This window comes from Jatrophihabitans endophyticus, assembly GCF_900129455.1.
Taxonomy (GTDB): Bacteria; Actinomycetota; Actinomycetes; order Mycobacteriales; family Jatrophihabitantaceae; genus Jatrophihabitans; species Jatrophihabitans endophyticus.
This window is the reverse complement of the sequence record NZ_FQVU01000002.1, coordinates 791226-847949: the sequence shown is the minus strand read 5'-3', so window position 1 is coordinate 847949 and position 56724 is coordinate 791226. Positions and strand designations below refer to the sequence as shown.

57 protein-coding genes and 2 tRNA genes (2 of these 59 running past the window's edge) are annotated in these 56724 nt (G+C 72.2%); 34 read left to right on the top strand and 25 right to left on the bottom strand.

What is annotated here, in order from left to right; translation table 11 throughout:
• The 4 genes from BUE29_RS09205 to purB all read left to right on the top strand — a co-directional run.
• Positions 1 to 1096: the 3' portion of an adenylosuccinate synthase gene (locus BUE29_RS09205; RefSeq protein ID WP_073388892.1), read on the top strand. The gene continues 203 nt to the left of window position 1, outside the view; the window shows 1096 of its 1299 coding nt (coding positions 204-1299); the start codon falls outside the window, past its left edge; the stop codon is at positions 1094 to 1096.
• 248 nt (positions 1097 to 1344) lie between these two features.
• Positions 1345 to 2589: a phosphoribosylamine--glycine ligase gene (gene purD, locus BUE29_RS09200; RefSeq protein WP_073388889.1), complete on the top strand. Its 1245-nt coding sequence runs from the start codon at positions 1345 to 1347 to the stop codon at positions 2587 to 2589.
• 9 nt (positions 2590 to 2598) lie between these two features.
• A complete protein-coding gene (locus tag BUE29_RS09195) occupies positions 2599 to 3231 on the top strand; it encodes a hypothetical protein (RefSeq protein ID WP_073388886.1) in 633 nt (210 codons plus the stop codon).
• Positions 3232 to 3247: 16 nt separating this feature from the next.
• Positions 3248 to 4687, top strand: coding sequence for an adenylosuccinate lyase (purB, locus tag BUE29_RS09190; protein WP_073388884.1), 1440 nt, complete (start codon positions 3248 to 3250; stop codon positions 4685 to 4687).
• Here purB and BUE29_RS09185 read toward each other — a convergent pair.
• Positions 4684 to 5403, bottom strand: a complete 720-nt coding sequence (locus BUE29_RS09185) for a siderophore-interacting protein (RefSeq protein ID WP_073388881.1) — start codon at positions 5401 to 5403, stop codon at positions 4684 to 4686. The two genes, purB and BUE29_RS09185, sit on opposite strands and share 4 nt — an antisense overlap.
• A 32-nt stretch (positions 5404 to 5435) precedes the next feature.
• Here BUE29_RS09185 and BUE29_RS09180 point away from each other — a divergent pair, with 32 nt between their 5' ends.
• Both BUE29_RS09180 and BUE29_RS09175 read left to right on the top strand, forming a co-directional pair.
• The gene (locus BUE29_RS09180; protein ID WP_073388878.1) at positions 5436 to 6242 is read left to right on the top strand and encodes a class I SAM-dependent methyltransferase; all 807 of its coding nucleotides are present in this window, start codon (positions 5436 to 5438) and stop codon (positions 6240 to 6242) included.
• Between the two features lie 106 nt (positions 6243 to 6348).
• Positions 6349 to 7719 carry an L-serine ammonia-lyase gene (locus BUE29_RS09175; protein ID WP_073388875.1) on the top strand — a complete coding sequence of 457 codons (1371 nt, stop codon included), beginning with the start codon at positions 6349 to 6351 and terminating at the stop codon, positions 7717 to 7719.
• Positions 7720 to 7754: 35 nt separating this feature from the next.
• Here the strand turns inward: BUE29_RS09175 and BUE29_RS09170 are convergent, their stop codons facing one another.
• Positions 7755 to 9416: an MFS transporter gene (locus BUE29_RS09170; protein ID WP_073388872.1), complete on the bottom strand. Its 1662-nt coding sequence runs from the start codon at positions 9414 to 9416 to the stop codon at positions 7755 to 7757.
• Positions 9417 to 9518: 102 nt separating this feature from the next.
• Here BUE29_RS09170 and BUE29_RS09165 point away from each other — a divergent pair, with 102 nt between their 5' ends.
• The 4 genes from BUE29_RS09165 to BUE29_RS09150 all read left to right on the top strand — a co-directional run bounded on the left by BUE29_RS09165 (position 9519) and on the right by BUE29_RS09150 (position 12490).
• A complete protein-coding gene (locus BUE29_RS09165) occupies positions 9519 to 10130 on the top strand; it encodes a TetR/AcrR family transcriptional regulator (protein WP_084180872.1) in 612 nt (203 codons plus the stop codon).
• A 90-nt stretch (positions 10131 to 10220) separates the two neighbouring features.
• Positions 10221 to 12062 carry a bifunctional metallophosphatase/5'-nucleotidase gene (locus tag BUE29_RS09160; RefSeq protein ID WP_073389616.1) on the top strand — a complete coding sequence of 614 codons (1842 nt, stop codon included), beginning with the start codon at positions 10221 to 10223 and terminating at the stop codon, positions 12060 to 12062.
• A 236-nt stretch (positions 12063 to 12298) separates the two neighbouring features.
• Positions 12299 to 12388 (top strand) — tRNA-Ser (locus BUE29_RS09155).
• Positions 12389 to 12417: 29 nt separating this feature from the next.
• Positions 12418 to 12490, top strand: a tRNA-Arg gene (locus BUE29_RS09150).
• A gap of 54 nt (positions 12491 to 12544) precedes the next feature.
• Here the strand turns inward: BUE29_RS09150 and BUE29_RS09145 are convergent.
• Entirely contained in the window at positions 12545 to 13006 is a 462-nt protein-coding gene (locus BUE29_RS09145; RefSeq protein WP_073388867.1) for an SRPBCC family protein, read from the bottom strand.
• A 137-nt stretch (positions 13007 to 13143) separates the two neighbouring features.
• Between BUE29_RS09145 and BUE29_RS09140 the strand changes: the two genes are divergently transcribed.
• The gene (locus BUE29_RS09140; protein WP_084180931.1) at positions 13144 to 13554 is read left to right on the top strand and encodes a PLD nuclease N-terminal domain-containing protein; all 411 of its coding nucleotides are present in this window, start codon (positions 13144 to 13146) and stop codon (positions 13552 to 13554) included.
• Here BUE29_RS09140 and BUE29_RS23090 read toward each other — a convergent pair whose 3' ends face one another.
• The 12 genes from BUE29_RS23090 to BUE29_RS09080 form a co-directional block, all read right to left on the bottom strand.
• Positions 13555 to 13965, bottom strand: coding sequence for a PPOX class F420-dependent oxidoreductase (locus BUE29_RS23090; RefSeq protein ID WP_073389614.1), 411 nt, complete (start codon positions 13963 to 13965; stop codon positions 13555 to 13557).
• On the bottom strand, positions 13962 to 14495 hold the full coding sequence (locus BUE29_RS23085) for a hypothetical protein (RefSeq protein ID WP_073388861.1): 534 nt from the start codon (positions 14493 to 14495) through the stop codon (positions 13962 to 13964). The genes BUE29_RS23090 and BUE29_RS23085 overlap by 4 nt, the downstream gene beginning before the upstream one ends.
• A gap of 166 nt (positions 14496 to 14661) precedes the next feature.
• The gene (locus BUE29_RS09125; protein ID WP_073388858.1) at positions 14662 to 16422 is read right to left on the bottom strand and encodes a choice-of-anchor G family protein; all 1761 of its coding nucleotides are present in this window, start codon (positions 16420 to 16422) and stop codon (positions 14662 to 14664) included.
• Positions 16423 to 16549: 127 nt separating this feature from the next.
• The gene (locus tag BUE29_RS09120) at positions 16550 to 18277 is read right to left on the bottom strand and encodes an FAD-dependent oxidoreductase (protein ID WP_073388855.1); all 1728 of its coding nucleotides are present in this window, start codon (positions 18275 to 18277) and stop codon (positions 16550 to 16552) included.
• Positions 18278 to 18295: 18 nt separating this feature from the next.
• Complete coding sequence (gene sigJ, locus BUE29_RS09115) at positions 18296 to 19168, bottom strand: RNA polymerase sigma factor SigJ (RefSeq protein ID WP_084180870.1); 873 nt, start codon at positions 19166 to 19168, stop codon at positions 18296 to 18298.
• On the bottom strand, positions 19165 to 19719 hold the full coding sequence (locus BUE29_RS09110) for a carboxymuconolactone decarboxylase family protein (RefSeq protein ID WP_073388850.1): 555 nt from the start codon (positions 19717 to 19719) through the stop codon (positions 19165 to 19167). The genes sigJ and BUE29_RS09110 overlap by 4 nt, the downstream gene beginning before the upstream one ends.
• A gap of 74 nt (positions 19720 to 19793) precedes the next feature.
• The gene (gene pstB / locus BUE29_RS09105) at positions 19794 to 20573 is read right to left on the bottom strand and encodes a phosphate ABC transporter ATP-binding protein PstB (protein ID WP_073388847.1); all 780 of its coding nucleotides are present in this window, start codon (positions 20571 to 20573) and stop codon (positions 19794 to 19796) included.
• A 26-nt stretch (positions 20574 to 20599) separates the two neighbouring features.
• Positions 20600 to 21565: a phosphate ABC transporter permease PstA gene (pstA, locus tag BUE29_RS09100; protein ID WP_073388844.1), complete on the bottom strand. Its 966-nt coding sequence runs from the start codon at positions 21563 to 21565 to the stop codon at positions 20600 to 20602.
• A complete protein-coding gene (gene pstC / locus BUE29_RS09095; RefSeq protein WP_084180929.1) occupies positions 21565 to 22563 on the bottom strand; it encodes a phosphate ABC transporter permease subunit PstC in 999 nt (332 codons plus the stop codon). The genes pstA and pstC overlap by 1 nt, the downstream gene beginning before the upstream one ends.
• Positions 22564 to 22766: 203 nt before the next feature.
• On the bottom strand, positions 22767 to 23912 hold the full coding sequence (pstS, locus tag BUE29_RS09090) for a phosphate ABC transporter substrate-binding protein PstS (RefSeq protein WP_073388841.1): 1146 nt from the start codon (positions 23910 to 23912) through the stop codon (positions 22767 to 22769).
• Between the two features lie 179 nt (positions 23913 to 24091).
• Positions 24092 to 24922: a mycothiol synthase gene (mshD, locus tag BUE29_RS09085; protein ID WP_073388838.1), complete on the bottom strand. Its 831-nt coding sequence runs from the start codon at positions 24920 to 24922 to the stop codon at positions 24092 to 24094.
• Positions 24923 to 24967: 45 nt separating this feature from the next.
• Complete coding sequence (locus BUE29_RS09080; protein WP_073388836.1) at positions 24968 to 25750, bottom strand: winged helix-turn-helix transcriptional regulator; 783 nt, start codon at positions 25748 to 25750, stop codon at positions 24968 to 24970.
• A gap of 208 nt (positions 25751 to 25958) precedes the next feature.
• Here BUE29_RS09080 and BUE29_RS09075 point away from each other — a divergent pair, with 208 nt between their 5' ends.
• The 6 genes from BUE29_RS09075 to BUE29_RS09050 all read left to right on the top strand — a co-directional run bounded on the left by BUE29_RS09075 (position 25959) and on the right by BUE29_RS09050 (position 31410).
• Positions 25959 to 27488, top strand: coding sequence for a fatty acyl-CoA synthetase (locus BUE29_RS09075; protein ID WP_073388833.1), 1530 nt, complete (start codon positions 25959 to 25961; stop codon positions 27486 to 27488).
• A gap of 17 nt (positions 27489 to 27505) precedes the next feature.
• Positions 27506 to 28282, top strand: coding sequence for an alpha/beta hydrolase family protein (locus BUE29_RS09070; protein ID WP_200800111.1), 777 nt, complete (start codon positions 27506 to 27508; stop codon positions 28280 to 28282).
• Positions 28275 to 29171 (top strand): hypothetical protein, encoded by an 897-nt coding sequence (locus tag BUE29_RS09065; protein ID WP_143168079.1) that lies wholly within the window; start codon positions 28275 to 28277, stop codon positions 29169 to 29171. Before BUE29_RS09070 ends, BUE29_RS09065 begins: the two co-directional genes overlap by 8 nt.
• A gap of 34 nt (positions 29172 to 29205) precedes the next feature.
• Complete coding sequence (locus BUE29_RS09060) at positions 29206 to 29991, top strand: LmeA family phospholipid-binding protein (protein ID WP_073388827.1); 786 nt, start codon at positions 29206 to 29208, stop codon at positions 29989 to 29991.
• Positions 29992 to 30275: 284 nt separating this feature from the next.
• The gene (locus BUE29_RS09055; RefSeq protein ID WP_073389608.1) at positions 30276 to 31109 is read left to right on the top strand and encodes a sulfurtransferase; all 834 of its coding nucleotides are present in this window, start codon (positions 30276 to 30278) and stop codon (positions 31107 to 31109) included.
• A gap of 1 nt (position 31110) precedes the next feature.
• Entirely contained in the window at positions 31111 to 31410 is a 300-nt protein-coding gene (locus tag BUE29_RS09050) for a DUF1416 domain-containing protein (protein ID WP_073388825.1), read from the top strand.
• Between the two features lie 61 nt (positions 31411 to 31471).
• Here the strand turns inward: BUE29_RS09050 and BUE29_RS09045 are convergent, their stop codons facing one another.
• Positions 31472 to 31849: a DsrE family protein gene (locus BUE29_RS09045; protein ID WP_073388822.1), complete on the bottom strand. Its 378-nt coding sequence runs from the start codon at positions 31847 to 31849 to the stop codon at positions 31472 to 31474.
• Positions 31850 to 31979: 130 nt separating this feature from the next.
• On the opposite strand from BUE29_RS09045, the gene BUE29_RS09040 reads away from it, so the two are divergent.
• Positions 31980 to 32504 carry a heme-binding beta-barrel domain-containing protein gene (locus tag BUE29_RS09040; RefSeq protein ID WP_159440852.1) on the top strand — a complete coding sequence of 175 codons (525 nt, stop codon included), beginning with the start codon at positions 31980 to 31982 and terminating at the stop codon, positions 32502 to 32504.
• On the opposite strand, the gene BUE29_RS09035 is transcribed toward BUE29_RS09040, so the two are convergent.
• Positions 32501 to 33193 (bottom strand): TetR/AcrR family transcriptional regulator, encoded by a 693-nt coding sequence (locus tag BUE29_RS09035; protein ID WP_084180869.1) that lies wholly within the window; start codon positions 33191 to 33193, stop codon positions 32501 to 32503. The two genes, BUE29_RS09040 and BUE29_RS09035, sit on opposite strands and share 4 nt — an antisense overlap.
• A gap of 116 nt (positions 33194 to 33309) precedes the next feature.
• On the opposite strand from BUE29_RS09035, the gene BUE29_RS09030 reads away from it, so the two are divergent.
• Entirely contained in the window at positions 33310 to 34224 is a 915-nt protein-coding gene (locus tag BUE29_RS09030) for an AurF N-oxygenase family protein (RefSeq protein ID WP_073388816.1), read from the top strand.
• A 307-nt stretch (positions 34225 to 34531) separates the two neighbouring features.
• On the opposite strand, the gene BUE29_RS09025 is transcribed toward BUE29_RS09030, so the two are convergent.
• Positions 34532 to 35407 carry an aminotransferase class IV gene (locus BUE29_RS09025; RefSeq protein ID WP_073388813.1) on the bottom strand — a complete coding sequence of 292 codons (876 nt, stop codon included), beginning with the start codon at positions 35405 to 35407 and terminating at the stop codon, positions 34532 to 34534.
• Between the two features lie 104 nt (positions 35408 to 35511).
• Between BUE29_RS09025 and BUE29_RS09020 the strand changes: the two genes are divergently transcribed.
• From BUE29_RS09020 to BUE29_RS09000, 5 genes are all read left to right on the top strand, one after another.
• Entirely contained in the window at positions 35512 to 35910 is a 399-nt protein-coding gene (locus tag BUE29_RS09020; protein ID WP_073389603.1) for a Fur family transcriptional regulator, read from the top strand.
• A gap of 8 nt (positions 35911 to 35918) precedes the next feature.
• The gene (gene ygfZ / locus BUE29_RS09015) at positions 35919 to 36929 is read left to right on the top strand and encodes a CAF17-like 4Fe-4S cluster assembly/insertion protein YgfZ (protein ID WP_073388811.1); all 1011 of its coding nucleotides are present in this window, start codon (positions 35919 to 35921) and stop codon (positions 36927 to 36929) included.
• A 22-nt stretch (positions 36930 to 36951) separates the two neighbouring features.
• Positions 36952 to 37791 carry a putative RNA methyltransferase gene (locus BUE29_RS09010; protein WP_200800110.1) on the top strand — a complete coding sequence of 280 codons (840 nt, stop codon included), beginning with the start codon at positions 36952 to 36954 and terminating at the stop codon, positions 37789 to 37791.
• Positions 37792 to 37858: 67 nt separating this feature from the next.
• Positions 37859 to 38884 carry a hypothetical protein gene (locus BUE29_RS21955; RefSeq protein ID WP_073388808.1) on the top strand — a complete coding sequence of 342 codons (1026 nt, stop codon included), beginning with the start codon at positions 37859 to 37861 and terminating at the stop codon, positions 38882 to 38884.
• Positions 38885 to 38896: 12 nt separating this feature from the next.
• A complete protein-coding gene (locus BUE29_RS09000) occupies positions 38897 to 39409 on the top strand; it encodes a DnaJ family domain-containing protein (protein ID WP_073388805.1) in 513 nt (170 codons plus the stop codon).
• An 11-nt stretch (positions 39410 to 39420) separates the two neighbouring features.
• Here BUE29_RS09000 and BUE29_RS08995 read toward each other — a convergent pair whose 3' ends face one another.
• Positions 39421 to 39864, bottom strand: a complete 444-nt coding sequence (locus tag BUE29_RS08995; RefSeq protein WP_073388802.1) for a DUF1810 domain-containing protein — start codon at positions 39862 to 39864, stop codon at positions 39421 to 39423.
• Positions 39865 to 40426: 562 nt separating this feature from the next.
• On the opposite strand from BUE29_RS08995, the gene BUE29_RS08990 reads away from it, so the two are divergent.
• Both BUE29_RS08990 and BUE29_RS23390 read left to right on the top strand, forming a co-directional pair.
• Positions 40427 to 40822: a hypothetical protein gene (locus BUE29_RS08990; RefSeq protein WP_073388799.1), complete on the top strand. Its 396-nt coding sequence runs from the start codon at positions 40427 to 40429 to the stop codon at positions 40820 to 40822.
• A gap of 7 nt (positions 40823 to 40829) precedes the next feature.
• Positions 40830 to 40964, top strand: coding sequence for a hypothetical protein (locus tag BUE29_RS23390; protein ID WP_268766575.1), 135 nt, complete (start codon positions 40830 to 40832; stop codon positions 40962 to 40964).
• Positions 40965 to 42190: 1226 nt separating this feature from the next.
• Here the strand turns inward: BUE29_RS23390 and BUE29_RS08985 are convergent.
• Positions 42191 to 43180 (bottom strand): RHS repeat-associated core domain-containing protein, encoded by a 990-nt coding sequence (locus BUE29_RS08985; RefSeq protein WP_073388796.1) that lies wholly within the window; start codon positions 43178 to 43180, stop codon positions 42191 to 42193.
• 41 nt (positions 43181 to 43221) lie between these two features.
• Between BUE29_RS08985 and BUE29_RS08980 the strand changes: the two genes are divergently transcribed.
• Positions 43222 to 44151, top strand: a complete 930-nt coding sequence (locus BUE29_RS08980) for a hydroxymethylglutaryl-CoA lyase (RefSeq protein ID WP_073388794.1) — start codon at positions 43222 to 43224, stop codon at positions 44149 to 44151.
• A gap of 24 nt (positions 44152 to 44175) precedes the next feature.
• Positions 44176 to 45138, top strand: a complete 963-nt coding sequence (locus tag BUE29_RS08975) for a carbohydrate kinase family protein (protein WP_084180868.1) — start codon at positions 44176 to 44178, stop codon at positions 45136 to 45138.
• Between the two features lie 4 nt (positions 45139 to 45142).
• Here BUE29_RS08975 and BUE29_RS08970 read toward each other — a convergent pair whose 3' ends face one another.
• Positions 45143 to 45910: a hypothetical protein gene (locus tag BUE29_RS08970; protein WP_073388791.1), complete on the bottom strand. Its 768-nt coding sequence runs from the start codon at positions 45908 to 45910 to the stop codon at positions 45143 to 45145.
• Positions 45911 to 45999: 89 nt separating this feature from the next.
• Here BUE29_RS08970 and BUE29_RS08965 point away from each other — a divergent pair, with 89 nt between their 5' ends.
• The gene (locus BUE29_RS08965; RefSeq protein WP_143168078.1) at positions 46000 to 47463 is read left to right on the top strand and encodes a neutral zinc metallopeptidase; all 1464 of its coding nucleotides are present in this window, start codon (positions 46000 to 46002) and stop codon (positions 47461 to 47463) included.
• On the opposite strand, the gene BUE29_RS08960 is transcribed toward BUE29_RS08965, so the two are convergent.
• The gene (locus tag BUE29_RS08960; protein WP_073388785.1) at positions 47436 to 47972 is read right to left on the bottom strand and encodes a low molecular weight protein-tyrosine-phosphatase; all 537 of its coding nucleotides are present in this window, start codon (positions 47970 to 47972) and stop codon (positions 47436 to 47438) included. The genes BUE29_RS08965 and BUE29_RS08960 overlap by 28 nt on opposite strands.
• A gap of 49 nt (positions 47973 to 48021) precedes the next feature.
• Here BUE29_RS08960 and BUE29_RS22790 point away from each other — a divergent pair, with 49 nt between their 5' ends.
• Positions 48022 to 49539, top strand: a complete 1518-nt coding sequence (locus BUE29_RS22790) for a TldD/PmbA family protein (RefSeq protein WP_073388782.1) — start codon at positions 48022 to 48024, stop codon at positions 49537 to 49539.
• Complete coding sequence (locus tag BUE29_RS22785; protein WP_073389595.1) at positions 49536 to 50930, top strand: metallopeptidase TldD-related protein; 1395 nt, start codon at positions 49536 to 49538, stop codon at positions 50928 to 50930. The genes BUE29_RS22790 and BUE29_RS22785 overlap by 4 nt, the downstream gene beginning before the upstream one ends.
• An 83-nt stretch (positions 50931 to 51013) precedes the next feature.
• Here BUE29_RS22785 and BUE29_RS08945 read toward each other — a convergent pair whose 3' ends face one another.
• Entirely contained in the window at positions 51014 to 51469 is a 456-nt protein-coding gene (locus BUE29_RS08945) for an Lrp/AsnC family transcriptional regulator (protein WP_073388779.1), read from the bottom strand.
• An 80-nt stretch (positions 51470 to 51549) separates the two neighbouring features.
• Between BUE29_RS08945 and BUE29_RS08940 the strand changes: the two genes are divergently transcribed.
• From BUE29_RS08940 to BUE29_RS08930, 3 genes are all read left to right on the top strand, one after another.
• A complete protein-coding gene (locus tag BUE29_RS08940) occupies positions 51550 to 51981 on the top strand; it encodes a DUF2000 domain-containing protein (protein ID WP_073388775.1) in 432 nt (143 codons plus the stop codon).
• Between the two features lie 193 nt (positions 51982 to 52174).
• A complete protein-coding gene (locus tag BUE29_RS08935; protein WP_073388773.1) occupies positions 52175 to 54004 on the top strand; it encodes a phosphoenolpyruvate carboxykinase (GTP) in 1830 nt (609 codons plus the stop codon).
• A gap of 171 nt (positions 54005 to 54175) precedes the next feature.
• Positions 54176 to 55993, top strand: a complete 1818-nt coding sequence (locus BUE29_RS08930; protein WP_073388771.1) for a PKD domain-containing protein — start codon at positions 54176 to 54178, stop codon at positions 55991 to 55993.
• Positions 55994 to 56021: 28 nt separating this feature from the next.
• On the opposite strand, the gene BUE29_RS08925 is transcribed toward BUE29_RS08930, so the two are convergent.
• Positions 56022 to 56561, bottom strand: coding sequence for an NUDIX domain-containing protein (locus tag BUE29_RS08925; RefSeq protein WP_073388768.1), 540 nt, complete (start codon positions 56559 to 56561; stop codon positions 56022 to 56024).
• An 89-nt stretch (positions 56562 to 56650) separates the two neighbouring features.
• A protein-coding gene (locus BUE29_RS08920; protein WP_073388765.1) for a S8 family serine peptidase crosses the window boundary here: on the bottom strand, positions 56651 to 56724 show its final stretch. The gene runs 3586 nt beyond the window's last position; the window shows 74 of its 3660 coding nt (coding positions 3587-3660); the start codon falls outside the window, past its right edge; it ends in the stop codon at positions 56651 to 56653.

Here is a 56724-nt window from a genome sequence, read left to right as displayed (position 1 = left end):
CGTCCCCATCATCGGCAACGGCGTCGTCGTCGACCTCGGGGTGCTGTTCGAGGAGATCGACGGCCTCGAGGCCCGTGGCGTCGACACGTCGGCACTCAAGCTCAGCGGGTCGGCGCACGTCATCGCGCCGTACAACCGCACGCTCGACCAGGTCACCGAGCGTTTCCTCGGCAAGTCCAGGATCGGGACGACCGGGCGCGGCATCGGCCCGACGTACGCCGACAAGATGGCCCGCATCGGCATCCGGGTGCAGGACCTCTTCGACACCGAGGTGCTGCGCGCCAAGGTCGCCGGCGCGCTCAACAACAAGAACCAGGTGCTGGTCAAGCTCTACAACCGCAAGGCGTTCGACGTCGAGACCGTCGTCGCCGAGCTCTCGTCCTACGCCGACCGGCTGCAGCCGATGGTCACCGACACCTCGTTGCTGCTGCAGCAGATGCTCGATCGCGGCGAGACCGTCGTCCTCGAGGCCGGTCAGGCCACGCTGCTGGACGTCGATCACGGCACCTACCCGTTCGTCACCTCGTCCAACGCGACGGCCGGGGGGGCCTGCACGGGCAGCGGCATCCCGCCCACGCGCATCAGCAGCGTCATCGCCGTGATCAAGGCGTACACCACGCGTGTCGGCGAAGGGCCGTTCCCCACCGAGCTGCACGACGACGCGGGCGAGTTCCTGCGCACCAACGGCGCCGAGTTCGGCACCACGACGGGCCGACCGCGCCGCTGCGGCTGGTTCGACGCCGTCGTGGGCCGGTACGCGACGCGCGTCAACGGCGTCACCGACTTCGTCCTCACCAAGCTCGACGTGCTCACCGGACTGGCCGAGATCCCGGTCTGCGTCGCGTACGACGTCGACGGCGTCCGCTACGACGAGCTGCCGATGAACCAGGCCGACTTCGACCGCGCCGTCCCGATCTACGAGACCTACCCGGGCTGGGACGAGGACATCTCGACGGCCAAGACGCTCGACGACCTGCCTCGCACCTGCCGCGAGTACGTCGAGGCGCTCGAGACGATGATCAAGGCGCCGATCTCCGCGATCGGGGTCGGTCCGGGCCGCGACGAGACGATCGCGGTGCGCGAGCTGCTGCGCTGACCGGGAACGTCTCCCGGAGACGTGCTCGCGAGCGCACCCAACGTTGACTGGTGACTTCCTCACTCGACTGGCGACTTCCTCACTCGACTGGCGACTTTGGTGCCGACTGGCGAGCTGTAGCTCGCCAGTCGGCCCGCAGGTCGCCAGTCGGCGCGTGCGCCTCGCCGGTCGACAGGCCCAGGTCGCCAGCCGACGGGGCCTAGGTCGCCAGTCGGCGCGTGCGCCTCGCCAGTCGCTAGGCTCGCGCGGTGCGAGTCCTCGTCGTCGGATCCGGAGCCCGCGAACACGCCCTGTGCCTCTCCCTGGCCGCCGACGCCGCGGTGACGTCGCTGGTCTGCGCACCCGGCAACGCCGGCACCGCGGCGGTCGCCGAGCAGCGTGGCGTCGACGCCACGAACCCCGCGGCGGTCGCCGCGCTGGCCACCGAGCTGGGGGCCGACCTCGTCGTGATCGGCCCGGAGGCCCCCCTCGTCGCCGGGGTCGCGGACGCGGTGCGCGCGGCCGGCATCGACTGCTTCGGGCCGTCCGCCGCCGCCGCCGAGCTCGAGGGCAGCAAAGCGTTCGCCAAGGAGATCATGAAGGCGGCGGGCGTGCCGACCGCGGCGAGTCGCGCCGTCACGACGGCGGCCGAGGCCGAGGCCGCGCTGGACGCGTTCGGGCCGCCCCACGTCGTCAAGGACGACGGCCTCGCGGCCGGCAAGGGCGTCGTCGTCACCACCGACCGGACCGCCGCCCTCGCACACGCCGCGGCCTGCGAGCAGGTCCTCGTCGAGGAGTACCTCGACGGGCCGGAGGTCTCGCTGTTCTGCGTCACCGACGGGACGACCGTCGTCCCGCTACTGCCCGCGCAGGACTTCAAGCGCGTCGGCGACGGCGACACCGGGCCCAACACCGGCGGCATGGGCGCGTACGCCCCGCTGCCGTGGCTGCCGGCCGGCTTCGCCGACGAGATCGTGCGCACCGTCGCACAGCCGACGATCGCCGAGCTGGCCCGCCGCGGGACGCCGTTCGCCGGCCTGCTGTACGTGGGGCTGGCGCTGACCGCCCAGGGCCCGCGCGTGGTGGAGTTCAACGCCCGCTTCGGCGATCCCGAGACGCAGGTGGTGCTCGCCCTCCTGGAGACCCCGCTCGGCGGCCTGCTGCGGGCAGCCGCCACCGGCACCCTGGCCGACCACCCACCGCTGCGGTGGCGGCCGGGCGCGGCGGTCACGGTCGTCCTCGCCGCCGGCGGCTACCCCGCGGCGCCGCGAACGGGCGACGTCGTCACCGGCGCCGACCAGCCCGGCGTGATCCACGCCGGCACGCGGGTGCGCGACGACGGCGCGGTCGTCGCCACCGGTGGCCGGGTGCTGTCGGTCACCGCCGCGGGGGACACGCTCGGCGACGCCCGGGACGCCGCCTACGCCCTCGTCGCCCGCGTCGACCTGCCGCACGGGCACCACCGCGGCGACATCGCCGCGCGCGCGGTCGCCGGTGAGGTGGCCGCGCCCTAGGCTGGAGCGGTGGCCCACGACCCGTACGACGACCGCGACGCGGGCATCGTCTGGCTCGACGCCGAGGGCGACGAAGCCCCGGTCCAGGACCCCGGCCCCGTCACACCACGAACGCTGTCGCGGCGCACGAGGCTCGCGCTCGTCCTCGGGGGCGTCGGCGTCCTGGCGGCCGTGACGGTCGGCGTCCTCACCCGCTCGCACGACCGCACCGACGCGACCCGTGCCGATGCCACCCGAAGCACGGAGGCCACGCTGCCGCAACTGTCGATCGCGCCCATCCCGAGCAGTGAGCGGACGTTCGCCCTCGACGAGGACAGCCACCGTCCGCAACACGCCATCGTCGCGGCATTCCCCGGCGCCACGATCACCGGCTTCGGGGTCAACTTCGCCGACGACGGCTCGATCTCGCAGCGCTTCTACAACGCCCGGCTCGGCCACCGCACCATCACCGTCGTGGTCGGTCCGCGGCGCACGGTGCGCGATTCGGTGAGCCGCACCGCCCACTCGGTGTCGATCGAGCAGGATCTCGCCGGGCGCTACGTGAAGATCACCGTCCGCGCCCGGCCGGGCGCGACGAGCGCGAGCGACTTCGCCGCCATCCAGCGGCTCGTCCTGGACACCCGGCTGCTCGCCACCCGGTGAGCGGGACAATGGGACGGTGAAACCCGCGATCCCCGACGTCCTCGCCGGCCGCTACGCCTCCACCGCCATGGCCACGCTCTGGTCCCCGGCGCACAAGGTCGTCCTGGAACGGCAGCTGTGGCTCGCCGTGCTCCGTGCGCAGGCCGAGCTTGGGGTCGACGTCCCGGCCGGCGCCATCGAGGCGTACCAGGCCGTGACCGATCGCGGCGTGGACGCCGTCGACCTCGACTCGATCGCCGCGCGCGAACGCGTCACCCGGCACGACGTCAAGGCGCGCATCGAGGAGTTCGCGGCGCTCGCCGGCCACGAGCAGGCCCACAAGGGCATGACCAGCCGCGATCTCACCGAGAACGTCGAGCAGCTGCAGGTGCGTTCGTCCCTGCAGCTGGTGCGGACGAAGGCGCTCGCGGTGCTCTCCCGCCTCGCGCGGCGGGCGGCCGAGTACGACGCGCTCGTGATGGCGGGACGCTCGCACAACGTCGCCGCGCAGGCGACGACGTTGGGCAAGCGCTTCGCCACCGCCGCCGACGAACTGCTGGTCGCGGTGCGCCGGGTCGACGACCTGATCGCGCGCTACCCGCTGCGCGGCATCAAGGGCCCGGTGGGGACGGCGCAGGACATGCTCGACCTGCTCGGCGGCGACACGGCGGCTCTCGAGGAGCTCGAGCGCCGGGTGGCGAACCACCTCGGCTTCGAGCACACCCTCACCAGCGTCGGCCAGGTCTACCCCCGGTCCCTCGACTGGGACGTGCTGTCCGCCCTCGTCCAGCTCGCCGCCGCACCGTCCTCGTTCGCGAAGACCATCCGGCTCATGGCCGGCAACGAGCTCGTCACCGAGGGGTTCAAGCCGGGACAGGTCGGCTCGTCCGCGATGCCGCACAAGATGAACACCCGCTCGGCCGAGCGAATCAACGGGTTCGCCGTGATTTTGCGCGGTTTCGCGTCAATGACTGGTGAGCTCGCGGGTGACCAGTGGAACGAGGGGGACGTCTCGTGCTCCGTCGTGCGCCGGGTGGCGCTGCCGGACTCGTTCTTCGCGCTGGACGGCCTGTTGGAGACGACGCTCACGGTCCTCGACGAGTTCGGCGCCTACCCCGCGGTCATCGAGCGCGAGCTCGATCGCTACCTGCCGTTCCTGGCCACCACCAAGGTGCTCATGGCGGCCGTCCGAGCCGGGGTCGGGCGCGAGACGGCCCACGAGGCGATCAAGGAGAACGCGGTGGCGGTCGCGCTGGAGATGCGCGAGAAGGGCACCGAGCGCAACGATCTCGTCGAGCGCTTCGCCGCCGACTCCCGGCTGGCGCTCCCGGCCGACACGCTGCGCGGCGCGCTGGCCGACCCGCTCTCGTTCACCGGTGCGGCGCGTTCGCAGGTAGCCGGGGTGGTCGCGGCGGTGGACGAACTGCTCGCCGGTGAGCCGGACGCTGCCGCGTACCGGCCCGAACCCATCCTCTAGCGGGGCGGCCGGCCCGCGATCCGATCCGGTCGGGCGTGATTCCAGTAGCCCTTCACGAAGACGTCGTCGTGCACGACGCCGCGGCCCTCCACGAGGGGGCGCAGCGCGATCATCGCCCGGCTCTCGCCCAGCAGGTACGCGCGACTGCCCGGCGGCACCTCGACGTCGGCCAAAGCGTCGCGCAGCAGGTCGGGCGTGCCCGGCTCGGCGCCGGCGCGATGCACCCACCGCAGGCGGGCCGCCGACACCGGCTGCTCGTCCCGGGCGTCGTCGACCTCGATCAGGGCGGTGGCGGTCTCGCCCTCGGGCAGCGCGGCGCAGACGGTCGCGATGGCCGGCAGCGCCGACTCGTCGCCGAGCAGCAGGTGGTGCGGGGCCGGGCGGAGCTCGAGCTTGCCCCGCGGCCCCTGGAAGGCGACGTCGTCACCGGGGCGGGCCGACCGTCCCCAGTGCGAGCCGGGACTCGCACCGTGCAGCAGCACGTCGAGATCGAGCTCGCCGTCGTCCGGCCGGCCGGCGCGGATCGTGTAGCGGCGCTTCACGCGGCGCCCGGAGTCCTCGCGCAGGTGCAGCTCGACGTCCTGCGCCGGGGTGATGACGACACCGCGCATCGACTCGGCCCGCACGGTGACCCGTCGCATCCGCGGGGTGACCTCGACGTTGGCGAGGACGGTGCCGGCGTGCGTGGGCGACCGGCGGACGAGTGGGCTGTTCACGATGCGCCGACCCTAGCCGTTACGGTCAGCCGATGACCGAGGAGCGCCCCCCGATCGACATCCCGCAGCTCGTCGAGACCCGTGCGACGACGCCCGACTACAGCGGCATCACCTTCACCGACGAGCAGCTCGAGGCCGGCGCCCACCGCCGCTTCGTGGGTGGCCGCTTCGACTCGCACGGCGAGGCGCAGCTGGAGTTCCTGCGCGGCCGCGGGCTGCAACCGCACCATCGCTTCCTCGACGTCGGCTGCGGCAGTCTGCGCGCGGGACGTCACCTCGTCGACTACCTCGACCCCGCCCACTACTGGGGCATCGACGCCAACGCCGACCTCGTCCGGGCCGGCTACGTGCGCGAGCTGGACGACGCGCAGCGCGCGAAGCTGCCGCTGGCCAACCTGCGCGTCAACGACCGCTTCAACGCCGACTTCGGCGTCGGCTTCGACGTGGCGATCGCGCAGTCGATCTTCAGCCACGTGTCGCTGAACCACGTCCGGCTCTGCCTCTACCGCGTCGCGCAGGTGATGAATCCCGGCGGCCGGTGCTACGTGACGTTCTACGAGCAGCCGGCCGGCACCCGGCCCGATCGCATCGTCGCCCAGCAGGGTCGCAAGCCGCAGCTCACCGAACGCAACGTGTTCTGGTACTACCGCAGCGACCTGCGGTGGGCGGCGGCATTCGCGCCCTGGCGGTTCCGCTATCTCGGCGACTGGGGGCACCCCGGCGGCCAGATGATGATCGAGCTGACCCGGGTCGGCCGGGCCCGGGCCGCGGGCACCGGCGCCGCGGCCACGCTGCTGGCCCGCGCCCGCCGCCGCGCCGCCCGGGCCATCGCTCCCTGACCGTCCGGTTCGCCGAGCGGTCGTCGCGGACGCCCCGTGGTCACGGTTCGCGCGACCACTCGCCGCGGGATCGACCACGCGCCGGGTGGGAGCGCATCATGGGCCCGTGGCCATCAGCGTGTTCGACCTGTTCACGGTCGGTATCGGGCCGTCGTCGTCCCACACCGTGGGGCCGATGCGGGCCGCGCTGACGTTCGCACGCGGCCTGTCCGACGACGGCCTGCTGCCCCTGGTCGAGCGCGTGCACGTGGAGCTGTTCGGCTCGCTCGGCGCGACCGGGCACGGGCACGGCAGCGAGAACGCGGTCGTGCTGGGCCTGCTCGGCGAGGCGCCCGAGACCGTCGACACCGCCGCGGGCCCGGCCCGCGTCGCGGCCGTCCGCGAGTCCGGACGGCTGCCGCTGCTCGACAAGCACCCGGTCGCCTTCGGCCCGGACGATCTGGTGATGCACCGGCGCACCTCGCTGCCCTTCCATCCCAACGGCATGCGCTTCACCGCCTGGGGGCCTGCCGGCGAGGTGCAGCGCGAACGCGTCTACTACTCCGTCGGGGGCGGCTTCGTCGTCGACGAGGACGCGGCCGGCGCCGACCGGATCGTGGCCGACGAGACCCCGCTGGCGTTCCCCTTCCGGAGCGGTGTCGAGCTGCTCGACCGCTGCCGCGAGACCGGGTTGTCGATCAGCAGCGTCATGCTCGCGAACGAGACCGCCTGGCGCAGCACCGACGAGGTCCGCGCCGGCCTGCTGCACATCTGGCAGGTGATGGCCGAGTGCGTCCGCCACGGCTGGACGAACGAGGGCACGCTGCCGGGCGGGCTGAAGGTACGCCGGCGGGCGCCCGAGCTGTACCGGCGGCTGTGCGCCGACCCGTTCGCCACCGACCCGCTGCGGGTCATGGACTGGGTCGACCTCTTCGCGCTCGCGGTGAACGAGGAGAACGCCGCCGGCGGCCGGATCGTCACCGCCCCGACCAACGGCGCGGCCGGTGTGCTGCCCGCGGTCCTGCACTACTACGTGCGGTTCTGCCCGTCGGCGTCGGACGACGGCATCGTGCGCTTCCTGCTGTGCGCCGGCGCGATCGGCGTGCTGTACAAGGAGAACGCGTCGATCTCGGGCGCCGAGGTCGGCTGCCAGGGCGAGGTCGGCTCGGCCTGCTCGATGGCCGCCGGCGCGCTGTGCGAGGCCCTGGGCGGCACGCCCGAGCAGGTCGAGAACGCGGCCGAGATCGGCATGGAGCACAACCTCGGGTTGACCTGCGACCCCGTCGGCGGCCTCGTCCAGGTGCCCTGCATCGAGCGCAACGCCATGGCGGCGGTGAAGGCCATCAACGCGGCGCGGATCGCGTTGAGCGGCGACGGCACCCACGTCGTCAGCCTGGACAAGGTCATCAGGACGATGCGCGACACCGGCCGCGACATGTCGGTCAAGTACAAGGAGACGGCGCGAGGCGGGCTCGCCGTCAACGTCATCGAGTGCTGAGCACCGGCGCGACCCGACCGCGGCCGTGACGGGGATCAGCCGGCCACGCCCACCGGCGCGTCGGCGGGCACGTCGGCGCGCTTGACGTTGATGAGGAACACCGCGGCGAGGACGGCGGCGACGCCGAAACCCGCGCCCATCAGGAAGCCCTGACCCGACGCGTGCGCGAGCAGCCCCCGGCTGAACTCGCGATACGGGCCGCCGAAGAACGCCGCGGCACGCCCCTGTTGCGCCTGCGGGAGCGAGGCGACGAAGTCGCGGATGTCCTGCTGCTGCAGGCCGTTGTTGCCGGCCCGCGAGACCCGCCCGGCGATGGCGCCGGCGAGCTGGCGGTCGCCGCCGGTCGAGCGCTCGAGCGCCGCGCGCAGGCCGTCGGCGTGCGAGTTGGCGTAGTTGCGTCCGGCCGTGCCGAACACCGTCGTCATCACCGAGAGGCCGAGGGCACCACCGACCTGCTGGCCGACGTTGAGCAGCGCCGACGCCAGGCCGGCGTCGGTGTGCGCGACCTTGGAGACCGCGGCCGACGTCAGCGGTACGAACAGGAATCCCATCGCCACCGCGAGCACGATCATGCCCGGCAGCAGCGTGCCCGCGTAGCTCGAGTCGGAGTCCACCTGCGCGAACCACACCAGCGAGGCGGTGAGCAGCAGCGTGCCGGTGACGATGAGCGGCTTCGGGCCGGTACGCCCCAGCGCCTTCGCCACCACCTGCGACACCACGCCGATCATCGCCGCGACCGGCAGGAACGAGAAGCCGGTCTTGAGCGCGCTGTACTCGCGCACGCCCTGCACGAAGAAGGTGACGAAGTAGAACATGCCGAACATCGCGGCGCCGACCACGAACATCACGAGGTAGGCCCCGCTGCGGCTGCGGTTCTCGAAGATGCGCATGGGCATCATCGGGTCGGCGACGATCCTGGCCTCGAAGTAGACGAAGAAGACGAGCAGGACCACGGCCGCCACGAACGTCACGACGGTCTCGGCGTTGCTCCACCCGCTGTGCGCGACGTGGATGAAGCCGTAGACCATCGCGACCATCCCCGCGACGGACAGCAGCGCGCCCACGACGTCGAAGCGCCCCCGCAGCCGCTCGGAGTGGTGCAGCACCCCGGCCGCGCCGATCATGAGCGCGATGCCGATGGGGACGTTGACGAACAGCACCCAGCGCCAGCTGAGGTAGTTCGTCAGCACACCGCCGAGCAGCAGGCCGAGCGCGGCACCGGCACCCGACACCGCCGCGTAGACGCCGATGGCGCGGGTGCGCGCCTCGCCCTCCTCGAACTCGGTCGTGATGAGCGAGAGCGCGGTGGGCGACGCGATCGCCCCGCCGACGCCCTGGATCGCGCGGCCGACCAGCAGCATCGCGAAGTTCGGTGCGACCCCGGCGAGGAAGCTGCCGAGCGTGAACAGGCCCAACCCGACGACGAACATGCGGCGCCGACCCAGGACGTCGCCCATGCGCCCGCCGAGCAGCAGCAGCCCACCGAAGGCGAGCGTGTAGGCGTTCAGGGCCCAGGTCATGTCGGTCTGGCTCTTGTCGAAGTACGAGCCCATCGACGGCAGCGCGATGTTCACGATGGTCCCGTCGAGCACCACCATCATCTGCGCGCCGGCGATGACGAGCAGCGTCAGGGCCGGGTGCGCCGCGCCCCGGCGCGCGCGGGCCTGCGCGGCGCCGGGCGCCTCGGTGTCGGTCACGGTGAGCTCCTTCGGCGGCGACGTGGACGTCCCCCGCCGCGTACCGTAAGGTCGCCGCGTTAGTGAACGCAACCGTCTATTACGCGAAGTCATCGGGAGACCGTGCCGACGCCTGCAGCGCCGCAGCGCCGACGGGGCGCCGCCCTCGAGCGTGCCATCCTCGACGCCGCCTACGCCGAGCTCGTCGACGTCGGCTACGCGGCGTTCGCGGTCGAGGGCGTCGCCGCCCGCGCACGCACCGGCAAGGCGAGTATCTACCGGCGCTGGCCGAGCCGGCAGGAGCTCGTCACGGATGCGCTCGTCACCCACCTGCCCGGCCCGGACGACCGCAGCCTCGCCATCGGCGAGATGTTCGGTGGCGACGTCACCACCGCCGACGCGTTGCGCACGGTGGGCGGTCTCATCGTGCAGGTCCTCGCGAGCCCGGCCGGCCGGGTGCTGCGCGCGGTCAAGCTCGAGGCCGTCACCGACCCCGCACTCGCCGCGCTCGTCGACGACCGCTTCCAGGCCCCCCGGCGCGCCGCCATGCTCGCGCTGCTCGAACGCGGGGTGCGCCGCGGCGAGGTCCGGCCCGAGGCCGCGACCCCGCTCGTCGCCGACGTGCTGCCGGCCGTCATCGCCCATCACATGTTCCTGCAGGACAGGACGGTCTCGGACGCCGATGTCGCCGCCATCATCGAGCAGATCATGATTCCGCTGGTGTCCGCCGGATAGCCGTCTTGGCGGGTTATGGTGCGTTCGCCCACAAGGTCACCGGCGCTCCCAGCGACCGCCCCCCTCACGCGAAACGGACCGAATCCCGTGATCGATCGCACCATCTCCCGCCGTTCCCTGCTCGCCGGCGCCGTCGTCGGTGGCGCCGGCGCGGCGTTCCTCGGCGCCACCGGCGGTACCGCCGCCGCCGCGCCGACCCCGTCCCGCACCGCCCGGGTCACCGTCCTGGGCAGCACGGACCTTCACGGCCACATCTACAACTGGGACTACTACAAGGACGCCGAGTACGACGACACCGCGCACAACGACGTCGGCGTCGCCAAGGTCGCCACGCTCATCAAGGCCGTGCGCGAGGAACGCGCCCACACGCTCACGCTCGACGCGGGCGACACCATCCAGGGCACGCCGCTCACCTACTACTACGCCGCGATCGACCCCATCACCGGGCCGAAGGCGCCGACGCATCCGATGGCCGCCGCGATGAACGAGATCGGTTACGACGCGGCGTGCCTGGGCAACCACGAGTTCAACTACGGCGTCCCGCTGCTGCGCAAGTTCCAGTCGCAGCTGCACCACCCGCTGCTCGGCGCGAACGCGCTCGACTGGAAGACCCGCGCCGCGGCGTTCCCCGAGTACGTGATCAAGAAGGTCAAGATCGCGACGCTGACCGACAGCACGAAGCGCCCCGGCGACTACGTCAACGTCGGCATCGTCGGCTTCGTGACGCCGGGCTGCGCCATCTGGGACAAGGCGAACCTCGACGGCAAGATCACCTTCAACGGCATCGTCGAGCAGGCGAAGCGGGTCATCCCGCGCGTCAAGGCGGCCGGCGCCGACATCGTCGTCGTGGCCTGCCACTCCGGCGCCGACACCTCGTCGTCCTACGGCGACGCGCTGCCCTGGCCTGAGAACGCCTCCACCCTGCTCGCGCAGCAGGTGCCGGGGATAGACGCGATCCTCGTCGGGCACGCGCACGTCGAGATCCCGCAGCGCTACGTCGTCAACAGCAAGACCGGCAAGAACGTGCTGCTGTGCGAGCCCTACTACTGGGGCATGCGACTCGCCGTCATGGACCTCGACATCTCCTACGCCGAGGCCACGGGTTGGCAGGTCACCTCGGCGACCTCGACCCTGCTCAACTCGAACACCGTCGACGCCGACCCTGCCGTCCTCGCGGTGAGCAAGGCCGCCCACGACAAGACGCGGACGTACGTGAACAGCGTCATCGGGACGTCCACCGCCGCGCTGAGCGCCGCGACCTCGCGCTACGAGGACACGCCGGCCATCGACTTCATCAACTACGTGCAGGCCGAGGCGGTCAAGAAGGCGACCGGGACGACGCTGCCGGTGCTCTCCATCGCCGCGCCCTTCAACAAGCTCGCCGCGATCCCGAAGGGCAACGTCACGGTCCGCGACATCGCCGGGCTCTACATCTACGACAACACGCTCGAGGCCATCCAGTTCACCGGCGCGCAGGTGCGTGCCTACCTGGAGTTCTCGGCGCGGTACTTCAAGCAGGTCAGCGGGACGGGCCCGTTCACCGCCGACCAGCTCACCAACGCCGTCACCCCGACCGCGCCCGGCGGCACCCCCGACTACAACTACGACATCATGGGCGGCTTCGACGCCCCGCTGACCTACGACATCGACGTCGCCCAGCCCGCAGGCTCGCGGATCCTGAACCTCGCCTACGGCGGCACTCCCGTCGCCGACGGCGACCAGTTCGTCATCGCGATCAACAACTACCGCGCGTCCGGCGGCGGCAACTTCCCGGGCGTCACGACGGCGCCGGTGCTCTACAACGCGCAGGTCGCGATCACCCAGCTGCTCATCCAGTGGGTGACCGACCACAAGACCGTCGACCCGAGCCTGTTCTCCACGATCGACTGGCGACTCGTCTCGGGCGGCACGCCCATCACCGTCACCGGCTGAGCACTCGCCCGACCGCCGCCGGCTGCCTCGCCACCGCATCCGGTCCGGCCCACCCACCCCCACTCTCGGTGATCGACATCCACTTGCCGTCGCTCCAACAGCGGTAACCGAATGTCGATCACCAGGTCGGGTGCGGGGTGGGTCGGCGGACGGGGAGGGGACGGGCCGTCTCGCGGTCGGCCGGCCCGTCCTTGTAGGCTCATGCGCTGGTGGCTTCGAGACCCTTCGAGCCGCTTGGAGGCTTCGCCTAGTCTGGTCTATGGCGCCGCACTGCTAATGCGGTTTGGGCTAACCGCCCATCCCGGGTTCGAATCCCGGAGCCTCCGCCGGATAGACTTCGGTCTGTTCGCACGATGCGCCCGTAGCTCAACGGATAGAGCACTTGACTACGGATCAAGAGGTTGCAGGTTCGAGTCCTGCCGGGCGCACAGAGCACAGCCCCCGCCGCCGCGGGGGCTGTGTGCGTCTCCGGGTCGCGGCGCTCAGCCCCGCTGGGCGCGGTGGTGCTCGGCGATGTGCTTGCGCAGCGCGGCGTCGCTGTGCCGCACACTCATCGCCACCACCGGCTCGACCGCCCGGCCGAGCGCCTTGCCCGCGATGCCGCCGGGCAGGTCGTAGCTGAACTCGACCGAGATCTTCGTCCGGTCGGGGCCGTCGGGCTCGAAGCGCCAGACCGACGAGTTGCTGAACCCCTTGATCGACGTCAGGGCGATGAGCCGGTCCTGCTCCCACTGGGTGATCTCGACGCGCGACGCCAGCTTCACCGGCTTGACGTGGAACGTCGCGTCGAAGACGGCGCCGAGGCCGCGAGGGGTCGCGGGGTCGCGCACCTCGAACCTCTCCACCCCGAACATCCAGGTGGGGACGTGCGCGGGGTCGTCGATGTAGGCGAAGGCGACCGCGACCGGCGCCTCGGCGATGCCGTCGTGGTGGAGATGGACCATGTGTCCGGACCCTAGCCGCGCGCCCGGCACGCGGCGCGCCGAAAGCGGCCCGCAGCGAGCGAGGTCACGAGCGACCCCGCGGATCGGCCGTCGGGATCGGTGCTGCGCATCGCCTGTGGATGTGCCACGATCTCGCTGTGCTCTACGCCGACGGCCTGCTCGGGCTGATCCTCTTCGGTCTGTGGTTGTTCTGCGTCATCGACGTCATCACCACCGATGAGTCGAGCATGCGCAACCTGCCCAAGCTCCCGTGGGTGCTCATCGTCGTGCTGCTGTTCGACATCGGCGCGCTCGCCTGGTTGATCGCGGGACGCCCGTGGCCGGCCAGCGGCCCGCGGTCGGCCCCCACGCGCACGTCGCGCGCCTACCCCGAGTACGACCGGCCCGGCCGCCACGTCCCGCAGAACCCGGACGACGACGACGCGTTCCTCGCCCAGGTGCGCGCTCGCGCCGAGGAGCAGCGACGGCAGTACCAGGAGCGTCGCAAGCGCGAGCTCGACGACGAGCGCGGCCGCCTCACCCGCCGACCCGAGGACGACCAGCTCTGATCAGCGCGGCGGCGCGAGGAGCGCGGCGCTGCCCAGCACGCGGGTGACCGCGATCTCGAGCACCACCCGTCGCGGGTTCTCACGTGGCACGCGGTAGCGCTGCGCGTACCGCCGCTCGGCGTCGCGCACCCGTTCCGCCTCGTCGCGCAGCGTCGCCGTGCCCTCCCACGTGAGCCATCGACGGCCCTCGACCTGGCACAGCGCGGCAAGGCCTCGCTGCGCGACGTTGCGGGCCTTCTGGCTGGTGCCGCTGCAGATCACGCGCGCCACCGCGGTGTCGGCGTCCCACGTGAACCCGACGGGGGTGACGTGCGGCGTCCCGTCGCGACGCAGCGTCGTCAACGTGGCGAGGTGCCGCGCGGCGACGAAGGCCAGGCCCTCGTCGCTCAACGCGACCGCTGCCGCGCTCAGGTCAGCTGCCGGTCGTCGTGCGGCAGCACCGGCGGCGTCTCGTCGACGTCCGAGCCGCCGCCACCGCCGCGGCACCACGGGCACCACGGCTGCAGCCGGCGGTGCGTGGCGCTGGCCAGCAGCAGGTAAATCAACGACAGCTGGACGACGGCCCACAGCGCGCGGCCGTAGGGCGTGGTCGCGAAGTTCGAGCCGACGAGGACGGCGAGGTACGGCAGCAGGATGCGCGGCTCCGAGCCACTGTGGGCGACCCAGAACCGCCGGTGCACACGAGCGGCCCGCTCGGCCGCGTCGAGCGGCATGGACAGCATGCAGTGCTCGCACAGCGAGCGGTCGTGCTGGCGCATCAGCAGGAACATCGCGATGACGAAGGCGAACAGGGCGACCGGCACGGTGACCGCGAGCAGGCCGGGCGGCGGGAAGAGCCCTACCGCGACCACGGCCACGACGGCGACGCTCAGCAGCGTGGACGCATGGTGTCCGATCCGTCCGCCGGCCTGTCCGCCCCACGGCACGCTGTGATCGGTCATCGACGAAACCCCCTCGCATCGCGCCGATGCCCCACACACCGCCGCCGCGGCACGACGTCCGCGTCCCCCGCCGACGTGCGCTCGCTCCCGTCGAGTTAACCACTTCGGCCCGCCCGCCGGGCAATCCGGCGAGCGGGCCGAGAGCGGCTCGCGTACTACCTCGTCCTCAGTGGAGGCGACCGCCGCGCAGCCGCAGCTGCCAGAAGGCGCCGCCACCGACGAAGAGCAGGGCCAGGATCGCGACGAGCGGCAGGACGGGCAGGCCGCCGTCGGACTCGCCCGCGGCACCGGCCGGGATACCGGTCGGGATGTTGGTCGCCGGGACGACGGTGGCCGGGTCGGTGGTCGGCGCGGTCGTGGTCGGCTCGGTGACCGGGGCCTGGCTCGGGCCGGCAGCGGCGTTGGCGAGCGCCACGTTGAGCACGCCGTCGCCGGGGGCCAGCGCCAGCGGGCGGACGGCCCGGGCGGCGCCGGTGCCGGTCAGCTCGGTGATGCTCGCGCTGGACGGCGCCACGCCGTCGGCGTCGAGGACGTTGATCTCGATCGCGCGGACGAGCGTCTGGTTCTCGACGACCTCCGTCGACTGGTTCGGCGTGGCCTCGAGGTTGGACTCGTAGGAGTAGGTCGAGTCCTTCGGCTCGTGACCCGGCCCGGACTGCACGTTCAGGCCGATGTCGAGCAGGTTCTGCAGTCCGTCGGCGAGCTGACCCAGCGCGCTGGTGCCGCCCGCGGCACCGAGCTGGTCGGAGATGTCGTCGATGGCGCCGAGCAGCTGCTTCTGACCGGTGGCCAGCGCGGCGTTGATCGCGTCGATGACTGCCGTGAGGCCACTCAGTGCGGATGCGTCGGTCACGAGCTTCGAGCACGCGGTGAACTGACCCTTCAGCTCGTCCGTGATGCCGGTGACCGCCGCGGTCAGGCCCTTGGACAGGATCGTCGGCAGGTTCTTGACCAGGAAGGCCACGAGGTCGAAGTTCGACGTCGACAGGTTCGAGATGTCCTTGCCGAGCACGGTCGACAACAACTTCTTCAGGTTGACGGCGATCGTCGCGTCGGGGACGTCGATCGTCACGCCGTTCTTGAAGTCGAGCGTCTTCGGCGTCGGGTCGGTGAGCGTGCAGCCGGCAGGCAGGGTGAAGCCGGTGGGGAGCCCGGTGATGCCGGCAATCGGCAGGCTGCTCAGGCTCGAGCCCGACAGCGCACCCTTGAGCTGCGTGAGCAGCGCTCCGAGGGCGGGCGACTCCAGCGACAGGTTCAGGCTGGCGATGCCGGAGGACGGCGTGATCACGTCGCCGCCCTTGCGGGTGCCGACCTGGGCGTAGACCGCGCCGACGGACCCGGTGACACCACCGAGCGCGGCCGGGGACGCCCCGGGCAGGGCACCGAGACCGAGGTCCGGCAGCGCGGGGACGCCCGGGATCGTGACGTCGCCGAGCGCGGCTCCGGTCAGGTTGATCGTCGCGGACTGGGGCGCGCCGTCGTTGTCGTCGCCGAGGCTGGCGCCGCCGTCGTCGGCCACGGCGCCGGCGGCACCGAGGGACTTGCCGTTGAGGTTGGCGGTGGCGACCTGGTTGACGACACCGGCGTCGACCGCGGGCTTGCTCGGGATGCTGACCGCGTTGGTGAGCGGCAGGTCGATCGCGTTGAGCGCCTTGACGTCCAACGGGTTCTGGTCGGACGTGTCACCGGGGGCCTTGGCCCGGGCGTCCTGCAGGTCGGCCAGGCTCTGGATGGGATTGCCGCCGGCCGCCCCGTCGAGGAAACGGCCGACGGCCTGCGCGTTGGGGAGGTCGGCGGCCGAGGCGGTACCGCCGCCGGCCGCGACGATCGCGGTGCTCGCGAGCCCGACCGCCGCGGTCGCGGCGACGAGCCGCCCCCGCCGACTGCGGCGAACGGGACGTGGGGTGCTGCGTTGCACCAGGGACATTCGGGGCCCTCATTCACTCCGGCCGGCGATCCGCCGGCACAACCGACTCGAACGACTTTCGTGCATCCCCACCGAGCCGACGCTGTCGGACGGATACGTGCTGTGTAACGACGCACGCTCGGTGTTGTTACGCGGTACGGGGCCCGGTTACTCCCGGGTAATGCGCACCGTACCGCAACGCGGCGGGTGCGTCGCGCCGAACGGCGGGCCGCTGCGGGGCTACCGGTTCGAGCCGTTCGTACGGTTCGCCCCGGGCGGGGCGGCCGTCCGTCTCGCCCGCGTTCGGCCACAGCGACATCGCCCGCTCCGCCTGGGCGGTGATCGACAACGAGGGGTTCACTCCCAGGTTCGCGGTGAGCGTCGAACCGTCCACCACGTGCAGGCCGTCGTAGCCGTAGAGCCGGTGGTACGCATCGATGACGCCGGTCTGCGCCGAGTCGCCGATGGAGCAGCCGCCGATGAAGTGCGCGGTCATCGGGATGTTCATCAGGTCGCCCCAGGTGCCGCCGGCCATGCCCCCGACGTTCTCGGCGAGCTGGTCGGCGGCGCGATTGGCGACCGGGATCCACGTGGGGTTCGGCTCGCCCTCGCCCTGCACGCTCGTCAGCCGCCCGGCTCCGAAGCGCGAACGGCGCCGCGACACGGTGATCGAGTTGTTCAGCGACTGCATCACCAACAGGATGATCACCCGCTCCGACCACTTGCGCGGGACGAGCATCAGCGCCCGCGACGGGTGCCGGGCCATCATCGCGACCAGCTGCAACCACCGGGTGCGACGAGGGCCGCCCTCGGTCATCGGCGCGTTGAGCAACCCCATCGCGTTGCTGCCCTTGCCGTAGCGGCACGGCTCGATGTGGGTGTTCTCGTCCGGGTGCCACGACGAGGTGATCGCGACGCCGGCGGTGTAGTCGCGCTCGGGCTTGGGGATGCGGACGCCGAGGATCGCCTCGGAGTTGGTCCGCGTCAGGTAACCCAGTCTCGGCGAGATGTCGGGCAGGCTCGTCTCCCGCAGCCGGTGCAGCAGCTTCTGGGTGTTGTAGGTGCCGGCGGCGAACACGACCTGGTCGGCGGTGAAGGTCGTCCCGCGCTTGCCGAACCACCGACCGGTGCGCTCCGTGCGCACCTCGTACCCGCGCGAGCGGCGCGGCCGCACGTCGGTGACGGTCGTCAGGGGGTGGATCACCGCGCCCTGCTTCTCGGCGAGGTACAGGTAGTTCGTCATGAGCGTGTTCTTCGCGCCGTGGCGGCAGCCGGTCATGCACTCGCCGCACTGGATGCAGCCGGTGCGATCGGGCCCGGCGCCGCCGAAGAACGGGTCGGGCACGGTGACACCCGGCTCGGTCCGGCCGTCGCGGCCGAAGAACACCCCCACCGGTGTGGGGGTGTAGGTGTCGGCGCGACCGAACTGCTCGGCGAGGCGCTGCATCTCGACGTCACACGGCGTCGTCGTCGGGTTGGTGACGACGCCGAGCATGCGCTTGGCCTGCGCGTAGTGCGGCGCGAGCTCGTCGCGCCAGTCGGTGATGTGCGCCCACTGCGGGTCGTCGTAGAACGGCTGCAGCGGCTCGTAGAGGGTGTTGGCGTAGTTGAGCGAGCCGCCGCCGACCCCTGCGCCGGCCATGATCAGGCAGTCCTTGAGCAGGTGGATGCGCTGGATGCCGGTCATCCCCAGTTTGGGAGCCCAGAGGTAGTCACGCGCCCGCCACGATGTCTTGGGCAGGGTGTCGTTCGTGAACCGGCGACCGGCCTCGAGCACACCGACGCGGTAGCCCTTCTCGCTCAGCCGCAGCGCCGTGACGCTGCCACCGAACCCCGAGCCGATGACGACGACGTCGTAATGGATGGTCTCGACCACGAGCGGAGTGTAGGCGTGTCAGGGCGTCACGCGCATCAGCTTGGCAGGATTGCGGACCACGAGCACGGCGCCGATGCGGCCGTCGACGACGTCGAGCAGCGTGACGTGCTCGGCGCGGTAGCCGGTGGCGCCGTCCGGTGCGAAGCCGGCGAGGCCGAGCCGCCCGTTGACCCGCACCAGCCGCTGGCTCTCGGCCGGGACGCCGGCGGCGACGCCGAGCAGGAACCGCGCGACCTTGTCCGCGCCCAGCACCGGCCGGCGGGCCGCGCTGACGACGCCACCGCCGTCGCTCACCAGCGTGACGTCCGGCGCCAGCAGAGCGAGCAGCCGGGCGAGGTCGCCGGTCGCGCACGCGGCGAGGAACTGCTCGGTCACGCGCCGCTGCTGCGCCGCGTCCGCCTCGAAACGCGGTCGACGCGCCTGCACGTGCTCACGGGCGCGGTGCGCCAGCTGCCGCACCGCCGCGGGCGTGCGGTCGAGCGCGGCGGCCACCTCGTCGTGCGACATCCCGAACACCTCGCGCAGCACGAACACCGCCCGCTCGGCCGGGGAGAGGGTCTCGAGCACCACGAGCAGCGCCAGCGACACGTCCTGCTCCCGGTCCAGCCGGTCGGTGACGTCGTCGGCGGGGTCGGGCTCGACGAGCGGCTCGGGCAGCCACGGGCCGAGGTACGTCTCGCGCGTGGCCGCCGCGGTCCGCAACCGGTTGAGCGCCTGGTTGGTGACCGTCCGCACGAGGTAGGCGCGGGGGTCACGCACCGGCGAACGATCGGCCGCCGACCACCGCAACCAGGTGTCCTGGACGACGTCCTCGGCGTCGGCGACCGATCCGAGCAGGTCGTAGGCGACCCGGAACAGCAGCCGCCGGTGCGCGTCGAACGGCTCGGTCACGGCACCGGCCGCAGCTCGCACCGGTCGCTGAAGCCCTGGCTGGGCAGCCCCAGCGCGGTGTTGAAGCGGGCCCGCTGGTTCTCCAGCGCAACGGTGGCGGTGAGCTCGACCAGCTGCGCCTCGTCGAGGAACTCGCGCAGCCGCGCGACGTGCTCGTCGGTGACCGTCAGCGGCGTCGTGCTCATCGCCTCGGCGTACTCCATCGCCGCACGCTCCACCGGCGCGTAGACGTCACTCTCGCGCCAGCGGGGAACCGATCGCACCTTCTGCGGGTCGATGCCCTCGTTCATCCCGATCCAGTAGCCGAAGTCCATGCACCATTCGCAGCCGATCGCCGCCGCAGACGCCATGACGGCGAGTGTGCCCACCGGCGCCGGGAGCGCCGACCACTTCTGCGCCGACATCTCGGCCTTGACGTACGTCCGGAACACGCGCCGGTTGTGCCCCATCGCCCGGGCGGGGTCCAGGACGTCGCCGAAGCGGCGGCGGGAGTACCACTCGCCCAGCTTCATCGAGGGGCTGCGGGGCGGGTCGAGCGAGATGCGGGCCATCGGATCCTCCTGCGGTGGGTTGTTGCCGCATACGACACCAACTCACCGCGGAATGTGACACGCCCGCCGCCGGCTCAGCCGAAGCGGCCCGAGATGTAGTCCTCCGTCCGCCGGTCCGACGGGTTGGCGAAGATGCGCTCGGTGTCGTCCATCTCGACGAGCTGCCCCGGCTTGCCGATGCCCGCGAGGTTGAAGAACGCGGTGCGGTCCGAGACGCGCGCGGCCTGCTGCATGTTATGGGTGACGATCACGATCGTGTACGTCTCCTTGAGCTCCTGGATCAGGTCCTCGATCGCGAGCGTGGAGATCGGGTCGAGGGCCGAGCAGGGCTCGTCCATCAGCAGCACCTGCGGTTCGACGGCGATGGCCCGCGCGATGCACAACCGCTGCTGCTGCCCGCCCGAGAGCCCGGCGCCCGGCTTGTCGAGGCGGTCCTTGACCTCGTCCCACAGGTTCGCACCGCGCAGGGACTTCTCGACGACGGCGTCGGTCGAGGCCTTGTTCATCCGCTTGCTGTTGAGCTTCAGGCCGGCCACGACGTTGTCGTAGATCGACATGGTCGGGAACGGGTTCGGGCGCTGGAACACCATGCCGATGGTCCGGCGGACGTCGACGGGGTCGACCTCGCTGGCGTAGATGTTCTCGCCGTCGAGCAGGACGTTGCCCTTGACGCTCGCGCCGGCGATCACCTCGTGCATGCGGTTCAGGGTGCGCAGCACCGTCGACTTGCCGCAGCCCGACGGGCCGATGAACGCGGTCACCGACCGCGGCGCGATGGTGAAGTTGACGTCGCTGACGGCGAGGAACTTGCCGTAGTAGATGTCGAGGTTCTTGGCCTCGAGGCGCTTGGCCATGTCGGTCGTCTCCGGAATCCGGCCGCTCAGGCGGCGATCTTGGTGCGCCGGCCGATGAGCCGCGCGACGAGGTTGAGGGCGAGCACGATGAGGATGAGCGACAGCGCCGCCCCCCACATCCGCTCCGGGGCGTAGTTGGCGACGGCGCCCGCGACCCGGTTGCCGTTGGCGTCGAGGTGGTAGGCCGTCGCACCGGACGAGGTGTTGTAGTTCAGGAACTGGTCGTTGATGAATCCGGGCAGCGAGCTCTGGAAGCCACCGAAGAGGTTCGCGTTCGCACCCTTCGCGTACCCGACGAGGATCAGCAGCGGCGCCGTCTCACCGGCGACGCGGGCGATGCCCAGCACGACACCGGTGATCAGGCCGGTGAGCGCGGTCGGGATCACGACCCGTGCGATGGTCTTCCACTTCGGGATCCCCAGTGCGTAGGACGCCTCGCGCAGCTCGTTGGGGACGAGCTTGAGCATCTCCTCCGTGGTGCGGACGAGCACCGGGATCATCAGGATCACGAGCGCGAGCGAGACCATCCAGCCAGCACGAACGCCGCCGAGCGTGGTGATGAACAGCGCGTAGATGAACAGCGCGGCGACGATGGACGGGATGCCGGTGAGGATGTCCACCATGAAGGTGGTGACCCGCGCGAAGAGACCGCGGCCGCCGTACTCGACGAGGTAGACGCCGACCAGGATGCCGATCGGCACCGAGATGACGGTGCACAGCGCGACCTGCTCGGCCGTCCCGATGATGGCGGCCGAGATGCCGCCGCCCTTCATGGCCTGGCTGATGCCGGTCTGGTCCGACGTCCACCAGTCGGCGGCGGCCAGGACGGAGTAGCCCTTCCCGATCACCGTGACGAGCAGCCACACCAGCGGCACCATCGCGGCGGCGAACGCGAGCCAGACGAGCGTGGTCGCGACGTTGTTCTTGACACGCCGGCTGCCACGGGCCTTGGCGAACGTGGGCGCGGCGGGCGGGCTCGCGATCGCGGTCATCACTGCACCGCCTTCCGGTTGACGACGGCGCGCGCCGCCGAGTTGACGACGAAGGTCAGCACGAACAGGACCAGGCCGGCGGCGATGTAGACGCCGGTGGTCTCGGGGTTGTTGAACTCGGCCGAGCCGTTGGCGATCTTCGAGGCGAAGGTGTCGCCGCCGGTGAAGATCGTGAAGCGGAACGGCGGGCTCGCCGTCGAGACGATGAGGTAGACGGCGATGGTCTCGCCGAGGGCCCGGCCGAGACCCAGCATGGAGCCGCTGACGACGCCCGCGCGGCCGTAGGGGATCACCGCCATGCGGATCATCTCCCACTTGGTGGCGCCCAGCGCGAGCGCGGCCTCCACGTTGGCGCGGGGCGTCCGCTCGAAGACGTCGCGGCTGATGGCGGTGATGATCGGCAAGATCATCACGGCGAGGACGACACCGCCGTCGAAGATCGTGCCGCGCGCCTGGGCGCTATGGAAGAGCGGCAGCGGGATGTCGGCGAGGACTCGCTGCACCGGCTCCAGCTTGGGGGCGAGCACGAACGCGCCCCAGATGCCGTAGACGATCGAGGGGATCGCGGCGAGCAGGTCGAGCACGTACGCCACCGGCTTCGCGAGGCGGCGCGGCGCGTACTGCGTGATGAACAGGGCCACGCCGATGGCGACGGGCACGGCGATGACGAGCGCGATGAGCGAGATGATCACCGTCACCCAGAGCAGCGGCGCGATGCCGAAGCGCAGGTTGCCCGGTGTCGTCTGCCAATTCGTCGAGGTGAGGAAGTTGTCCTTGTCGTCGAGGATCGACGGCACCGACTTGATGGCGAGGAAGGTGCCGATCAGCACCACGAGCACGATGACGACCCCGGACGCGCCGGCGGTCAGGCCCGCGAAGATGCGATCGCCGATCCGCACCTTGCCGCCGGCCGCGGTGGTGCCGCCCCCGGCGACGGGCGTGCTGTCGGCCGGTCCATGGGCGAGCGGGTCGCTCGACGCCACGGCCACGGGGGCCATGGCGGCCCCGGCGTCCGCTGGCTGGTCGAGCACCGATTCGCCGCCGACCCGTGGCGGCGGCAGCGGCTCGCCCGGTGTGTCGGAGCCGGTCCGGCCTGCGCGTTCGGTCATCGTGTCTCGCTCTGTCACTGGCTGTCAGTCCTTCGCACCGAGTCCCCGTCGGGTGCTCGCGCGAGCACCCGACGGGGACCAGAGGTGAGTCGTCAGCTGATCTTGGCGATCGACGCCTTGACCTTGGTGGCGAGCTCGGTGGGGATGGGCGCGTAGCCCTTGGAGGCCAGCACGTCCTGGCCGGCGCCGATCGTGTAGTTCAGAAAGTTCTTCACGAACGTGCCCTTGGCCGAGTCGCTGTACTTGGTGCAGGCGATCTCGTAGGTCACCAGGATGATCGGGTAGGCCTTGGCCGAGGACGGCTTGTAGTTGAGCTGGAGGCTCAGGTCGTCACCGGTGCCGGCGACCTTCGCCTCGCCGGCGGCCGCGCTCGCGGTGTCCTTCGAGATCTCGACCGGGCCGGAGCCGCTGTCGATCTGGGCGGTGGCGAGGCTGCTGTCGACGGCGAACGAGTACTCGGCGTAGCCGATCGAGCCCTCGGTCGCGGCGACCGCGGCGGCCACGCCCTGCGACTTGGCCTTGCCCTGGCCCTTGAACACCTTGGCGGCGTTGTCCTTGGCCGGCTCGGCGGTGAAGTCGCTCGGCGCCGTGGCGGCGAGGTACTTCTCGAAGTTCTGGGTGGTGCCGGAGGCGTCCGAGCGGAAGATCACGTTGATCGCGCTGCTCGGCAGCTTGGCGCCGGAGTTCTTCGCCGTGATGGCCGGGTCGTTCCACTTCGTGATCTTGCCGGTGAAGATCTTGGCCAGCAGGTCGGGCGTCAGCACGAGCTTGTCGACGCCGTCGAGCTTGTAGCCGATGGCGATGGGGCCGACGACCATGGGCAGGTCGAGGGGCGCGCTCTTGCAGCGCTTCTGCGCCGCCGCGACCTCGCCCGCGTCCTTGCTCAGCGGGGAGTCCGAGCCCGCGAAGTCGACCTGGCCGGCGTTGAACTGGCTGATGCCGGCGCCGGAGCCCGTCGGGTTGTAGTTGATCTTCGCGCCGGTACACGCCTTCTGGTAGGCGTTGGTCCACTCGGTGACCGCGTTGGTCTGTGCGGTCGAGCCCTCGCCGTTGAGGGTGCCGGTCGAGCAGGCCGCGGCGGCGCCGCCGCCGGTGCTGCTGCTGCCGGAGGTGGTCGCGCCGGTGGTGCTGCCAGCAGTGTCGCTGCTGCCGGAACCGCTCGCGTCGCTGCCGCAGGCCGCGAGCGCCACGGTGGTGGCGAGCAGGCCGGCGGCGACGCCCGCACGATTGAACTTCACGATCGGTTCTCCTTGGTCGGATGTCGTTTCCGCTCCGGACGCTAAGTTCGCGACATGGCGCGGCGGGGTGGCCAAGGTGAACGAGCAGTGAATGACGTGACGCCGTCCGGTAGCCCCCGCAAACCGGACATCTGAACCTCAGATGAACGAGCTCGCGATGGCGTGCGTACGGCCGACGGTCATCCGGTGCGCCATTGGACGTCCACGTCGTGGCGGGCGAACGCCTCGCGCTCGTACAGCCGGACGGCGCTCGGATTGTCGCCGTCGACGTAGAGCAGGACGTACGGGCAGCCCCGACCGGCGAGGTGGCGCAGGCCGCGCACGAGCAGGCCGCGGCCGAGCCCGAGGCGCTGTCCGCCCGGCGCGATCCCGAGCACGTAGACCTCGCCCGCACCGTCGGGGTGGATCTTGGTCCAGTGGAAGCCGAGCAGCTCGCCGTCGCGCTCGGCGAGCAGGAACCCGGCCGGGTCGAACCACGGTTCGGCCTCGCGGGCGCGCAGGTCCTCGAGGGTCAGCCGTCCCTGCTCGGGGTGGTTCGCGAACGCGGCGGCGTTCAGCGCCAGCCAGGCGTCCTCGTCGCGGCCGGCGTCGAAGCAGCGGACGGTGATCCCGTCCGCCAGCGGCGGGTCGGCGGGCAGCGGGATCTCGCCGGGCCGGCGCAGCTGGAACAGTTCGCGGCGCCGCTCGTAGCCCCGGGCCGCGAAGACGTCGATCAGCCGGCTGTGGGTGCCGTGCGACCAGACGGCAACCGGACGGTCGACCGCGTCGAGGACGGCGTCGGCGGCCGCGCCGTCGGCGGCGACGAGCTCGAGCTCGTCGCCGTCGAGCTGCCCGTACGCGCGCACCTCGTCGCCGGCACGGACGACGAGGTGCTCGACCCCGGCCGAGCGCAGATGGGTACGCGCCCGGTCCGACAGCGGCGGCGCGCCGTCCTTCTGCTCGACCGAGTCGGCGAGGGCGAGCACCGCCTGCCCGGTCTCGGGATCGGGGACGGTCGTGTCGATCGGCATACCGGCGACGCTAGTGCGCGCGGCCGGGCCGCCCGGCGGGCCGGGTCAGCGGGGAGCGGGCAGGCCGTCCAGCTCGGCGAGGTCGTCGGCACCGGAGTCGCGACGCGCCCCGAGCTCGGCGGGCCGCACGAACTTGTAGCCGACGTTGCGCACGGTGCCGATCATGGCCTCGTACTCACCGCCGAGCTTCGCACGCAGCCGCCGGACGTGGACGTCGACGGTGCGGGTACCGCCGAAGTAGTCGTAGCCCCACACCTCCTGCACCAGGTGCGAGCGGGTGAAGACCCGGCCGGGGTGCTGGGCGAGGAACTTCAGCAGCTCGAACTCCTTGTAGGTGAGGTCGAGCGCGACCCCCGCGAGCTTCGCCGAGTAGGTGCCCTCGTCGATGGTGAGCTCGCCGATCTCGAGGCGCCCGTCGACCTCGTCGGTCGCGGCGGCGCGACGCTCCGCGGCGAGGCGCAGGCGGGCGTCCAGCTCGGCGGGGCCGGCGGTGTCGAGGACGAAGTCGTCGACGGCCCACTCGCCCGACACCGCGATGAGGCCGCCCTCGGTGAGGACGACGAGGATGGGGACCGCCGTGCCCATCGCGGTGAGCAGCCGGACGAACGCGCGGGCCGACATCAGGTCGCGCCGGGCGTCGACCAGGACCGCGTCGCCGAGGGCGCGGTCGACCAGGGCACCGGCGTCCTGCGGCAGGACCGTCACCTGGTGCGGCAACAGGCCGAGCGCGGGCAGCACCTCGGTGGTGGGCTGGACGGCTCCGGTCAGCAGGATGAGCTCCACGCTCGCCTCCGGTCGTGTCGTTCGCCGGGTGGTCGGGTGCGCCATTGCCCCCGCAAAACGCTTTCAGACTACCCGACCGTTACCGGCCGGCGGCCGGCCGTTCGCCCCTACAGCCCCCGAAATACGGGCGTTACACGCCGGAAACACAGCACCGGGGTCGGGGGCGCTTGTCGCGCGGGTGGCGGGCCCGCGATGCTGGCGCCGATGCCCCCGCCACCCGCGGCGGGTCGCTCGAGCCCGGAGGACGCAGCCCGTGACCGCCACCCGTTCCAGCACCGTCGACGACGTCCTGCGCCGCAGCGCGCGACGCGTCGGCGACCGCAGCGCGCTCGTCTTCGAGGACCGGTCGTGGACCTATCGCGAGCTCGACGACGCCGTGACGCGGGCGGCGGCGGTGCTGCTCGGCCTCGGCCTCGGGCGCGGCGCGCGGGTCGCGGCGTACGGCCGCAACTCCGACGCCTACCTGATCGCGTTCCTCGCGTGCGCGCGGGCCGGCCTCGTCCACGTCCCCGTCAACTACGCCCTCACCGGCGGCGAGCTCGCGTACCTGCTCGAGCAGTCGGGCAGCACCGTGGTGCTCACCGACCCGTCCCTGGCCGACCGGGTCGCCGGCTGCGGCGCGTCGGTCACCCGGACGGTGCCGCTGCGCGACGCACCCGACTCGCTGCTGGCCCGGGCCCGCACCGGTGACGTCCCGTCCCTCGCCGTGGAGGTCACCGACACCGACCTCGTCCAGCTGCTCTACACGTCGGGAACGACGTCACGCCCGAAGGGCGCGATGATGACCCACCGCGCGCTGGTGCACGAGTACCTGTCCTCGGTCGTCGCGCTCGGGCTCGCCGCCGACGACGCGCCGCTGCACTCCATGCCGCTCTACCACTCCGCGCAGCTGCACGTCTTCCTGCTGCCCTACCTGGCGGTCGGCGCGACCAACCACCTGCTCGAGACGCCGGACATTCCCGAGATCCTGCGCCGGGTCGAGGCCGACCGCATCGGCGCGCTGTTCCTCGCGCCGACGGTGTGGGTGCCGCTGTCCCAGCACCCCGACTTCGCCACCCGCGACCTCGGCTCGCTGACGAAGGCGTTCTACGGGGCGTCGATCATGCCCCAGCCGGTGCTGCAGCGGCTGCAGGCGGCGCTGCCGGAGCTCGGCTTCCACAACTGCTTCGGGCAGTCCGAGATCGGGCCGCTCGCCACCGTCCTCGGGCCGGCCGAGCACGCCGAGCGGCCGGAGTCCTGCGGCCGGGCGGTGCTCTTCGTCGAGCTGCGCGTGGTCTCCCCCGAGGACGGCACCGACGTCCCGGCCGGGGAGCTCGGCGAGGTCGTGTACCGCTCGCCGCAGCTGTGCGAGGGCTACTGGGACAAGCCCGACGAGACCGCCGCGGCGTTCCGGGACGGCTGGTTCCGCTCCGGTGACCTGGTGCGCGCCGACGACGAGGGCTACATCACCGTCGTCGACCGCATCAAGGACGTCATCAACACCGGCGGCGTGCTCGTCGCGTCGCGCGAGGTCGAGGACGCCATCTACACCCACCCCGCGGTCGCCGAGGTCGCGGTGATCGGGACGCCCGACGAGCGGTGGATCGAGGCCGTCACCGCGTTCGTCGTCGTCAAGGACGAGGTCACCCCCGAGGAGATCGTCACGCACGCGCGGGAGAGCCTCGCGGGGTTCAAGGTGCCCAAGCACGTGCACCTCGTCGCCGAGCTGCCGCGCAATGCGTCGGGCAAGCTGCTCAAGCGCGTGCTGCGCGACTCGCTGCCCACCGCCGAAGGCGTCGGCTGACCGGCGACAATGGCAGGGTGGCCGTCCCGTCCCCCGTCGTCATGACCACCCGCGACGGCGTCCGGATCGTCGCCGACCACTGGCCCGCCGCCGATCGCCACATCGGCTGCGTCGTGGCGCACGGCTTCACCGGATGGGCTCGGAACCGGGAGATCGAACGCATCGTGCGCGGCCTGGCCGACGAGCGCTACGGCGTCCTCGCGCTGGACCTCCGCGGTCACGGCCGGTCCGGCGGGCTGGGTACGGCCGGCGCCGAGGAGATCCACGACGTGGCCGCGGGCGTCACCTGGCTGCGGGGCGCGGGGTACGAGCGGGTGGCGGTGCTCGGCTGGTCGATGGGCGGGTCGGCGGTGCTGCGGCACGCCGGTCTGGGCGGCGACGCCGACGCCGTCGTGAGCGTGAGCGCACCCGGGCTCTGGTTCGAACGGGGCACCCGGTCGATGCGCTTCGCCCACTGGATGTTCGAGAAGCGGACGGGCCGCACCGTCACCCGGCTGTGGCGGCGCACCCGCGTCGCCGCCGGGGGCTGGCCGGTCGTCCCCGAGTCACCGGCCGAGGTCGCCCCGGCCATCGGCCCGACACCGCTGCTCGTCGTGCACGGCGACGCCGACCGCTACTTCCCCCGCCGCCACGTCGACGCGCTCGCGGCGGCGGCGCCGGACGCCGCGGTGTGGATCGAGCCGGGCATGGGTCACGCCGAGCTCGCGACGTCCGACGACCTCGTGCACCGCATCGGCGCCTGGCTGGGCGACGCCCTCGCCGCGCCGGTCTGCCACCATGGCAGCCGTGACTGACGTGGGGACGGCGCCGGCGGCCGACGCCCCGTCGTCCCCCTCGCCCGCCACGACGGCCGCTGCGGGTCGCGACCTGCTCGCCGTCGCCGCCGTGGCCCTGGTCGTCGGGGCGGGCGCGACCGCCGCCGCATACGGCGGAGCGACGGCACTGCTCGTCGCGGTCGTGGCCGTGCAGACGCTCTTCGGGCTCGGCTGGGTGCTCGGCACCGGAATGCCGGGTCGGCGCGGCGGGGTCGTGGTCGGCGCCCTCGCGGCCGCGGGCGCCGACGTCGCCGTCTCGCTCTACCCGCAGGACCGCCTGGGGCCGCTCGTCGCGGTGCTGGCGCTCGCGGTACCGGTCGCCTTCGTCCACCAGCTGTTGCGCGGCGCCGCACGGGTACAGCTCGTCTCGTCGCTGTCCGCGGTGGCGCTGCTGGTGCTCGCGCAGGTGTCGGTGAGCGCGTGGGTGCAGCTGCGGCACGAGTTCACCGGCAGCGCCCGGCTCGGAACGGGCATCGAGGGCAGGGTGAGCGCCGCCGTCGTCGGTGCCGCGTTCGCCGCCGTCCTCGTCGGCTGCCTGGTCGACGTCGTGGTGTCGGTGCCGCGCTTCGACCCCGCGGTCCCCCGGGGCGTGCTCGGGCTGGTCGCCGCGGCCGCGGTCGGCGCCGCGGCCGCGTACCTCGCGCTGCGCGACGTCCGCGACTTCGGCGACGGCCGGGCGGTGTTCCTCGGCGCGGCGGTCGGTGCGCTGGCCGGGTTGCTCGCGATCGCCGCGACCTTCGTCGCGCACACGACACCCCGCGGGACGTCGTGGCTCGCCCGCCTCGGCCGACCGGTCTATACGGCGCTGCTGCCGGTGTGCGTGCTCGCGCCGGCGGCCTTCCTGCTGTGCCTGGCGATCCGGTCCTGACGGGCGCGGCGACCCGGCGCGACGGCGTCGGGCCATGACCGTCCTGGGCGTCGCGACGGTCGTCGTCGCGCTCGTGCTGCTCGCCGGTGCCGTGATGCTGCTCGACCGGCAGTGCGTCGCGCTGGCCGAGCGGCGCGCGGCCGCGCACCTCGCGGTGCCGCTGGGCCGGCCGCCGGTGGTCCGCGTGCACGGCCGCCCCTTCCTCACCCAGGCGCTGCGCGGCCGCTACCGCGCCGTGCACGTGGCCGGCACCGGGCTGCGGATCGGCGAGATGAACGGCGTCGCCCTGGACGCCCAGCTGCGCAACGTCTACCTGCCGCTGCGCGACCTGCTCGGTGGCCGCACCGAGGAGGTGCCGTGCGAGCACATCGAGGGCCGGCTGGTGCTGCCCTACGACGAGCTCGCCCGTGCGGCGCGGATCCCGGGGCTCGAGCTGCGGCCGTCCCGGGGGCGGGTGCTGGCGACGGCCGCCCTGCCCGTGCCGGGCATCAGCCAGCTCGCGCGGGTCACCGGCCGCGCCGTGCTCACCCTGGCCGAGGGCAACGCGGTCTGGTTGCAGGTGCGCGGCGTCTCGGTGGCCGGCATCAACGTTCCCTCGATCGTCCTCGGCCCGCTGCTGCCCTCGCTGGACGTGCCGATCGCCATGCCGGTGCTGCCGTACGGGCTGCGTCTCGACGAGCTGCGCCCCGAGGACGACGGCCTCGTCGTGCTCGCGTCGGCCGACGCGGTCGTCTTCCGCCGGTTGGCGGTCGAGCCGGTGCCCGGTCGTCCGCTTCCTCCCGTCCGTCCCACTGCACGGGACGCACGTCCCGACAGGTGACCGCGAGCTGTGTTACAGCCAGGTAGCGCGGGTTCCGCGGGGGCAGCTAGGCTCGCCGGTATGACCAGCTCGGTGAGGCTCCTGCTCACCTCCCGCCGCACGGTCGACCTGTGCCGTGTGGGCAGCTGCCTGTGTCGGCCCGCCTGATCGGCTGACGCCCGTCGCGACGACTCGCGACCCGGCCCGCGTCACCGACGCCCCGCCGCGCCGTCCCAGGACGGCCCCGGCACCGATGTGTGCCGAACGCTCTCGTGCATGCCCTACAACCTCTTCAAGGAGTGACCATGAGCCGTGAAGACGTGCTCGTCTCGGCCGATTGGGCCGAGCAGAACCTGAACACCGACGGCGTCGTCTTCGTCGAGGTCGACGAGGACACGTCGGCCTACGACGGCGGCCACATCAGCGGTGCCGTCAAGCTCGACTGGAAGACCGAACTGCAGGACCAGGTCCGGCGCGACTTCGTCGACAAGGAGCAGTTCGAGAAGCTGCTGTCGGACAAGGGCATCGGCAACGACGACACCGTCGTCCTCTACGGCGGCAACAACAACTGGTTCGCCGCATACGCGTACTGGTACTTCAAGCTCTACGGCCACTCCGACGTCAAGCTGCTCGACGGCGGGCGCAAGAAGTGGGAGCTCGACGGCCGCGAGCTGTCCAAGGACGCCGTGTCCCGGACCGCCACGCAGTACAGCGCGCAGGACCAGGACCTCGCCATCCGCGCCTTCCGCGACGAGACCGTCGACGCGATCGGCAAGAAGAACCTGGTCGACGTCCGCTCGCCCGACGAGTTCTCGGGCAAGCTGCTCGCCCCGGCGCACCTGCCGCAGGAGCAGAGCCAGCGCGGCGGTCACATCCCCACGGCGCTCAACGTCCCGTGGTCCAAGGCCGCGAACGAGGACGGCACCTTCAAGTCCAACGACGAGCTGGCCAAGCTCTACGCCGACGAGGGCCTGGACGACGGCCGCGACACCATCGCCTACTGCCGCATCGGCGAGCGGTCGAGCCACACCTGGTTCGCGCTGCACGAGCTGCTCGGTCACCAGAACGTCAAGAACTACGACGGCTCCTGGACCGAGTACGGCTCGCTCGTGGGCGTCCCGATCGAGAAGGGCGTCTGACATGTGCGGCGCACCGGCACAGACCCCGACGCTGCCCGCGGGCATCGACCTCACCAAAGAGACCGTGATCTACGGCGTCGTCTCCGCCGGCGAGGCCCCCGTTGCGGGTGCCTACGTGCGGCTGCTCGACGGCACCGGCGAGTTCACCGCCGAGGTCGTGACGTCGGCGACCGGCGACTTCCGCTTCTTCGCCGCGCCCGGCAGGTGGACGCTGTCGGTCCTGCACAAGGACGGCAAGGCCAAGAAGGACGTCCACGCCCTCGAGCCCGGGCTCGTGGAGGCCTCGCTCGGCCTGTCCTGACCCCCACCCATCCGCTCTTGGCGGCTGAGCGCAGCATGCTGCGCTCAGCCGCCAAAAGTGGTTAATAGACGAGGGCCTGGGCGTCCGGACGCAGGATCTCGTCGACGAAGCTGGCGCTGCCGCGGACGACGGTGCCGGGGACGAGGTCCGCCTCGGCGAGGTCGCGGCGCGCGGCGCACTGGGTGCAGACCGTCAGCGTGCCGGCGGCGAGGACCGCGTCGCGCAGGTCGGCGATCGGCGCGGAGTGCGGCAGCTCGAAGCCCTCGGCACGGCCGGGCACGGCGAGCCACACCGCGTCCCCGGTGAGCCACAGCGACACCTCGCCGCCGGCGGCGACGGCGGTGGCGGCGACCGTGAAGGCCTGGGCGCAGCGCTCGGGTGCCTCGGCGCCGGTCGTGCACTTCACGACGAGGGGACGGAGCGGCCGGGGCGTCGTCATGGGGCCATCCTGCCGGGCGGGTAGCGTCCGCGACCGTGGAGACCGTCTTCTTCGTGCTGCTGGTGCTCGCGTTCGTCGCGATCGCGGCGGCCGGCGTCCAGGTCGTGCGCAGGCAGTTCGCCGACCCGCGATGAGCGAGCCTGTCCCCGACACCACCGATCTGCGCGTGGGCGTGCCCGTGCACGACGCGCTGCTCGCGCTGCTGCCGCTCGTCGGCGTGTGGCGCGGCGAGGGCGTCGGCGTGGTGGCGTCCTCCGGCGAGGAGTTCGCCTTCGGCCAGCAGGTGACGGTCGCGCACGACGGCCGTCCGTTCCTCGCGTACGAGTCACGCTCCTGGCTCCTGGACGCCGACGGCACGGTCGTCCGCCAGGCGTGGCGCGAGACCGGCTTCTGGCGCCCCGGGCCGGGGCCGGACGACGTCGAGCTGGTGCTCGCGTCCCACACCGGGCAGGCCCTCGTGCTGGCCGGTACCGCCGGCGACCAGCGCTGGGAGCTCGCCACCGTGTCGGCCGAGCACGCCCCCAGCGCCAAGGACGTCGACGGCGAGCGACGGCTCTACGCCGTCCGTGGCGACGAGCTCGGGTACGCGACCGAGCTGGCCCCGGCCGGGCAGCCGTTCGCGCCGCACCTCAACGGCCGGCTGCGCCGCACCTAGGGCAGGTCGGGCAACGGCCGGTCGGGGTCGAGCTCGAAGCCGAGGTCGCGCCCGACCGAGTCGATCAGCAGCCACACCCGCCCGGTGAGCTCGGCCGTGAGGACGGCCCGGACCGGCGTCCCACCACCCTCGAGCCACCATGCGGCGGTGGCGTCGACGAGCCCGACCACGCCCACGATGACGCGCTCGGCCGCCGCGGCGTCGACCCCGAGGGCGCGCAGGTAGCGCTCGACGAGGACGCTGAGCTCGGCGGCGAAGGCCGCCTTGGCGTCGACGGCCGAGCGGGAGTCCTTGGCGCGGACGGCATATGCGTGCTGCGCGACGAAGCGGTACAGGTTGGGGTGCTCCTCGACCCAGCGCAGGTGCTGGCCGATCGCGGCGCCGATGATGTCGCGCGCCGAGCCGCCGACGGCCAGGCCGCCACGGATGTGCTCGCCGATCTCGTTGCCGATGTGCGCGGACACGGCGAGGTCGAGCGCTCGCTTGCCGTCGAAGTGGCGGTAGACGTGGGTACGCGGCACGCCGGCCTGCTCGGCGATCCGGGCCGTCAAGACCTCGGGCCCGTACTCCTCGATCGCGGCGATCGCGGCCGTGATGATCGCCTGCCGGCGTTCGCGCCGGTGCGGGTCCCACCGCGTCGAGCGACCGTCGCGGGAGGCACCCACGATCGGATCGGATCCCGCAGCCACGCCGCCAGCCTAGTTGTCCGCCGATTTAGGTGCGACGCCTTGTCAAGGACACCGGTAGGTAGTACACCTTGTTACACCTTCATCTGTGCACCCCGTCACACCGATCGGAGAGCGCCATGACCGCCAGCGCCCCCCTGCGCAGCGTCGACAGCGTCCGCAAGACCGCCACCCGGCTGCTCGGCTCCACGTCGCGCAACAGCTACAGCCCCGAGCTCGACATCGACTGGGACGCCCCCGTCGACGGTCAGTTCGCGGGGATGAAGTTCCTGCCCTACGAGCGGGTGTCGCTGTTCGGCACCGAGCTGTGGGAGCGGATGAGCGAGCAGCAGCGCCTCGAGCTGTCCCGGCAGGAGCTCGCGAGCATCGCGTCGACCGGGCTGTGGTTCGAGCTCATCCTGATCCAGCTGCTGACCCGGTGGGCCTACCACCAGGATCCGCAGGATCCGCGCACGCAGTACGCGCTCGCCGAGATCGGTGACGAGACCCGCCACATCATGATGTTCGCCAAGGCCGTCGAACGGGTCGGTGCCCCCACCTACCGGGTGCGGCGCTCGGTGCACCAGCTGGCGCGGCTGTACAAGGCCACCGCGAAGGGCCCGACGCTGTTCGCGCCGGTGCTGGTGGCCGAGGAGATCCTGGACCGGCTGCAGCGCGAGACGGTCAACGACGAGTCGGTGCATCCGCTCGTGCGGATGGTCAACCGCATCCACGTCGTCGAGGAGGCCCGCCACGTGCGCTTCGCGCGCGAGGAGGTCGCCCGGCAGATGGCCGACATCGGCCCGGTGGCCAAGGTCGTGGCCAACGTGCTCTCCGCCCTCGTCGCGGCCTTCGTGACGTCGTCGATCATCAGCCCCGAGGTGTACGCGAACATCGGGCTCGACCGCGACGAGGCCGTCCGCGCCGCCCGCGACAACGAGCACTACGCCGAGTCACGCCGGTGGATGGGCGAGAAGATCATGGCGTTCCTCGCCGAGCAGGGCATGGTCACCTGGTACACGCGGCCGATCTACGGCCTCGTCCATCTCGTCTGAGGGCGCCGGGCCGCAGGCATGAACGACCCCCGAGTCGGGCCGGTCGGATGACCGGGTCGGCTGGACGGGCCGACGACTCGGGGGCCGGGTAGCGATCCGGGTAGTGCTCGCCGCCGCACACGCGGCAGGGGGCAGTGCCCACGCTGGTCCGTTGGTCGTGCAGCGGTTAGCGGACCGCCACCTCACGTGTCCTGAAAGTCTTCAACTCCGGACCACCTCCTTCCTCGTGTACGTCCACGGTACGACCGGGACGGACGAGGCGGCAACGCCGTTTCGCGACGCGCAGCGCGGCCGGTTCCGGGACGGCTCAGGCGCCGGGGGGAAAGCCGCACAGCTGCCGGATCTCGCCGTCCAGCGCCGGCTGCCGTTCCCGTGACTTGCCGTCGAGGTCGACGACGTCCACCGGGCCCCGCACGCTGCTGACGAGCCAAACCGCGTCCGCCGCGTGCAGGTCGTCGACGCCGGCGAGGGTGTACGAGGTGCGCCACCCCGCCGCCGACGCGCGCTCGAAGAGCAGCTGCTGCGTGGTGCCGGCGAGGATGCCGGTGGGCCCGAGCGGGGTGGTGTGCAGCGTCCGTCCGAGCGCCCACACGACCGACGCGGTGGGCGCCTCGAGCACCGCACCGTCCCCGCTGACGAAGACGACGTCGTCGGCGCCGCGCCGCACGGCCTCGCGGTGGGCGGCCATGTTCACCGCGTAGGACAGCGTCTTCACGCCGCCGAGCAGCCAGGGCGAGGCCTCGAACGCGTCCGCGGCCAAGCCGCGTGCCAGGGTGACGACGCGCAGCCCGTCACGGCGCTGGCGCAGGCTCTCGGCCGCCATCGCGCTGACGCGCGCGAAGCCGGTGGGACGGCCGTCCACGCCGCGGGTGAGGACGAGCTTGAGCGCCGCCTCCCCCGTCCCCGGCCACGCGGCCACCGCGGTGGCGACGAGGTCGCGCCACGCCGGCTCGTCGAAGTCGATCTCGAGGGCGGCGGCCGAGCGCGCGAAGCGGGCGACGTGCGCATCGAGCTTGTCGACGGCCCGGCCGCCGTCGGCGGCGACGCGTACGCGGCAGCCCTCGAAGCAGCCGTCACCACGGACGAGCCCGTCGTCGTCGGCGCGCACGACGGGGGCGTCGGCGGCGACGACACCACGGCCGAGGACGGCGAGGACGGGGGCGGGCGCAGGGTCTGCCGACACGCGGTCAGGCTACCTAGGATGGAGCCGTGCCCCGTCCGTCCGGCCCGCGGCCCGAGATCGACACCTCCGATCTCGCCGCGACGCTGCGCGCCAGGGGACTGCGGATGACGCCGCAGCGCGAGCAGGTGCTCGCCGCGGTGCGCCGGCTCGGCCACGCCACCCCCGAGCAGCTCGCCGACACCGTCGACGGCGTCGACCCCGTGACGGTCTACCGCACCCTCGAGCTGCTCGAGGAGCTCGGCTTCGTGCGCCACGCGCACCTGACGCACGGCGCGCCGTCGTACCGGCCCGCCGAGGACGACCACGTCCACATCGTCTGCCACACCTGCGGGGCGGTCGTGGACGCCGCTCCCGGGCTGGTGGACGACCTGGCCGACCAGCTGCGCCGCCGCAACGGCTTCGTCCTGGACCGCTCGCACTTCACCGTCTTCGGCCGGTGCCGCGACTGCACCGCCACACCGCCGCCGCCGACGACGGAACAATCGAGCGCGATCGGACGCTGACACCCACGATGACCGACACGAGCACCACCGCCGTCCCCGCCACCGGCCGCGACGCCGACGTCTCCTGGCACTACGGCGACCCCCTGCGCGAGCAGCGCCGCGCCGACACCACCGTCGCCGTGGTCGACCGCAGCAACCGTGACGTCCTCGTCGTCCCCGGGACCGATCGGCTGGGTTGGCTGCACTCCATCTGCTCGCAGCACGTCTCGGACCTGCGCGACGGCGACGCCACCGAGGCGCTGGTGCTCTCGCCGCACGGCCACGTGGAGCAGCACTGGCAGGTCACCGAGCTCGGCGGCACGGTCTGGCTCGACACCGAGCCGGGCGACGGCGTCGCCTCGCTCGAGTACCTGACGAAGATGGTCTTCATGAAGCGGGTCGAGCCCGCGGACGTCTCCGCGGACTGGGCGGTGCTGTCCGTCGTCGGACCGGCGACCGCCGCACTCCTCGCGGCGGCGGGCTTCCCGGTCCCCGAGACCGCCGGCCGCGCGATCGCGCTGGACGGCGGTGGGTTCGTCCGCCGGATGTCGTGGCCGACCGATGACGCCGCCGACCTGCTCGTCCCCCGCGCGCGCCGCACGGCGGTGTTCGACGCGCTGGTGGCCGCCGGCGCCGCACCCGCCGGACTGTGGGCGTTCGAGGCGCTGCGGGTCGCCGGCCGCCACCCCCGGGCCGGCGCCGAGACCGACCACCGCACGATCCCGCACGAGGTCGGCTGGATCGGTCGCGCCGTGCACCTGCAGAAGGGCTGCTACCGCGGCCAGGAGACCGTCGCGCGCGTGCACAACCTCGGCCGGCCGCCGCGCCGGCTGGTGCTGCTCCATCTCGCGGGCGAGTCCGACGAGCTGCCGCCGGCCGGGACCCCGGTCGAGTACCAGGGCCGGGGCATCGGCTTCCTCGGCACCGCCGTCCACCACTACGAGCTCGGGCCGATCGCCCTCGCGGTGGTCAAGCGGACCGTTCCCGACGACGCCGCGCTCGTCGTGGGTGGTCAGCAGGCCGTCGCCGACCCCGAGTAGGGCGCCGCCCTAGGCTCGCCGGGTGACTGTGGCGCAGCCCCCGGCGCTGGACCGCGTCCTGCCCGCCCTGCGCTGCCCGCTGTGCGACGGCTCCCTGCACCGCGACGGGCCCCGGCTGCGCTGCGTCACGGGGCACTCGTACGACGTGGCCCGGCAGGGCTACGTCAACCTGCTCTCCGGCAGGGGCGTCGCCACCGGCGACTCCGCCGCGATGGTCGCGGCCCGCAGCGCCGTCCTCGCCGCGGGCCTGCTCGACGGCGTCACCGCCGCGGTGGTGGCTGCCGCGTCGCCGGCGGACGGTCTGGTGCTCGACCTCGCCGGCGGGACGGGGCACTACCTCGCCGCCGTGCTGGCACGGGACCCGGCGTCGTCCGGGGTGTGCCTCGACGCCTCGGGCCCGGCGCTGCGACGGGCGGCACGGGCCCACCCCCGGGCCGCGGCGATCGGCGCGGACGCGTGGGGCAGGCTGCCGCTGGCCGACGCGTCGGTCTCGCGGGTGCTCTCGGTCTTCGGGCCGCGCAACGCCGCCGAGCTCGACCGGGTGCTGGCCGCGGCCGGCCGGACGGTCGTCGCCGCTCCGACCGCCGCGCATCTGCACGAGGTGGTCGCACCACTCGGCATGCTCCGCGTCGACCCGCACAAGCAACAGCGGCAGGCGAGCACGTTCGCCCGCTTCGCCAGCGCCGCCGCCGACCACGTGCGGTACGAGCTGCGGCTGGACCACGCCCAGCTCGCCGCCCTCGTCGGCATGGGACCGACCGGCGCCCACGTCTCCCCCGACGAGCTCGCCGCCCGGGTCCGTGCGCTGCCCGATCCGACGACGGTCACGGTCGCCGTGGACGTGACGACGTACACCAGGTGAGTTCATCCGGGTTTCGCACAGCGTCGTCCCGGGCAAACAGGCACGGAAGACGACACGGGAGGTCGCCATGACTGCTGCCGAGAACGACATCAACCTCAAGGCCGGCCGACGCCGCGTCGCGCGCAGCCGCGGCGCCCTCAGCGGCATCCTGCTCATCATCCTGGGCGCGTGGGCAGCGCTCATCCCCTTCATCGGGCCGTGGTTCAACTTCGGATTCAATCCGAGTCCCGACGATTCGTTCCATTGGACGTCGGGTCGCGGCCTGTACGAGCTCCTGCCCGGCGCCGTCGCAGTCTTCGCCGGGTTGATCCTGCTGCTCAGCGCCAGCCGCGCCCTGACGCTGTTCGCGGCGTGGCTCGGCGTCGTCGCGGGCGCGTGGCTCGTCGTGGTTCCCGCGCTGGCACAGCACATCGGCGTGGCCATCGGTTCGCCGGACGCCGACCCCACGAGCCTCAAGGCCGACGTCCAGGGTCTGCTGTACTTCTGGGCCATCGGCGCCGCCGTCATCTTCGTCGCCGCCGTCGCGCTTGGCCGGCTCTCCACCCACAGCGTGCGCGACGTCCGCGCCGCCGAGCGGCGGGCCGAGGCCGAGGCCGAGGCCGCCCGCGTCGAGGGCGAGCGCCGCGCCGCGCTCGAGGCCGAGGAACGCCGCCGCCGCGACGAGGACGACCGTCGGCTCCGCGACGAGGACGACCGCCGGCTCCGTGACGACGACGACCGCCGGCTCCGTGACGACGACCGCCGGGACGACCGCGACGACGACGGTCACCGGCACGGCCTGCTGCACCGCAATCACGACCGCGACCACGACGGCCGCGACGACCGTCGCGAGGACGTCCGTGACGACCGCCGTGACGACGTCCGCGACGGCGACGCCGGGCGCGGCCAGGACTACCCGCCGCCCGGGCAGGCGCGCGAGCACGGGTACGGGCAGCAGCCGTCGCAGGGCTACCCGCCTCGCGACGCCGCCGGTTCGTCGGCCTATTCCGGACACCACTCCGCGGACCCGAATGCGCAGGCGCAGCCGGCCGTCGACCCGAACACCGGCCGGCCGATCGAGCAGGATCCCTACCGGGACCGCCCGAACGGCTGAGCCGGCGGCGCCGTGACGGGTCGCAAGCCTGCCCACCTCTCGTTCCCCGGCTGGGTGGAGCAGCAGATTCGCGCCGCCGAGGCGTCGGGCGCGTTCGACAACCTGGCCGGCGCCGGCAAGCCGCTGCCCGATCTCGACCGTGCCCGCCACGAGCTCGACTGGGTCGCGAACTACCTGCGGCGGGAGAACGCGGATATCAGCGGTCTGCTGCCCCCCGCGCTCGCGATCGCCAAGGAGGTGGAGGACCTCCCGGTCCGGCTGCTGGCCGAGCGCAGCGAGTCGACGGCACGGGCGGTCGTCGCCGACCTCAACACCCGGATCGACAAGGCGTGGGCGGCGCCCCAGGTGGGGCCGCCGTTCCGGGTCAAGCGGGTGGACGTCGAGGACGTGATCGCCCGCTGGCGCCAGGATCGTGACGAGATCCTGGCCCGCCGTCGCGAGGCGGCGGCCGCCGCGGCAGCCGTGGCCCCGCGACCGGCCGACCCGCCACGTCGGTGGTGGCGTCGCCGGCCCACCGCCGGCTGACCACCGCGGCTCTAGGTGGGGTCGGCGCCCGCGAGGCGCAGCGTCTGCGGGTCCCGTTCCCCGTGGAAGTAGCGGGCGAGCACATCGCCGAACACCGCCGCGTCGGCGACCAGGTCGAACAGGGTCATCGACGACCGCAGCTTCACCGCGTCGATGCCGCCGAAGAAGGTCTGCGCATCGCTCGTGGCGGACGCCGCCACCAGCTGCGCGCACTCCGCGAGCCGGGGACCGAGCAGCGGGTGTGCGATGTAGGCACGCGCCTCGTCCAGCGACGCGATCGCGAAGTGCTGCGCGGTCGGGCTCCGGCCGAGGCCGGCGAGCTGGGGGAAGACGAACCACATCCAGTGGCTGCGCTTGCGCCCGGCCCGCAGCTCGACGAGGACCTGCGCGTACGTCGCATCGTCCTGCGCATCGACGAAACGCTCCAACCGGTGGGGATCGTCGTGCTCGCTCACGGGTACCGGTCTACCCACCCACCACGTGGGACGGCGGATGCGTGTCCTCCTGCCGCACGCATCCACCGCCTCGCCGAGCCGTCCCCCGACCAACCCGACTGGCCGCCAGTGTGGGCGCGGTACGGGACTGCGGCAGCGGCCAATGGTCCCGAATTCGGCGCTGTTCGAGGACCTAGCCAACCTCGCGACCAGGGTCGGGCAGTGGCGTCGACGGGAGTAGGTGGGCGTGATCGCGCAGCGCCCGCGCCGCTCCGGGTTACGGCCGAGTTGGTCTGCGCAACGACGCAGGACCGGACGGCGTCCGATGACGAGCGGTGCAGGGGCGTGCGCTGCGGCGATGGAACACCGCGTCGTCGCCCCGCGAGGGCGAGTGGTTGGCGCGCGCGTGGGGCGACTACGCGCGGCTCAGGCAGCCGGCCGAGCGGTTCGGGGACAAGTTAGGGCGGCGCTCGACTGCCGAGCAGCATGACAAGACCGCCCCCGCCCGGCCAGGGTCAAGGAGCACGGGACCGCCGAGCGCGCCGGCCGTCGCGTCTCGCCGCGGGACGAGCTGCGCCGCAAGGTGCAGGCCGCCGTCGCATCCAGCCACGACTTCGACGAGTTCACGACGCGGCTGGCCGGCGATGGCGTGACCGTCTGGCCGCGGATGTCCACGCAGCAGCCGGACCAGATCACCGGCTACAGCGTCAGCCTCAACGACTGGACCAACGCGGCTGGCGAGCCCGTCCGCTTCGGCGGCGGCAAACTCGCGCCCGACCTGTCCTGGCCGAAGCTGCACGCCCGCTGGGGACTGATCGAGACGACGGAGCGGCAGGCCGGCGGCGCCGGCACCGGTACCGCCGCCGGCGGCCGAGCCAGTGACGCCGCCGGTGACGCAGACCGCCCGCGCGGCGTCCGGCCGCGCGGCGCGGCCGCGGCTCGACGGGCCCGCCGCCGAGCAGGCGTGGCGCGAAGTTGAGAGGATCGTGCGCGAGCCTGCGGAGCGCATCCACGCCGACGCTGCCACCGATCCCGCCGCGGCCGCGGACGCGGCGGGGGCGGCCAGCGACACGCTCGCTGCCGCAGCCGCCGGCCTCGAGGGCGACGCCGGCGGGCCCTGACCGACGCGGCGGACGCGTTCGACCGCGCCGGCCGCGAGGTCGACCTCCGCACCCCACGCCGCACCGACACCGGCACCGCGCTACGCGCCACCGCCCGCATGGTCACTCTGCTCACCGCCGGCAACCAGCACCCGCCGCCCAGGCTGCTGCACTGTCGATCGCACTGGCCTCTCTCACCTCGGCGGTCGCCGACCTGCGCGCCACGCAGGACCGCGCTCACCAGGCCGCCGCCGCCCGTGCCGCGGCCGACCGGCTGAGCACCGTCCCACCGGCGACGCCGAGTCCGGCGACGACTGCCGGCGGCCCTGGTCGATCGACACCCTCTTCTGCCCGCAGCGCGGCCGACGTCGCCGGCCTGTCGACCAGCGGCGCGCCACTTCGGCCGGCCCCGCCGCAGCGCTCGGCGGCGAATGAAACCGGCCTCCGAGGGAAGGGCGCAGGACCCTACAAACGGCCTCCGCGCCAGGGCGGCGGCTCGCGTCAGCAGCGTTAGGTGTGACCGCGGCAATTGAGCACGCGACAAGGATGATGCGCGGCCAACCCTGCTGGTACTCGATCGTCAGCTTGACATGATATCTATTATCGGCGTGTCATGCCCGTCTTTGTGGTGCATCCACGACTACAGCGGGCCGTGGCCGGGTGAAACGTCCGCAGCATATTGATGTCGGGCCTCAACCCGGATCGTCCGACTTATCGGGGTTGCGCATCAAGGCGCAGGCGCCAAGCAGAACTGCAAGCGAATCCAGAAGCATATAGATCGGATGCTGGCTCACAATTAAGCCGAAGACGACTCTTGCGGATACGGAGCAGGCACAGCGACGTCCTCTCTCCCAGCGCAGCAGCACCAGAAGTCAGAAGTCACCTATCCCTGCATCACGCCCGTTCGAGAGCGTGCATTGACCCCCAGTTTCCTTTACTCCCCGTGACCCGACTCTACTATCAGGCTGGCTCCGTGCTTAAGACTAAGCACCATCGGCGCGTGAAATTGCAGGACGATGCTAATGGTTTGAAACGGCGACGCTACGAATTCGAGACTGTCCGTCTGCCTAGTTCGAAACGCAATGCGCAACGTGTGCGCCCCCGGCGCGACGCGAACGGAGAGTTGCCGCCGACGGCTGAGACGCCCAACTTCAATTCCGTCCACGAGCACTCGGTGGAGCGGAAGCACCCCTAGCCACCGGTCGGACCGAACGCGCAAGGTCGGGATACCCGTCGTGTCCGATGCGCTAGTCAACGAAGATGTCCGCAATCCCATAAGCCACGCCTGCGATGGTACCGACGGCGCCGCCGATAACTGCTCCGGTCGCGGCTCCTGGTGGCCCGCCAACAAATAGGCCAATCGTCCCGCCTACGGCGGCGCCGGTGCCCGCGAAGGTGCCGACGGTCCCCACAAAGTCGCCTACTGCACTGAAGAAGCTATGGCCAGTGGGGTCGGTGTGGTTGATGGGGTCGTTGCCGGCGTAGGGGTAGGGGCTGGTTTGGTTGATGTCGCCGGGGTGGGTTTCGGGGTCGGTGGAGGTGAAGCGGCCTTGGCTGGGGTCGTACCAGCGGGCGCCGAGGTGGACGAGGCCGGTGGTGGGGTTGGTGTATTCGCCGGTGTAGCCGAAGGGCTGGGGGTAGGCGTTGGTGTTGACGGTGCGGACGCCGAAGGGGTCGTAGCTGTAGGAGTCGACGGCGTTGCCGGTGGCGTTGACGATGCGCAGGACGCTGTGCTGGTTGTCGGACAGCGGGTAGTAACGGTCACCGCTGGAGTCGCGCAGGGACAGGATGAGGCCGTCGGGGTCTCGGGTGACGGTCATGTCGGTGCTGGTGGCGCCGTTGACGAGGCCGGTGACGCGGGTGACGCCGAGGTTCGTGTTGCGCAGGGTGTCGCTGCTGGTGGCGGACTTGCCGGCGCTGAGCAGAGTGTCCTGGCTGGCGCCGAGATAGCTGCTACTCGCGGCGGGGTCACCGTTGACGGCGACGGTGGTGGCCTGCTGGTTGTCGCTCCAGCCGGTGGCGCGGGTGTAGGCGTTGGTCAGGGGCTTGCTGGCCGCGCTGGTCTCGTTACCGTCGAGGTCGTAGGCGAAGTCGGAGTTGGCGCCGTCGGGCCCGGTTAGTTGCTGATTGGCACCGTCGAAGCTGGAGGTCGGATTGGCGGTCGCACAGTCGGTAGTACTCGAGGAGGCATCGCGGCTTGTGCGGTTGCCGTTGTCGTCGTAGCAGTAGCTGCGCACGGTGGTGATGGTGCCGTTGGCCGGAGGCGGATACTCGTGCCATGACGGTGCTCGCACTTCCCGACCGCATCGACATCCGCGAGGTCGGCATGCGCGACGGGCTGCAGCTCGAGGAACCGGTGCCGCTCGCCGACAAGCTGCGGATGCTCGAGGCGATCGTGGCCACCGGGGTGCGGCGGGTCGAGGTGACGAGCTTTGTCTCGCCGCGGGCGGTGCCCGCGCTCGCCGATGCCGACGAGGTGGCCAAACACCTCGACCAGTGGCCGGACGTCGCGTTCTCGGCCCTGGTCGCGAACACCCGGGGCGCGGTACGCGCGATCGACGCCGGCATCGCCGACCTCGAGTACGTGGTGTCCGCGGCCGACTCCCACAGCCGGGCCAACGCCGGGCGTGACACCGCCGCGGCCAGCGCGGCGATCGGCGAGATCGTCGATCTCGCGCACGATGCCGGCGGCAGCGTGGAGGTCATCGTGGCGACCGCCTGGGACTGCCCCTTCGACGGGCCCACGCCGCCGGAGCGCACGCTGGACGTCGTCCGCGCCGCGTTCGGCCACGGCGCCGACCGGCTCTGCCTCGGCGACACGATCGGCACGGTCACCCCGCGCCGGGCGGTCGAGCTGATCGAGGCCGTGCGGGCCGCCGCGCCCGGTGTCGAGGTCGGGGCGCACTTCCACGACACCCGCGGCACCGGCCAGGCCAACGCGCTCGCCGTCCTGCTGGCCGGCGTCCGGCAGTTGGACGCGAGCGTCGGCGGTCTGGGCGGCTGCCCGTTCGCGCCCGGGGCCAGCGGCAACATCGCCACCGAGGAGCTCGTCTACTGGAGCGAGGACGCCGGCATCGAGTCCGGTGTGGATCTCGCGGCGGTCGTCGCGGCCGCCCGCGTCACCGAGCGCGCCGTCGGGCACGACCTGCCCAGCTCGCTGTTCCGCGCCGGCGGCCGCTCCGTCCCGCTCGGCCCGTATCGCGGCTGAGCCCACCCGCCGTAGGGTCGCGTCGTGGCAGACGTGACGGACGGCACGATCGCGGTGCTGGGCGAGGCGCTCATCGACGTCGTCGAGACCGGCGACGACGACCCACGGCTGGCCCGCCCCGGCGGCAGCCCCTACAACGTGGCCATCGGACTCGCCCGCCTGGAGCGACCCGTCTCGTTCGTGGGCCGGCTGTCGCACGATCCGCTCGGGACGATCCTGCGGCGGCACGCCGAGCGCTCCGGCGTGGACCTCTCGCTGTCGGTCGACGCCCACGAGACGACGACCGTCGCGTTGGTGGAGCTCGCCGCCGAGTCCGACGGGAGCGCGCGGTACCGCTTCGGCGTCGACGGCACCGCGGACTTCCGCTGGACCGACGCCGAGCTCGCCGCCGTGCCCACACACGGACTGGCGGCGCTGCACTTCGGTTCGCTGGCGTCCTGGCTGCCGCCCGGGGACGACGCGGTGCTGCGACGGGTGGCGGCGCTGCGCGAGCAGGTCCTCGTCAGCTACGACCCCAACGTGCGGCCGCACCTGCAGCCGAATCGCACCGCGGCTCGCGCCCGGATCGAGCGGGCGCTGCCGCTCGCCCACGTGGTGAAGACCAGCGACGAGGACATCGCCTGGCTCTACCCCGACGCCGACGCCGACGAGATCGCGCGGTCGTGGTTGGAGCTCGGCCCCGAGCTCGTGGTGGTCACCCGCGGCGGCGAGGGGTCGGTCGCGCACACCGCCGACGGGGAGGTACGGCGGCCGATCCTGCCGATCGAGGTCGCCGACACCGTCGGCGCGGGTGACGCGTTCATGAGCGGCCTGCTCGACGCGCTCTGCGACCGCGACCTGGTACGTCCCGGCGCGGCCGGCGCGGCCGGTGACGACGTGCTCGGGGCCGTCCTCGTCCACGCCGCACTCGTCGCCGGGATCACGTGCTCGCGCGCCGGCGCGAACCCGCCCCGACGCAGCGAACTGGCAGCGCACCGCTCGACGTGACGCCCTACCCGTCGCTCCGGTCGACCTCGGGGACGCGGGCCACCGCACGACGGTGGGCGAGGTCGAGCAGCAGCCCCGCGACGACGCCGGCGGTCACCAGCGGCAGCCAGATCCAGATCAGCGCCGTGCGGGGCTCGAACTCGTCGAGCACGATGAGCACGAGCACGTAGAGGACGAAGGGCGCGACGACGGCCGCGGCGACCCGGGCGCGTAGCGCGGAGTCCCCGCGCAGCAGGGCCACGTCGGAGACCTGCGGGGGCGCGTCGGCGTGCCCGGTGTGCTCGGTGTGCTCGGCGCCCTGCGCCGGTGTCTGCGCCGCCGTGGCCCCGCCCGTCGCCTGCGGCGGCGACGCGTCCGTGACCGCGCGCAGCTGCGCGGTCTCGGCCTCGGGAACGCGCCGGTCGAGCACCGGATCGGCGATCGCGGCGATCTGGACGGTCTCGTCGCTCGCCACCGGCTCGTCGGCGTGCCCGTCGGCCTGCCCGTCGGAGTCGCGCGCCGGACGCGGGCGCCCGCGGGAGAGCGCGTCCTCGATCAGGTCGAGACCACCGGTGTGCGGGCCACCGTCGTCGTCGGAGTCGTCGCCGGGGTGGTCCTCGGGCCGGGCTTGGAGCTCGTCGCGCGCCTCGGCCGTGTCGTCGGTGGCGTCGGCTGCCGTGTCGTCGGCCCCCGGCCGGGAGTGCCGGCCGGGGTGCGGCCGCGGCGTGTCGTCCGCGGGCCGGGTCAGGACGTCGCTCGCGACGTCGTCGTCCGGTGCCGAGTGCCGCCCCATCGGTCCAGTGTTCCAAATGGGTCGCGCGGAGGGCGTACGCCGCGCTGAGCCGTTTACACTGCCCGGACAGCTGCGCAGAAGGGAACGCCGTGCGAACGCGATTCAGCCGGTTGATCAGGATGGCGTCGCTCGCGGCGGTGACCGCGCTGGCCCTCACCGGCTGCAACGCGGTCGTGGACGGTACGCCCACGCTGGCCAACGCGCCGGACGCGAAGCTCAGCGTCAAGGGCGTCGACTCGACCAGCAGCTTCGACCGCGTCGCCCAGAACGCGCTCGCCGACATCGAGTCGTTCTGGCGCACCTCGTACCCGAAGGTGTCCGGCGGCAAGCAGCTCGAGCCGATCAAGGGTGGGCTGTACTCGGTCGACGGGTTGAAGGTCGCCGAGAACCGCAGCGCCGACGGTCAGCCGGTCGAGGACAACGCGTGCGCCGAGCGCTCCATCGGCTTCCTCGTCGACAACGCCGCCTACTGCCGCCTCGACGACTCGATCGTGTGGGACCGCGCGCCGAAGCACCTGTTCGCCGAGCTGGCCAAGAAGTACGGCGACTTCGTCGTCGCGCTCATCTTCGCCCACGAGTTCGGGCACGCGGTCCAGGAGCGGCTCGGCGTCTTCGACGACGACCCGAAGACCATCTACACGGAGTCGCAGGCCGACTGCGCCGCCGGCGCGTGGGCGAAGGCCGCCACCCAGCAGCGGGCCCCGCACTTTCGCGACATCACGCTGGCGAAGGTCGACGACGCGCTGGAGGGCTTCCTCAACGGCCGCGACAGCACGCCCGAGAACATCGACGACATCTCGCACGGCAACGGCTTCGACCGGTTGTCGGCGGTGGCCGACGGCTTCGACAAGGGCGTCACGTACTGCTACAGCGACGGCTACTTCTCGTCGCGCACCTTCACCGAACGGCCGTACAACTCGCCGGAGGACGAGGCGTCCGGCGGCAACACCGCGTTCGCGAAGGTCGTGGACACCAGCGCGAACAACCCGTTCGTGAAGGACCTCAACCGCTTCTGGACCTCCGCCGCGCAGAGCATCGGCAAGACGTTCAAGCCGGTGAAGATCGCCCAGGCCGCCCACCCGAAGTGCGGGGCGGACGCGTCGACCGAGTTCGGTTACTGCCCGGACGACAACACCGTCTACTTCAGCACCGCACTGGCGCAACGCACCTACAACAGCCTGCCCGACGTCGACGTGGACCGGCAGAACGGCAACGTCACGCTGCTGTCGAATCAGCCGGCCGACTTCGCGCTCGGCACGATGTTCTCCATCGGGTGGGGTTTCGCGGTGCGCCACCAGCTGTTCAGCCGCAGCCTGGACGGCGCCGCCGCGCTGCAGGCGGGCATCTGCTACACCGGCGCGTACGCCAAGGACATCAACGTCGAGGACCCGCCGGGCGGCTTCCTGCTCTCGCCCGCCGACCTCGACGAGGGCGTGGCCGCGCTGCTCGACGAAGTGCCGCAGGACAGCGCGTTCGGCGCTCGCGACACCACGGGCCTGCAGCGCATCCAGTCCTTCATCAAGGGCTACAAGGGCGGCAAGTCGGTCTGCTGACGCGGAACGACGCCGTCCCGCGTGACCGCATCGAGCAGCCGGGCGCAGCTGCGCTCGATCTGCGCGAGCACCTCGGTGAACCCGCCGGATCCGCCGCAGTACGGATCGGCGACATCGCGGTCGGTGTCGCTCGCCTCGGGGTCGAACTCGCGCAGCAGGACGACCTTCGCGCGCGACGACGACGGGTCAGCCGTCTCGTCGGCGAGGTCGCACAGCTCGGCGCGATGACCCGAGTCCAGCGCCACGACGAGGTCGTGGTCGGCGAAGTCCGCCGGTCCGAACTGCCGCGCCCGGTGCCGCGGCCACGCGTACCCCGCCGCCTCGAGCGTCCGGCGCGACCGGCGGTCCATGTCGTCGCCGACGTGCCAGCCGCCCGTTCCCGCGCTGGCGACCCGGACGAGCTCACCGCGTCCCGAGGCCGCCGCCTGCGCGGCGAGCACGACCTCGGCGGTGGGGGAGCGGCAGATGTTGCCCGAGCAGACGAACACGACGCGGACGGGGGTGGTCACCGCGTCAGTCTGCCCGAGCGGATGTGCTGCAGCCGGGTACGTTCGGCTCATGCCGGACATCGACCCGTCCTTCGAGGCCATGCCGCTGCGCGGACTCGCCGCCGACGCGCTGACGCGGGCCCAGGAGCTCGGTGCCGAGCACGCCGACTTCCGCCTCGAACGCATCCGCACCGGGTCGCTGCGCCTGCGCGACGCCCGGGTCGACTCGCTCGGCGACAGCGAGGACGTCGGCCTCGCCGTGCGCGTGGTCCACGACGGCACGTGGGGGTTCGCCGCCGGCGTGACCCGGACGGCCGAGGGCGCACGGCAGCTCGCCGAGCGGGCGGTCGCCACGGCACGGGTCAGCCGGCCGCTGCGGGCCGAGCCGGTCGAGCTCGCGCCGGAGGAGGTCTACGCCGACGTCACGTGGGTGTCGGCCTACGACGTCGACCCGTTCACCGTCCCCGACGCCGACCGCATCGGGCGGCTGGCCGAGCTCAGCGAACGGCTGCTGGCCGCCGACGGGGTCGACCACGCGGACGCCTCGGTGCTGCAGGTGCTGGAGAACAAGTTCTACGCCGACACCGCCGGCACCGTCACCACGCAGCAGCGCATCCGGCTCGAGGCGGAGCTCACCGCGGTGCACGTCGACCGGGCCGGCGGCGGGTTCTTCTCCATGCGCACGCTGGCGCCGCCCGTCGGGCGGGGTTGGGAGCACCTGACCGGCACGGGGTGGGACTTCGACGCCGAGATCGACGAGCTGCCCGGCCTGCTGCGCGAGCACGTGAAGGCGCCGAGCGTCGAGCCCGGTCGCTACGACCTGGTCATCGACCCGACCAACCTGTGGCTGACGATCCACGAGTCGATAGGGCACGCCACCGAACTCGACCGCGCGCTGGGGTACGAGGCCGCCTACGCCGGCACCAGTTTCGCCACGCTCGACCAGCTCGGGACGCTGCAGTACGGCAACCCGCTCATGAACGTCACCGGCGACCGGACGGTCGAGCACGGGCTGTCCACCATCGGCTACGACGACGAGGGCGTGGCCGGCCAGCAGTTCGACATCGTGCGCGACGGCGTGCTCGTGGGCTACCAGCTCAACCGGCAGATGGCCGCGGCGAACGCCGCCGCGCTCGGGTCCGCACGGTCCAACGGCTGCGCGTTCGCCGACTCGGCCGGGCACATCCCGCTGCAGCGGATGGCCAACGTCTCCCTGCAGCCGGCGCCAGACGGGCCGTCACTGGACGAGCTCGTCGGCGGCGTCGAGCACGGCATCCTCGTGAAGGGCGACCGCTCCTGGTCGATCGACATGCAGCGGTTCAACTTCCAGTTCACCGGCCAGCAGTTCCACCGCATCGAGAACGGCCGGGTGGTCGGCCAGCTCCGCGACGTCGCGTACCAGGCGACGACGACCGACTTCTGGGGCGCCATGGCCGCCGTGGGCGGGCCGCAGACCTATCTGCTCGGCGGCGCGCTCAACTGCGGCAAGGGCCAGCCCGGCCAGGTGGGGGCGGTGTCGCACGGTGCGCCCGCCGCACTGTTCCGCGGCATCAACGTCCTCAACACGCGGGCCGAGGGGGGACGCTGACCGTGACCGCACCACAGGAGCTGGTCGAGGCCGCGCTCGCGGCGTGCACCGCCGACGGCTGCGTGGTCCTCGCCGCCGACCACAGCGAGACGAACCTCCGCTGGGCCGCGAACGCGCTAACCACCAACGGTGAGATGCGGTCACGCTCGCTGACCGTCGTCGCCACCGTCGACAAGGCGGGCGGGACGTCCGCCGGTGTCGTGACCCGCGCGGTGACCACCGTCGACGACGTGACCGAGCTCGTCCACGCCGCCGAGCTCGCCGCACGGGACGCCGAGCCGGCCGACGACGCCGCGCCGCTCGTCGACCCCTACCGGCACGACGACGACTGGGACGCCGACCCGGCCGAGACCTCGGTCGCGGTCTTCGAACCCTTCGCCGCCGCGCTCGGCCGCGTCCTGCCCTCCTGGCGCGCGGCCGACCGGCTGCTCTACGGCTTCGCCGAGCACGAGCTGACCTCCTACTTCCTCGCGACGTCCACCGGGCTGCGCCGGCGCTTCGACCAGCCCTCGGGACGCCTCGAGCTCAACGGCAAGACCGCCGACCTCACCGGCTCCACGTGGTCGGGGCGCTACACCAACGACTTCCTCGACATCGACGTCGAGACGGCGACGGCGGAGCTCGAGCAGCGGCTGCAGTGGGGGCGCCGCCGTCTCGACCTGGACCCCGGCCGGTACGAGACGCTGCTCCCGCCCACGTCGGTCGCCGACCTGATGATCTACGCCTACTGGAGCGCGTCGGCGCGCGACGCCGAGGAAGGGCGCAGCGCCTTCGCAGGCCCGGCCGGGCAGAGCCGGCTCGGGGAGCGCCTCACCGAGCTGCCGCTGCGGCTGCACTCCGATCCGTCCGCCCCGGGGTTGGGCTGCGCCCCCTTCGAGATCGCGACGTCGTCGAGCGCGGGACTGCAGTCGGTCTTCGACAACGGCCACCCGCTCGGCGCGACGTCCTGGCTCGACGGTGGCGTGCTGGGCGAGCTGATCCGGACCCGCGCGTGGGCGACCCGCACCGGGACCGAGCCGCGCCCCGTGATCGACAACCTGCTGCTCGAGTCCGCCGACGGAACGGCCTCGCTGGAGGACATGGTCGCGCGCACCGAACGCGGCCTGCTGGTGACGAGCATGTGGTACATCCGCGAGGTCGACCCGCAGAATCTGCTGCTGACCGGTCTCACCCGCGACGGCGTCTTCCTCGTCGAGGACGGCGAGGTCCGCGGCGCGGTGAACAACTTCCGCTGGAACGAGTCGCCGCTCGACCTGCTGCGGCGGACGAGCGAGGTAGGTGCCACCGTGCCCACCCTGTCGCGCGAGTGGAGCGACTACTTCCGCCGCACCGCCATGCCGCCGCTGCGCATCCCGGACTTCAACATGTCGACGGTCAGCCCGGCGTCCTGAGCATCTCCTCCCGCTTGCCCCTCCGTGTGGCCGCTCCCGGGCGCAGGAACGCGACCACACCGAGGGGCAAGCGCGAGGGGCGGTCACCCCAACCGCTCCACGACGGGGTTGCGCACGTGCTCGTACACGACCTCGGTGCGCAGACCGGCGACCTCGCGGCGCTTGGTCAACGCGTCGAGGACGAAGTCGCGCAGCGCGTCGGTGGAGGGGACGGCGACGTGTACGAGCAGGTCCTCGCTGCCCGTGGTGACGAAGACCTGCAGCACCTGCGGCAGCGTGAGCACGAAGTCGCGGAAACCCTGCACGACCGCACGTGACTGCGGCCGCAGCCGCACCGTGATCATCGCCTGCACCGGCCGGCCCAGCCGGCCGAGATCGGCCTCTGCGTGCACCCCGACGAGCACGCCGTTGCGCCACAGGGCACGGGTGCGCTCGAGCGCGGTCGAGGGCGCCACACCCACCGTCGCCGCCAGGTCGCGGTTGCTGCGTCGACCGTCGACCTGCAGTTCGCGCACCAGCGCCGAATCGAGTTCGTCCATGACCGTGGATTGTGCCCGAGGGCCGAACGAAGTTCGGGACAGCAGTCCCGTTGCCCAACCAACGGCTAGCGTTCGTCCCTATGTCCGAATCAACGGTCACCCCGCGCGCCGACACGAAGCTCGTCGTCGCGGTGCGCGACGACCTCGCCACCTGGCAGAAGCTGAACATGACGGCGTTCCTCGTGAGCGGCATCGCCGCGACGGCCCCGGAGTCGATCGGGAAGCCCTACCGCGACGCGGACGGCACGCGGTACCTGCCGATGTTCGGGCAGCCGACCCTGGTCTTCGCCGCGAGCGCCGACGAGCTGCGCCGGACGATGACCCGCGCCCTGTCGCGCGGCGCCGTGCCCAGCGTCTTCACCGACGAGCTGTTCGGCACCGGCAACGACGGGGAGAACCGCGCCGCGGTCGCCGCGGTGAGACACGACGACCTCTCGCTGGCCGGCCTCGCCTTCCGCTGCGACCGCAAGGACGCCGACAAGATCACGAAGGGGCTCCGACTGCACTCGTGATGCTGGATCGCCTGCCTTGCAAGGGATTCGTGACACCGGCCGTCGTGTGATGTGAGGAGTCACGCACCCGTTCGACACAGTGTGAAAGCGTTCCCGGCCGTTAGAGTCCGGGAATTCCTCCGCTGCCGCGCCGGCCCTCCCGGGTCGGCGCGCGCCCGGTTGCTCACCGCTGTCGACGCCTAGGAGATCTCGCATGACGGCAACGACCATCCCCGGACTCGATTCCGCGCCCACGACCCATCAGGGTCTGCTCACCTGGGTCCGCGAGACGGCCGAGCTCACGCAGCCGGCCCGCATCGAGTGGGTGGACGGTTCGCCCGAGGAGTGGACGCGCATCACCGATCTGCTCGTCGACAACGGCACCTTCGTGCGACTGAACGACGCGAAGAAGCCGAACTCGTTCTGGTGCGCCTCCGACCCGACCGACGTCGCGCGGGTCGAGGACCGCACCTTCATCTGCAGCCGCGACCCCAAGGACGCGGGGGCCACCAACAACTGGATGGACCCCGACGACATGAAGGCGATCATGGTCGAGCGCTTCCGCGACTCGATGCGCGGCCGCACCATGTACGTCCTGCCCTACTGCATGGGACCGCTCGACGCGGACGAGCCGATGCTGGGTGCCGAGATCACCGACTCCGCCTACGTCGTCGCGTCGATGCACATCATGACCCGCCTGGGGAGCAAGGCGTTGGAGCTGTTCACCAAGGACGGCGTCGAGCAGACGTTCGTGCCCGGGCTGCACTCCATCGGCGCGCCGCTCGAGGCGGGCGCCAAGGACGCCGCGTGGCCGTGCAACGACACGAAGTACATCGTGCACTTCCCCGAGGAGCGGTTGATCTGGTCCTACGGCTCGGGCTACGGCGGCAACGCGCTGCTGGGCAAGAAGTGTTACTCGCTGCGCATCGCCTCGGTGAAGGCGCGCGACGAGGGCTGGCTCGCCGAGCACATGCTCATCGCGAAGGTCACGAGCCCCGAGGGCGTCGAGAAGTACATCGCCGCGGCGTTCCCGTCGGCGTGCGGCAAGACCAACCTGGCCATGCTCGAGCCGACGCTGCCGGGCTGGAAGGTCGAGACCATCGGTGACGACATCGCCTGGATCCGGATCGGCGAGGACGGCCGCTTCTACGCCGTCAACCCCGAGAACGGCTTCTTCGGCGTCGCGCCGGGCACGGACTACCACACGAACCCCAACGCGATGCGCACGATCGAGAAGGGCGGTTCGATCTTCACCAACGTCGCCCTGACCGACGACGGCGACATCTGGTGGGAGGGCATCGGCGAGGCGCCGGACCACCTCACCAGCTGGAAGCAGCAGGACTGGTCGCCCGAGGGCTCGGAGCTCGCGGCCCACCCGAACTCGCGCTACTGCACGCCGATCCACCAGTGCGACACCCGCGCGCCGGAGTGGGACGACCCGAAGGGCGTGCCGCTCGACGCCATCTTCTTCGGCGGTCGCCGCCGCGACACCGTGCCGCTGGTGACCGAGGCCCGCGACTGGCAGCACGGCGTGTTCATGGGCGCCACGCTGTCGTCGGAGACGACGGCCGCCGCCACCGGCGCGGTCGGCGTCGTCCGCCGCGACCCGATGGCCATGCTGCCCTTCATCGGCTACAACGCCGGGGACTACTTCGCCCATTGGATCGCGACGGGGAAGGGCGCCGACGCCGACAAGCTGCCGAAGATCTTCTACGTCAACTGGTTCCGGCGCGACGAGAACGGCGCGTTCACCTGGCCCGGGTTCGGCGAGAACATCCGCGTCATCAAGTGGGCCCTCGAGCGCATCGCCGGCACCGCCGCCGCGGTCGACACCCCGATCGGACGTGTGCCGACCCCCGAGGCGATCGACACCGACGGCCTCGACATGAGCGACGAGCACCTGCGCGCCTCGCTGGCGGTCGACGTCGAGGAGTGGCGGGCCGAGCTGCCGCTCATCGAGGAGTGGTTCGACAAGATCGGCGCCGCGCTGCCGAGCACGATGCGCGACGAGCTGGCGGCCCTGCGCCAGCGGTTGGACGGCTGACCCGCCGCGTCAGGACGATCACGAGGGGCCCGGCCGGTCGGCCGGGCCTTTCGTCCTGTACGCCGCACCCGCCCGCTGTTAGGCTGGCGTTAAGCATGGTGGGTGAGTTCGGAACGGTCGGACCCACCGGCCACACTGAGCGCCCCGACCCCTCGAACCCGAAGGCTGTCCATGCGAACGACCCCTGCCCGCGTCGTCGTCGCCGCCGTCGCCGCCCTGCTGGGCGCGACCGCGCTCAGCGCGATCGCCCCGACCGCGAGCGGGGCCGCGCCCTCAGCGGCGTCGTCGGCGTCATCGGGCACGGCGACCCGGTACGCGGTGGTCCGCCCGCTGTGCGCGACGCCGAGCGACCCCAGCGCGATGCGCTGCTTCGCACTCGAGCGGGTGGACGTCGCACGCGGCACGGCCGGGGCCCACGCCTACCGGCCTACCGCCTCCCACGGCCCGAAGGGCGGCTACGCGCCCAAGGCGCTGGCCGGCGCCTACGGCTTCGACCCGAAGGTGAACCGGCGCTCCCTCACGGTGGGCATCGTGCTCTGGCACGACGCGCCGACGGTGTTGCACGACCTCAACCGCTTCGACCACCACTACGGCCTGCCGAGCGAGACCAGCCGGTCCTTCCGCAAGGTCAACGAGCGCGGCAAGGCCTCGCCCCTGCCGAAGCGCGACAAGGACGCCGCCGGCGAGGTCGCCCTCGACACGCAGGCCGTCCGCGCGGTGTGCAACACGTGCCGCATCCTGCTCGTCGAGGCCGACGGCCCGTACGACTCCGATCTCGCGAACGCGGAGAACACCGCGGTGCGCCTCGGCGCCGACATCGTGACCAACTCCTTCGGCGCGCCCGAGCACAAGGTCTCGACCCGCACCCGCAAGGCGTTCGACCACCCCGGGGTCGCCGTCATCGCCTCGACCGGCGACAGCGGGTGGTACGGCTGGGACTGGACGAACTACACGAGCGCCCGCAACGGCCTGGTGGACGGTGACGACGCGGCGTCGTTCCCGTCCTCCTCGCCGACCGTCGTCGCCGTGGGCGGCACGACGCTCCGCCTCGACAGTCGCAACCACCGCACGAGCGAGACGGTGTGGAACGGCAACGGTGCGCACGACGCCACCGGGCACCTGCGCCGTTCGGCCATGGGCGCCTCGGGCGGCGGCTGCAGCAAGTACTACACGGCACCGTCGTGGCAGGCCCACGCGGCCGGCTACGCGAGCGCCGGCTGCAAGGGCCGCCGGCTCGCGACCGACGTCGCGCTGCTCGCCGACCCAATGACCGGCTTCGACGTCTACGACAGCTACGGCTCGAAGGGGTGGGTCACCGTCGGCGGCACGTCGCTGTCCGCGCCGCTGGCCGCCGGGATGTACGCGCTCGCCGGCGGCCCCCGCGGGTCCCGCTACCCGGCGACCGCCCTCTACGGCAATGCCGCCGCGCACGCCTCGACCCGCTACGACGTCAAGGTCGGCGGCAACGGCTTCTGCGGCACCGACACCACGGCCGCGTGCAGCAGCGCCGTCGCCGACTACACGTCCACGTCGCACGCTTACGCGAACGTCGACCGGCGCAACCCCAACAACATCTACGACAACGAGGCCGGGCTGCTGGACTGCAGCTTCGCGCGCGACGGGGAGGCCGTCCCGGCGGCACGGGACCGCGAGTGCAACGCCACGACCGGGTTCGACGGCCCCACCGGTGTCGGGACGCCCCGGGCGACGAAGCTGTTCAAGCGCACCGATCCCGCCGTCGCTATCAAGCACTCGTCACCCGTGCGGGCGAAGAAGTCCCGGTCGTACCGGGCGATCGTGCGCGAACCGCTGCCGCGCACGAAGGTCACCAAGCTCACCTGGAAGTGGGGCGATCGCCGCACCACGACCAGCACCAAGGGCTCGGTGCACCACACCTACAAGAAGAAGGGCACCTACACCGTCACGCTCACGGTGCGCGACTCGCGACACCAGGCATCGGTGGTCACGCAGCGCGTCGTCGTGCGCTGAGCCCGACGGCCCACGCGTCCGCGCGCCGTCACCCCTCGGCGACGGTGCGCCAGAGGCCGAACGCGGCGACGCTGTGCGCGTCGGCCAGCCGACCGTCACGCACCATCGCGGTGACGTCGTGGTCGGAGTGCCAGCGCGCGACCATGTCGGACTCGGTGGCCTCGCGCTCGGGCTCCCCCGCGACGAGATCGGTCGCGAGGAAGACGTCGTAACCCTGCGAGCAGAACCCCACCGCCGCGTGCAGCCGGCCGAGGTGGGTGAGCGAGCCGGCCCGGTGCCCGGTCTCCTCGCGCAGCTCCGCCTCGGCCAGCTCCCGTGGCGTGCCCGACCCGCCGGCGGGCCAGCCGCCCTGCACGAACTCCCACTCCCGTCGCCCGATCGGGTAGCGGTACTGCTCGACGAGCCAGAAGCCGTCGTCCTCCCGGGCGAGCACCAGCACGAAGTCCTGCTTGTCGACGACGGCGTACCGGCCACGACTGCCGTTGGGGAACTCGACCTCGTCCTCGCGCAGCCGCAGCCAGTCGCTGCGGAACACCTCGCGGCTCGAGATCGTCCTGATCACGCTCATGACCGTCAGTCTGACCGACCGACCCCCCGACGCACGAACGCCGCCGCCGGGTCCGAGGACCCGACGGCGGCGTGTGGCCGTGCCGGTGCTTACTTGATCTTGACCGACACCGCCGCGGAGTTCCCGGCGGCGTACAGCGAGTCACCGGAGTAGCTCGCCTGGT

Bases quoted from the DNA above. Each gene is read 5' to 3' on its own strand.
- BUE29_RS09180 (WP_073388878.1), top strand. From the start codon at position 5,436: ATGACCGAGGAGCGCCCCCCGATCGACATCCCGCAGCTCGTCGAGACC.
- BUE29_RS09145 (WP_073388867.1), bottom strand. From the start codon at position 13,006: ATGGTCCATCTCCACCACGACGGCATCGCCGAGGCGCCGGTCGCGGTC.
- BUE29_RS23085 (WP_073388861.1), bottom strand. From the start codon at position 14,495: ATGACCGATCACAGCGTGCCGTGGGGCGGACAGGCCGGCGGACGGATC.
- BUE29_RS09125 (WP_073388858.1), bottom strand. From the start codon at position 16,422: ATGTCCCTGGTGCAACGCAGCACCCCACGTCCCGTTCGCCGCAGTCGG.
- BUE29_RS09110 (WP_073388850.1), bottom strand. From the start codon at position 19,719: ATGGCCCGCATCTCGCTCGACCCGCCCCGCAGCCCCTCGATGAAGCTG.
- pstB (WP_073388847.1), bottom strand. From the start codon at position 20,573: ATGGCCAAGCGCCTCGAGGCCAAGAACCTCGACATCTACTACGGCAAG.
- pstA (WP_073388844.1), bottom strand. From the start codon at position 21,565: ATGACCGCGATCGCGAGCCCGCCCGCCGCGCCCACGTTCGCCAAGGCC.
- pstC (WP_084180929.1), bottom strand. From the start codon at position 22,563: ATGGCCCCCGTGGCCGTGGCGTCGAGCGACCCGCTCGCCCATGGACCG.
- mshD (WP_073388838.1), bottom strand. From the start codon at position 24,922: ATGCCGATCGACACGACCGTCCCCGATCCCGAGACCGGGCAGGCGGTG.
- BUE29_RS09080 (WP_073388836.1), bottom strand. From the start codon at position 25,750: ATGGCGCACCCGACCACCCGGCGAACGACACGACCGGAGGCGAGCGTG.
- BUE29_RS09060 (WP_073388827.1), top strand. From the start codon at position 29,206: ATGACCGTCCTGGGCGTCGCGACGGTCGTCGTCGCGCTCGTGCTGCTC.
- BUE29_RS09055 (WP_073389608.1), top strand. From the start codon at position 30,276: ATGAGCCGTGAAGACGTGCTCGTCTCGGCCGATTGGGCCGAGCAGAAC.
- BUE29_RS09050 (WP_073388825.1), top strand. From the start codon at position 31,111: ATGTGCGGCGCACCGGCACAGACCCCGACGCTGCCCGCGGGCATCGAC.
- BUE29_RS09045 (WP_073388822.1), bottom strand. From the start codon at position 31,849: ATGACGACGCCCCGGCCGCTCCGTCCCCTCGTCGTGAAGTGCACGACC.
- BUE29_RS09040 (WP_159440852.1), top strand. From the start codon at position 31,980: ATGAGCGAGCCTGTCCCCGACACCACCGATCTGCGCGTGGGCGTGCCC.
- BUE29_RS09030 (WP_073388816.1), top strand. From the start codon at position 33,310: ATGACCGCCAGCGCCCCCCTGCGCAGCGTCGACAGCGTCCGCAAGACC.
- BUE29_RS09020 (WP_073389603.1), top strand. From the start codon at position 35,512: ATGACGCCGCAGCGCGAGCAGGTGCTCGCCGCGGTGCGCCGGCTCGGC.
- ygfZ (WP_073388811.1), top strand. From the start codon at position 35,919: ATGACCGACACGAGCACCACCGCCGTCCCCGCCACCGGCCGCGACGCC.
- BUE29_RS21955 (WP_073388808.1), top strand. From the start codon at position 37,859: ATGACTGCTGCCGAGAACGACATCAACCTCAAGGCCGGCCGACGCCGC.
- BUE29_RS08980 (WP_073388794.1), top strand. From the start codon at position 43,222: ATGACGGTGCTCGCACTTCCCGACCGCATCGACATCCGCGAGGTCGGC.
- BUE29_RS08970 (WP_073388791.1), bottom strand. From the start codon at position 45,910: ATGGGGCGGCACTCGGCACCGGACGACGACGTCGCGAGCGACGTCCTG.
- BUE29_RS22790 (WP_073388782.1), top strand. From the start codon at position 48,022: ATGCCGGACATCGACCCGTCCTTCGAGGCCATGCCGCTGCGCGGACTC.
- BUE29_RS08945 (WP_073388779.1), bottom strand. From the start codon at position 51,469: ATGGACGAACTCGATTCGGCGCTGGTGCGCGAACTGCAGGTCGACGGT.
- BUE29_RS08940 (WP_073388775.1), top strand. From the start codon at position 51,550: ATGTCCGAATCAACGGTCACCCCGCGCGCCGACACGAAGCTCGTCGTC.
- BUE29_RS08935 (WP_073388773.1), top strand. From the start codon at position 52,175: ATGACGGCAACGACCATCCCCGGACTCGATTCCGCGCCCACGACCCAT.
- BUE29_RS08930 (WP_073388771.1), top strand. From the start codon at position 54,176: ATGCGAACGACCCCTGCCCGCGTCGTCGTCGCCGCCGTCGCCGCCCTG.
- BUE29_RS08925 (WP_073388768.1), bottom strand. From the start codon at position 56,561: ATGAGCGTGATCAGGACGATCTCGAGCCGCGAGGTGTTCCGCAGCGAC.